Below are 55,597 nucleotides of genomic sequence, written 5' to 3' on the forward strand. Positions count from 1 at the left end.
GGGCCAGAACGACTCGCTCGACGACAAGGCGGTGCAGCAGGTCGTGGGTCAGGACGAGCTGCGCCAGATGGCGCAGAAGCTGGGTGTGCCCGAGCAGGACGTGGCCCAGGCGTTCGCGGAAATCATGCCGGAGATGGTCGACAAGCTCAGCCCGGGCGGCCGCGTGCCGCAGGAGGCCGACGACGTGCTCGACGAAGGCCGGCAGCACCTGGAGAAGGAGATCGAGGACGTGCACTACCGCGAGGTGCCTTCCGGCGCGCACCGCTGACCACGGCCCTGCCGCCGGTCACTTCGGTTTTTGCTGACTGACCTGCAGCCAGCGTCTGCTTTTTCTTTCCTCTTGGAGGCGGTACCTTGGCGGTTCACTCTCCAAGGAGATCCTCGTGAAGAAAGCAGCAGCCCTGATGGCCATCGTCCTGACGCTGGGCCTGGCCACCCTCGACGCCGAGGCCGCCAGGCGGCTGGGCGGCGGCAAGTCCACCGGCATGCAGCGGCAGGCCACCACGCAACCGCACCAGCCCGCGGGCGGCAACGCGGCAGGCACGCAGCAAGGCGCACCGGCGCAGGCGGCGCCGTCGCAGGCCGCGGCTCCGGGCGCAGCAGCCGCGGCACCGCGCCGCAGCTGGATGGGCCCGATCGCCGGCCTCGCCGCGGGCCTGGGCTTGGCCGCACTGGCTTCGCACTTCGGCTTCGGCGAAGCCCTGGCCAACGCGATGATGATCGGCCTGCTCGTGATGGCTGCGCTGGCGCTCCTGGGCTTCGTGATGCGCAAGCGCGCGATGGGCCAGCAGCCTGCCTTCGGCGGCACGGGAGCCGGCATGGGTGGCGTGCTGCGCCAGTCGCAGCCGCCAGCGAACGCATTCCGCACCGACGCTTCGCAGCCGCAGCAAGGCGGCTCGATGATCGGATCGCGCATCGGCGGCGGGCTGGGCGCCACGACGCCGGTGCAGTCGTCGGCCATTCCCGCCGACTTCGACAAGGCCGGCTTCGAGCGCAATGCGAAAGCGCAGTTCGTGGCGCTGCAGGACGCCAACGATGCACGCGACCTCGAACGGCTGCGTGGCTTCCTCACGCCCGAGATGTTCTCGCTCGTGCAGGCCGACCTGCAGGCACGCGGCGATGCGCCGCAGAAGACCGAAGTCTTCGGCCTCGAAGCGCAGGTGCTCGAGGTGGTGCAGGACGAGGACCGCTACATCGTCAGCGTGCGCTTCACCGGCAGCGTGCGCGACGAGGCCGGCGCCGCGCCGGAGGACCTGGACGAGACCTGGCACCTCGTGAAGTCGCGCGCCGGCTTCGACGGCTGGACGATCGCGGGCATCCAGCAGAACGGCCCCGCGGCCTGATCGCCGCGAGCGGCGCTCGCCACCGGGCACACTCGGCCGATGGCAGCGCCGCTCAACTACCGCCACCTCTACTACTTCTGGGTCGTCGCCAAGGAGGGCGGCATGGCGCGGGCCGCGGCCCGCCTGGACATGGCGGTGCAGACCGTCAGTGCCCAGGTGCGCGCGCTCGAACAATCGCTGGGCCACGCGCTGTTCAAGCCCGCCGGCCGCGGCATGGCGCTCACCGAGGCGGGCGTGGCCGCGATGGCGCAGGCCGACCAGATCTTCCAGCTGGGTGAACAGCTGCCCGCGGTGGTGCGCGAAGCGGCGACCGGGCAGGGACTGCGGCTCGCAGTCGGCATCTCGGATGGATTGCCGAAGCTGGTGGTACGGCACCTGCTGCGGCCCGCGACCGATGCGCCGAACGTGCGCCTGCTGTGCCACGAAGACGAGTTCGACCGCCTGCTAGGCGACCTGGCGCTGCATCGCCTGGATGTGGTGCTCTCGGACCGCGCCGCACCGCCCAATCCCAACCTGCGCCTGTACAGCCACGCCTTGGGCCACGCCCCGCTCGCGTGGTTCGCGCCGGCGGACATGGCACGGCGGACCAAGGCACCCTTCCCCGCCTGCCTCGCCCACATGCCGGTGCTGCTGCCCACGTCGCATGCCGCGGTGCGCGCGCGCATCGACCAGTGGTTCGAACGCCAGGACCTGCGGCCGCACGTGGCCGGCGAATTCGAGGACAGCGCGCTGCTGGCGGCGTTCGGTCGCAGCGGCATGGGCGCGTTCCCGGTGTCGTCCCGCTCCATCGACGAGCTGCGCAAGGACCGTGGCCTGCGCCTGGTGGGCGAGACGCCCGAGCTGGTGGAGCACTTCTTCCTGATCTCCGCCGAGCGTCGCATCCAGCATCCGCTGGTGCAGCAGTTGCTGAAAGGCGCGTCGCCGTAGATGCCCGCAGGCCGTCGCGGCCTTCTTGAATTCGCGACTCCATGGACTAGGTTTGCGGGCCAAGCCAACGCCCAGGAGCAGCACCATGGAAACCCTGCGACCCGATCCCACGTTCCATCCCTCGCCGCGCCTGGCGATGCAGGCGGACCCGGAGCGCCTGGCCTACACGGCGCTGCTGTCCCCGGATCGCTCGCAGCCCGACGCGATCGCGGTGGTCGACGTCGATCCGTCCTCGCGCACCTATGGCACCGAGCTCAATCGCGTGCTGATGCCGCACAAGGGCGACGAGCTGCACCACTTCGGCTGGAACGCCTGCAGCTCGGCGCTGTCGCCGCTGTCGGGCCACCCGTTCCTGCAGCGACGCTACCTCATCGTCCCGGGCATGCGGTCCTCGCGCATCCACGTGTTCGACACCCAGCCCGATCCCACGCAGCCACGGCTGGTGCGCACCATCGAGCCCGAGGAGATCCAGCGCCGCACCGGCTACTCGCGCCCGCACACCGTGCACTGCGGGCCCGAAGGCATCTACATCAGCACGCTCGGTGGCGCGGTCCCGACGGCACGCAGGGGCCGCCCGGCATCTTCATCATGGATTGCCAGACGTTCGAAGTGCTGGGCCGCTGGGAGATCGACCGCGGTCCGCAGCAGCTGCATTACGACTTCTGGTGGAACCTGCCGCGCGACTACATGGTGTCCAGCGAATGGGCGCTGCCGCCGCAATTCGAGAACGGCATCGTTCCCGAGGACCTGCTCGCCAACAAATACGGGCATCGGCTGCACTTCTGGGACCTGCGCGATCGCAGGCACGTGCAGACCATCGACCTGGGCGCGAACCACCAGATGGCGCTGGAGGTGCGGCCCGCGCACGACCCGTCGCGCGAGTACGGCTTCGTGGGCGTGGTCGTGGACACGACGAACCTCGAGGCCTCCATCTGGACCTGGTGGCGCGAGAACGGCACCTTCCATGCGCGCAAGACCGCCACGGTGCCGCCGGAACCGGCGGATCCCGCGCGCCTGCCGCCGCTGCTCAAGGGCTTCGGCGCCGCGCCGCCGCTGATCAGCGACATCGACCTGTCGCTCGACGACAAGTACCTCTACGTCGCCTGCTGGGGCACGGGCGAGCTGCGGCAGTACGACGTCACGGATCCGATGAAGCCGCAGCAGACCGGCAGCGTGCGCATCGGCGGCGTGGTGGACCATGCGCCGCATCCCAGCGGCCGACCCTTCGGCGGCGGCCCGCAGATGACCGAGATCAGCCGCGACGGCCGCCGCGTGTTCTTCACCAACTCGCTCTACAGCAGCTGGGACACGCAGTTCTATCCCGAGGGCATCGCGGGCGTGCAGGTGATGTGCCGCGCCGGAGACGGCGGAGGCCTCACGCTCGACAGCGATTTCTACGTGGAGTTCGGCAAGGTCTACGGCGCGCACCAGGTGCGGCTGCAGGGCGGCGACTGCTCCACCGATTCGTTCTGCTACCCGTCGGCTTGAGCAGCACCACCGCGCTCTGGCTCAGCATCGTCGCGATCGGGGCGTGGCACGGCCTCAATCCGGCGATGGGCTGGCCGCTGGCCGTGGCGAACGGGCTCACCGAACGCCGCGGCCGCGCGGTGTTCGCGACGCTGCTGCCGCTGGGTGCCGGGCATCTCGCGGCGATGGCCGTTGCGCTCGTGCCGTTCTCCTGGCTGCTGGGCTACCTGTCGTGGCGGCATGCGATCCAGCTGGCCGCGGGCGCGCTGGTGGTCCTCTACGGCGTCTACAAGCTGGTGCAGCCGCGCCATCCCCGCGCGCTGGCCCGCATCCGGCCCACGCAGCTGGCGTGGTGGTCCTTTCTCGCTGCCTCCGCACACGGTGCAGGGCTGATGCTGGTGCCGTTCATGCTGGGCTTGTGCGCGCAGGAGCCGCACGCGCCGGGTGGCTTGGCGGCGGCGCACGCCACTGTCATGGACCAGCTTGCGCGATCGAGCGTGGGCATCGCGCTCGCCGTCGCGGCACTGCACACGCTGGCCACGCTGCTCGCCGCCGCGATCGCGGCGTGGGCGGTGTACCGCTATCTGGGGCTGAGCTACGTCTCCCGCGCCTGGTTCAACCTCGACAGGGTGTGGGCGGGCAGCCTGGTGGTGGCGGGCGCCGCCGGCATCGTCGGCGCGCTCTGAGCACAGTGCACCCGGGCTCTCCCGGGTTGCGTGCCCGATCGCGCAGCCTAGAGTGGCTGCATGAGCCGCACCTTTCGTTGCCTGCTCTGCGTGCTGGTCCTCGTCGCGGGCGCGGCTGCAGCATGGGCCGACGACCCAGCACGCGCGCCCGTCGTCGTGATGCAGATCGACGGCGCGATCAGTCCGGCGAGTGCGGACGACCTGCGCCGCGGCTTCGCCCTCGCCCAGCACCGCGGCGCGCAGCTGCTGGTGGTGGAGATGGACACGCCCGGCGGGCTCGACACCTCGATGCGCGGGATGATCCGCCAGATCCTCGCCTCGCCGATTCCCGTGGCCACCTTCGTCGCCCCGGGCGGCGCGCGGGCGGCCAGCGCCGGCACCTACATCCTGTACGCGAGCCACATCGCTGCGATGACGCCGGCCAGCAACCTCGGCGCCGCGACGCCGATCGCGATCGGCGGTCCGGGCACGACACCGCCCGTGCCGCAGCCTGCTGCTTCGGCCCCTGCGAAGGACCACGACGCCGATCCGCTCGCGGCCAAGCGCGTGTCCGATGCCGCGGCCTACATCCGCAGCCTGGCGCAGCTGCGCGGGCGCAATGCGGACTGGGGCGAGAAAGCGGTGCGCGAGGCCGTGAGCCTGTCGGCATCGGAAGCGCTGCAGATGAAGGTGGTGGACCTGGTCGCGACCGACGTGCCCGACCTGCTGCACAAGCTCGATGGCCGCGAGGTGCGCCTGGCCGCCGGCAGCACGACGCTGCACACGCGCGACGCGCCCGTGGTGCACTTCGAACAGGACTGGCGCAGCCGACTGCTGGGCACGCTGGCCAATCCCGGCCTCGCGTTGCTGCTGCTCACGGTGGGCACGTACGGCCTGATCTTCGAGTTCATGTCGCCGGGCATGGTGGCGCCGGGCGTGATCGGCGCGATCTGCCTCGTGGTCGCGCTGTTCGCGCTGCAGATGCTGCCGGTCAACTACGCGGGCCTGGCGCTGATCGTGCTGGGCATCGGCTTCCTGGTGGCCGAGGCCTTCGTGCCCAGCGTGGGCACGCTGGGCGTGGGTGGGGTGATCGCGTTCGCGCTCGGCGCGGCGGTGCTGATCGACAGCGACTCGCCCGGCTGGGGGATCCCGTGGCAACTGATCGCGGTGCTCTCGCTGGGGTCGGCCGCCTTCCTCGTCGGCGTGGTGGGGATGGCCGCGCGCTCGCGGCGGCGGCCCGTGGTCACCGGCGTGGGCACGCTGGTCAGCGCGCCGGTGGAGCTGCTGGAGTTCGCCGGCGGCCAGGGGTGGGCACTGGTGCGCGGCGAACACTGGAAGGTGCGCGGGCCCGCGGTCCTGAAGCCCGGCGACCGCGCGCATGTCACCTCGGTGGGCGACGGCGTGCTCGAAGTGGCGGCGGACTGAACGACAAGGAGACCACGAATGATTGCAGGCGGCGTGGGATTCGGCGTGGTGGTGCTGCTGGTGGCATTCCTGCTGTCGTCGGCACTGCGCGTGCTGCGCGAGTACCAGCGCGGCGTGGTGTTCCAGCTCGGACGCTTCTGGAAGGTCAAGGGGCCCGGCCTGGTGATCCTGATCCCCGGCATCCAGCAGATGGTGCGCGTGGACCTGCGCGTGGTCGTGATGGACATCCCCAGCCAGGACGTCATCACGCGCGACAACGTCTCGGTGAAGGTGAGCGCGGTGCTGTACTTCCGCGTGATCGATCCCGAGCGCGCCATCATCCAGGTGGAGCGCTACCTCGAGGCGACCAGCCAGCTCGCGCAGACCACGTTGCGCGCCGTGCTGGGCAAGCACGACCTGGACGACCTGCTGTCCGAGCGCGAGCGCCTGAACCTGGACATCCAGAAGATCCTGGACGCGCAGACGGACGCGTGGGGCATCAAGGTGACCAACGTGGAGATCAAGCACGTCGACCTGAACGACACCATGGTGCGTGCCATCGCGCGGCAGGCCGAAGCCGAGCGCGAACGCCGCGCCAAGGTGATCCATGCCGAAGGCGAGCTGCAGGCTTCGCACAAGCTGGCCGACGCGGCCGAGGTGCTGGCGCAGCAGCCGCAGGCGCTGCAGCTGCGCTACCTCGAGACGCTGACGGTGATCGCGGCCGACAAGAATTCGACCATCGTGTTCCCGCTGCCGGTGGAGCTGCTGGGGCCGCTGATCAAGCGGCTGGGCGGCGACGCGCCGTAGCGCGATCAGCCGGGCACGAGCGCGACGGCTTCCACTTCGACCTTGAAGCCGTAGTGCAACGCCGGCACCGGCACGACCGCGCGCGCCGGCATCGCGTCACCCGCCCACTCGGCGTACACCGCATTGAACGCCGGCCAATTGTCGATGCCGTCGACGTACACCCGCACCTGCACCAGGTCGTCCACGCTGCAGCCGCACGCCTCGAGGATCACCTTCACATTCGCCAGCACCTGCCGCGCCTGGTCCTCGAAGCTCGCGGCCACCAGCTTCTCGCCCGACGCCGTCACGGGCAGCTGGCCCGAGATGTAGACCATGCCGTTGGCGACGATCGCATGGCTGTAGTGGCCACCAGGCTGCGAAACGCCGGCGGGGTTCACCGAGATCAAGGGTTGCTTGCCCATCGCATCACCATCCGTAGAAGCGCGGCCAGGTCTGCACGCTGCCGTCCGCCCCGAGGGCCTGGTACTCGGGGAACTGCGCGCCGGTGGCGCACGCGTGGTTCGGCAGGATGCGCCACTGGGAGCCCACGGGGAAGCGCCGCGCGATCTCGTGGTCGGTGCCGCCGGCCAGCGACACGATGCCATGCTCCTGGTTCGCGCCACTCAGCACATAGCCTTCGGCCACATCGCCGTTCGCGCTGCACACCTGGCCATATCCGTAGTCGTGCGGCTGGCGCTGCGTGCCGCGGTCGCGGCTCATCGCCATCCAGCCTGCGTCGACGATCGCCCAGCCCTTCTCCGGCTGGTGGCCGATCACCGTGGTCAGCACCGACAGCGCGATGTCCTGCGGCGCGCACACGCCGACGTTGGCCATCACCAGATCGAAGAACACATAGACGCCGGCCCGCACCTCGGTGACGCCGGGCAGCGCGCGCGCCGACAGCGCCGTCGGCGTCGAGCCCACGCTCACGACCGGGCACGCATAACCGGCCGCGCGCAGGCGCTCGGCGGCGCGCACGCATCCCGCCCGCTCCTGCTCGGCCATCGCTTCCAGCGCCTCGGGCGTGTGCAGTTCGTAGCTGGAGCCGGCGTGCGTCATCACGCCGCCCAGCTGGCTGCCGCCTTCGACAAGGGCGTGGGCGACCGTGAGCAGGGCTTCGGCCTCGGGCGTGATGCCCGAGCGATGGCCGTCGGTGTCGATCTCCAGCCAGACCTCGAAGCGGTGCTGCTGCTCCTGGCCGAAGCGGCCGATGGCCGCCGCGATGTCCGCGTTGTCGGTGATCAGCTTGAGGTCGCAGCCGGCCTTGTGCAACGCCAGGGCCTGCGCGAGCTTGCCCGGCACGATGCCGACCGCGTAGAGGATGTCGCGGAAGCCGGCGGCGAAGAACTGCTCGGCCTCCTTGAGCGTGGACACCGTGATGCCGCTCGCGCCGGCCTCGGCCTGGGTCCGCGCGATCTCCAGGCACTTGGTGGTCTTCACGTGCGGGCGGAAGCGCACGCCGAGCGCGTTCATGCGCGCCTGCATGCGGTCGATGTTGCGACGCATGCGCGCCACGTCCACCAGGGCGGACGGCGTGTTCAGGCCGACGAGCGGAGCGAGGGATGTCATCATCGGGAATTGTGGCCCATCGCAGGCGGCCGTGTCAGCAAGAAGTCAGCAGTGCGCACAGAAGATCGCCGACCCACCTGCCTGGAGCCCACGGACGATGCAAGCCCGTCCCGCCCTCTCGTTCGTCCTGCTGCTCTCCACCGCGTACGCCGCGTCGACCAGCGCCTATGCGGACGAAGCCGCGATCTATTGGGGGGAGCAGGCGATGCAGGCTCCCGAGAGCTCGTCCTCGGTCAGCCTCTGCGTGAGTGCCATCGCCCTCCTCGCGACGCTGGTGCTGCGGCTGACAGGTTCACGGCGACAGGACCTGGACTTCGACTCCGAGACGCTGGTGCTGCCTCGCGAGCAGGTGGTGGCACGCCGGCGCTGAGCCCAGGGCCTGGAACTAGCGCAGCATCGACGACATCGCCGACAGGCAGTTCACCATGCGCACGGCGGCTTCCACCGTCGGCGCCTCGAACCCGATCTCGTCGGCGCCGATGCGCTCCAGCGTCGGCCACTGGCAGAACAGGTCGGCCAGCGCCGTCGTCTGCGTCTGGATGCGCACGGTGGCGGGGACCTTCATCACGTAGGGCCGCGGCCGTTCACGCCGCAGGGCGGCGATGACGCCAGCCCGGATCGCCTCGCGCGCGGCCTGCGGCGACAGGCTGATCCCGCTGGTCTGCCCCGTCGCGCGCTTGGTCTGCACGAACACGGCCTCGGGAAACAACGGCTGGTGCTCGGCGATGAAGGCGTCGTCGCCGCTGGCCATCACCACCGGCACGCCGTACTCGCCCGCCAGCGCACCGTACATGGCGGCCTCGCCCACCTCGTCGCCGTTGAAGCGCACGCGCGAGAACGCGAAGCTGTTGGTGGTGTGCGCCAGGATGCCGCGGCCCTGCGCGCGCGAGTGGTATCCCACCATGCAGACCGCATCGACGCCCTGGTCGACGCCGGCCATCATCCCCAGGTACCGCGGCTTGCCCAGCACGTAGTGCGCACGCGGGTCGAGCAGCTCCGCCGGCATGTTGCGGAAGTCGCCGTGCGAGTCGTTCACCAGCACCTCGGTCGCGCCGGCGTCGAAGGCGCCGGCGATGGCGGCATTCGCCTCGTGCGTCATCAGCACGCGTGCGCGCTCGTACTCGGGGTTGCCGGCACGCACCTGCTGCTGGTGGACGACGCCTGCGACGCCTTCGATGTCGGTGGAGACCAGGATCTTCATGTGAACGTCTGGAAGAGCGAGGGCCGGCCAGCCACCAGACTGCCCAGCGAATCGCGGTGGTGCCCGTCGCGCCCCGTGACCGCTTCGGAACGCCACAGCGCATGCAGGATGGACTGCTCGCAGGCATCGGCCGCCGCTTCGAACAGGTCGTCCAGGCGTGTCTCGTGCAGCAACGGCAACGCGGGCATCGGTCGCTCCGGCAGGTGCGGGACGGTGTACGCCGTGGAGAACGCCAGCGCGATGTCGCCGCTGCCGTGGCCGAACACCGACCCGGTGCGCGCCAGGCCCGCCGCGGCCCGCATGGCAACGCGGCGCAACTGGCGCGCGTCCAGCGGCGCGTCGGTGGCCAGCAGCAGGATGATGGAGCCCTTCTCGGGGCCGGGCTCGTTCGCCCGCTCGCGCGCGAGCCGCTCGCCGACACGCTGCCCCGCCACGACCAGCTGCGGCAGCTTGCCGAAGTTGGCCAGCACGAGTGCGCCGACGGTGAAGTCGCCACCGGCGGTGCGGCGCGAGGCGCTGCCGATGCCCCCCTTGAGGCCGAAACACGACATGCCGCGCCCTGCCCCGACGGCGCCTTGCCCGACCTCATCGCCGGCTGTCGCAGCCGCCTCGGCGTAGTGCACTTCCTGCACCGCCATCCGCTGGATGTCGTTCAGGAATCCGTCGTTGCACTCGAACACCAGCGGGTTCACCGTCGGCAGGCTGCGCCCGCTTTCGGGATTCGCCGCGATGCACTGGCGGATCTGCGCCTGCGCCGCGGCGGACACGGAGTACGTGTTGGTCAGCGCGATCGGCGTCTCCAGCACGCCGAGCTCGTGCAGCTGCACCAGGCCGACGCTCTTGCCGAACCCGTTGAGCACCACGGCCGCGGCGGGCACCTTGTCGCGGTACGGATCGCCCGCATGGGGACGCACCACGGTCACGCCCGTCTGCACGTCGCCCTCCGCCAGCGTGCAGTGGCCCACCGTCACGCCGGGCACATCGGTGATGGCGTCGCGAGCGCCGCTCGCAAGCAGTCCGATGCGTGGCGGCAGGCTGGACATCAGGCCCGATCGATCTTGGGGTCCAGCGCGTCGCGCATGCCGTCGCCCAGCAGGTTGAACGCGAGCACGGTTAAGAAGATCGCCAGGCTGGGGAACAGGGCCACGTGCGGCGCGTTGACCATGTCGGCGCGCGCCTCGTTGAGCATGGCGCCCCACTCCGGCGTCGGCGGCTGCGCGCCAAGACCCAGGAATGACAGGCTGGCCGCCGTGATGATCGAGGTGCCCAGGCGCATCGTGAAGTACACGACGATGGCCGAGATGCTGCCCGGCAGGATGTGGCGCATGAGAATGGTCCAGTCGGAGGCGCCGACGCTGCGCACCGCCTCCACGTAGGTCATCTGCTTCAACACCAGCGTGTTGCCGCGCACCAGCCGCGCGAACGCCGGCACGCTGAACACGGACACGGCCACCACCACGTTCACCATGCTGCTGCCCAGGATGGCGACCACGCCCAGCGCGAGCAGGATGCCGGGGAAGGCGAGCAGTACGTCGGAGATGCGCATCACGATGCGCTCCCACCAGCCGCCGTAGTAGCCGGCCAGCAGGCCGAGCGCCGAGCCGACGATGCCGCCGAGGGCGACCGAGAAGAACCCCGCGGCCAGCGACAGGCGCGTTCCCATCAGGATGCGGCTGAAGATGTCGCGGCCCAGCGGGTCGACGCCCATCCAGTGCACCCACGACGGCCCCTGGTTCAGGCGGTCGTAATCGAAGAAGTTCTCGGCGTCGTATGGCGTGATCCAGGGCGCCAGGATGGCGACCACCACCAGCAGCAGCACGAAGGCCAGCGCGACCAACGCCACGTGCTGCTTGCGGAACTTGCGCCAGAACTCGGTCCAGGGCGTGCGCACGCGCGAGCTCGCGGCGACGGCGGACGCGGCGCCGGCTTCGGGAGCGGCCGCCTCGACGACGACGGCCGGTGTGGAGTTGTCGTTCATCGGTAGCGAATGGTGGGATTGATCAGGCCGTAGAGCAGGTCCACGACGAGGTTGATCACGATGAATTCGAGCGAGAACAGCAGCACCAGCGCCTGGATCACCGGGTAGTCGCGCATCGACACCGAGTCGACCAGCAGGCGTCCGAGGCCCGGCCAGTTGAAGACGGCCTCCACCACGATCGAGCCGCCCAGCAGGAAGCCGAACTGCAGGCCCATCATGGTGACGACCGGAATGAGCGCATTGCGCAGGCAATGCTTGAGGATCACCACGCGCTCGTCCAGGCCCTTGGCGCGCGCGGTGCGCACGAAATCCTCCTGGATCACCTCGACGAACGAGGCGCGGGTGAAGCGCGCCATCACGGCGGCGACAGCGGCGCCGAGCGTGATGGAGGGCAGGATGTAGTGGCGCCAGGTGTCGGCACCCACCGTGGGCAGCCAGCCCAGTTGCACGGAGAATATCTCCATCAGCAGCATGCCCAGCGCGAAGGCGGGGAACGAGATCCCCGAGACGGTCAGCGTCATGCCCAGCCGGTCGGGCCAGCGGTTGCGGTACACGGCCGACGTGATGCCGATGGCCATGCCGATCAGCACCGACCACACCATGCTGGCCAGCGTCAGCAGCAGCGTCGGCATGAAGCGGTCGCCGATCTCGGTGGACACCGCGCGCTTGCTGCGCAGCGAGGTGCCGAAGTCGCCGTGCAGCATGCGGCCGAAGAAGTCGGCGAACTGCGCCGGCAGCGGCTTGTCCAGCCCGAGGTCCTGGCGCACCAGGGCCACGGTCTGCGGATCCGCGTCGGGACCCGCGGCCAGGCGCGCCGGGTCGCCTGGCAGCATGTGCACGAACAGGAACACCAGCACCGCGACGATCAGCAGCGTCGGCAGCAGGCCGAACAGGCGCTTGAGGAGATAACTGGCCATCGCGGGGCGGGTCCTGCTCGGGTCGCGCTTACTTCAGGTCGACGTCGTCGAAGTTGAACGACGCGTCCGGCATCACGTAGAAGCCGGAAAGGCCCTTGGCGTGCGCCGACAGCAGCTTCTCCGTCACGAGGAACGCCCAGGGCGCGTCGGCCCAGATGCGCTTCTGCGCGTCGGTGTACAGCTTCGCCTTCTCCGCGCCGTCGGTCGTGACCAGCGCCTTGGCGATGTCCTGGTCCACCTCCGGGTTCTTGTAGTAGGCGGTGTTGAACATCTTGGGCGGGAACGACTCGGACGCGAGCAGCGGCCGCAGCGCCCAGTCGGCCTCGCCGGTCGATGCCGACCAGCCCACGTAGTACATGCGCACCGGTGCGGTGGCGGCGTCCTGCGCGCTCTCGACCTTCTCCACGCGCTGGCCGGTTTCCAGCGCCTGCACGCTGGCCTTGATGCCGACCTGCGCCAGCTGCTGCTGCAGGAACTGGATCACCTTCTGGCCGGTGGTGTGGTTGTAGGCCGACCAGAGCTGGGTCTCGAAGCCGTTGGGGTAGCCCGCTTCCTTCAGCAGCTGGCGCGCCTTGGCGGGGTCATACGGCCACGGTCCGAGCTTGACCGCGTATTCCACGCCCTTGGGCACCACGCCCTCGGCCGGGATCGCGTAGCCCGAGAAGGCCACCTTCGCCAGCGCGTCCTTGTTGATGGCGTAGTTGATCGCCTCGCGCACCTTCACGTTGTCGAACGGCTTCTGCAGCGTGTTCATCGACATGTAGCGGTGCACGATCGAGGGCGCCGCCACCAGTTCCAGGTTCGGCTTGCCCTTGAGCACCTCGGCCTGCTCGTACGGCACCGGGAAGGTGAAGTGCGCCTCGCCGGTCTGCATCATCGCGCTGCGAGAGTTGTTGTCGGCCACCGGGCGGAAGGTGATGGTGTCCACCTTCGGGTAGCCCTTCTTCCAGTAGCCGTCGAACTTCGCCACCTTCAGGTAGTCCGTCTGCTTCCACTCGACGAACTTGAACGGGCCGGTGCCCACCGGGTTCTGCGCGATGCCCTTGCTGCCGAACTTCTGCAGCGCCGCCGGCGAGATGATCACGCCCGAGGGGTGCGCCAGCGAGTTGATGAAGGGCGAGAACGGCTCGTGCAGCGTGAACTTCACCGTCGACGGGTCCACGACCTCGGTCCTGGCGATGTTCTTGTACAGCGTGAAGCGCTTGAGCTTGTTCTCGGGATTGGTGACGCGGTCGAAGTTCGCCTTCACCGCCGCGGCATTGAAGTCGGTGCCGTCGTGGAACTTGATGCCCTTCTTCAGCTTGACCGTGTAGGTCAGGCCGTCCTTGCTGGCCTGGTAGCTCTCGGCGAGCACCGGCACCATCTTCATGTCCTTGTCGAAGCCGAACAGGCCCTGGTAGAACGACTTCACCACGGCCTGCGACAGCGTGTCGTTCGCGTCGTACGGGTCCATGGTGGTGAAGGTCGACGCGACGGCGGCCACGACGTCCTTCGCCGCGAACGCCGGCGTCGCCAGCGTGGCGCTCAGCGCCAGGGCGACTGCAGCCAGGGGTGGAAGGTGAGTTCTCATCGATGCGCTCCTGAGTGAAGAAGTGGATTCAGTACATGCCGCCGACACGGTGCCGGGCCACGAAGTGCCCCGGGCCCACCTGCTGCAGCGGTTCGACGACGGGCTCGTCGCCCACGTCGCGGATCGGGCTCGGCACCTCGCCTTCCAGCAGTTCGCGCTTGAGGTGGCGGCGCTTCGGGTCGGCGATCGGCACGGCGGCCATCAGCCGCCGCGTGTACGGATGCTGTGGATTCTCGAAGATCGCGCGGCGCGGCCCGATCTCCACGATCTGGCCGAGGTACATCACCGCCACGCGATGGCTGATGCGCTCCACGACCGCCATGTCGTGCGAGATGAACAGGAACGCGATGCCCAGCTCCCGCTGCAGGTCCAGCATCAGGTTGACGATCTGCGCCTGGATGGAGACGTCGAGCGCTGACACGGACTCGTCGGCGACCACGACCTTCGGGTTCAGCGCGAGGGCCCTTGCGATCGCGATGCGCTGGCGCTGGCCGCCCGAGAACTCGTGCGGATAGCGGTGCGCCACCTCCACCGGAAGGCCCACCTTGCGCAGCAGCCAGTCGACGCGCTCCTGCGCCTGCCGGCCCTTGGCGATGCCGTGCACCAGCAGCGGCTCCATGATCGAGTAGCCCACGGTGACGCGGGGGTCGAGCGAGGCGAACGGGTCCTGGAAGATGAACTGGATGTCGCGGCGCAGGCTGCGCAGCTCGCCCGCGGGCAGCTCGCGCACGTTGCGGCCACCGAGCTCGATGAGGCCACCCTGGCTGTCCACCAGCCGCAGCAGCGAGCGGCCGGTGGTCGACTTGCCGCAGCCGGATTCGCCGACCAGCGCCAGCGTTTCGCCGGGGAAAGGTCCAGGCTGACCTTCTCGACCGCATGCACGCGCCGCTTCACGCGGCCGAACAGTCCGCTGGGCACGTCGAAGCGCGTGACGAGGTCGCGCACGCGCAAGATGGGCGCGGCGCCCGGCGGCACGGTGTCCTGCGGCCTGTCGTCGGCCGGAACCGCCTCGCCCGTGCCGCGGTCCAGCAGGTGGAACTTGCGCGGCAGGTCGGTGCCCTGCATCGAGCCCAGGCGCGGTACCGCGGAGAGCAGCGCGCGCGTGTAGGGCTCCAGCGGCGCGGCGAAGATGGCCTCGGACGCGCCCTCCTCGATCCTGCGGCCGCCATTCATCACCAGCACGCGGTCGGCCACTTCGGCCACCACGCCCATGTCGTGGGTGATGAACACCACGCCCATGTGCATCTCGTCCTGCAGCCCGCGCACCAGCTGCAGGATCTGCGCCTGGATGGTGACGTCCAGTGCCGTCGTGGGTTCGTCGGCGATCAGCAGCGAAGGCCGGCACGACAGCGCCATCGCGATCATCACGCGCTGGCGCATGCCGCCCGACAGCTGGTGCGGATAGCGGCCCAGCACGCTGCGCGCTTCGGGGATGCGCACCAGCTCCAGCATGCGCAGCGCCTCGGCACGCGCGGCCGCGGCGTCCTTGCCCTGGTGCTCGCGGATCGATTCGGCGATCTGGTCGCCGGCCGTGAACACCGGGTTCAGCGACGTCATCGGCTCCTGGAAGATCATCGCGATGTCGGCGCCACGGATGCCGCGCATCGTGGCCTCGCTGGCCTGCGCGACATCCAGCACCTGGCCACCGCGACGCCGCACCAGCATGCGACCGCCCACGATGCGGCCGCCGCCATGCTCCACCAGCCGCATCAACGCCAGCGAGGTGACCGACTTGCCCGAGCCGGATTCGCCGACGATGGCCAGCGTCTCCCCGCGATCGACGTGGAACGACAGGTTGCGCACCGCATCGACCGTGCGCTCGGACGTGCTGAAGCGCACCGACAGGTCCGCCACCTGCACCACGCGGCCTTCCGGCATCGCCGGGGCCGCCGGCGCGGGACGTTCCAGTTCGATCGTGGACATCGCCTGGCTCACCGGAAGATGGCGGTCTGCAGCGGCTCGCCGACGCGCGCGACGCCGCGGTACATGCCTTCGGTGTTGAACGGCATGCTCACGTTGCCGTGGCGGTCCACGGCAACCAGGCCGCCTCGTCCGCCGATCGCGGGCAGGACGTCCATCACGACGGCCTGCGCTGCCTGCTCGAGTGACGCGCCCGCATACGCCATGCGCGCGCAGATGTCGTACGCGGCGGCCGTGCGGATGAACATCTCGCCGGTGCCGGTGCAGGAGATCGCGGCGGTGCGGTTGTCGGCATAGGTGCCGGCACCGATCAGGGGCGAGTCGCCCACGCGCCCCGGCCGCTTGTTGGTCATGCCCCCGGTGGAGGTCGCGGCCGCGAGGTTGCCTTGCGCATCGAGCGCGACGGCGCCCACGGTGCCGAGCTTGCGCGATTCGTCGAGCGGCGCGGCCTGGCGGAACGTGAGCGAGGCGCCGTCGTGGTCGAGCACCGCCTTGTCGGTGGCCAGCGCGCGCCGCAGCTGCTCGCGCCGGTGCTCGGTCGAGAAGTAATCGGGCGACACCATCTCCAGGCCCAGGCGCTGCGCGAGCGCTTCGGCGCCGGTGCCCACCAGCAGCACGTGGTCGGTGTGCTCCATCACCGCGCGTGCGGCACGCGCCGGGCGCTTGATCCGGGCGACGCAGCCGACCGCGCCGGCCTTCAGCGTCGCGCCGTCCATCACGGCGGCATCGAGCTCGTGCGTCTCGTCGTGGGTGAACACCGCGCCGTGGCCGGCGTTGAACAGCGGGCAGTCCTCCAGCAGGTCAACCGCGAGCGACACCGCGTCGAGCGCGGTGCCGCCCCTGGCCAGCAGCTCCTGCGGCGGCCCGAGCACGGCGCGCAGCGCGGCGTGGTAAGCGTCCTGCTGGTCGGCGGCGCCACCGGTGCGGCTGATGGTGCCGGCGCCGCCGTGGATGGCGATGACGGGACGGAACGGGGTTGCGGTCACGGGATGGCTTTCTTCAGGGTACGGGCCTTGCGCGGCGACGGCAATGCGACCTCGGTGCGTGCCGGCGCGCCGGCGCCATGCAGCCAAGGTAGCACCGACTCGGCCAGCCGCGTGGCGGCCTGCACCGAGTTCCTGGCGCGGTGCGCGACGGCGCTGGCGAGCGCCTCGACCAGGGCCAGCACGCTGGCTTCCGAACTGGCGAAATACTGGCTGTCCGCCTGCGCGTACAACGCGAGGTCGGCCAGCGGGGCCAGGGGCGAGGCCACGCGATCGGTCAGCGCGAGCACGGAGGCGCCAGCGTCGCGCGCCAGCCTTGCGAGCAGCACGGTGTCGGTGAGGTAGCGGGGAAAGGCGATCGCCACCAGCAGGTCGCCCGGCCGCGCGCGGCTGAGCACCTTGGCCGCATACGTCGCGCCCTCGCGCGTGGCCAGCAGGTGGACCTCGCCGCGGTAGGGATCGAGGCCGTGCTGCAGCAGGCCGCCGAGCCAGCTGCTGCTGCCGAAGCCCACGATGTAGACGCGCTGGGCCTTCAGCACCGCCTCGACGGCGCGCTCGCACGTGAGCGGGTCGAGCGACTGGCGCGTCAGCGCGAGGTTGCGCTCGACATCCGACAGCGTGCCGGCGAAGACGTCCGCCACCTTGGCCGAGCGCTCCAGCTTGCTGCGCAGCTTCTCCACCGGCGCCAGCGTGGTCTCGAATCCGAGCACGAGCGCGGCGCGGAACTGCGCGTAGCCCTCGAAATCAAGCGCGCGTGCGAACCGGTTGGCCGTCGCGACCGACACACCGACCGTGGCGGCCAGCTCGTCGATCGGCATGGTGGCCGCGTGCAGCGGATGGGCCAGCACCCAGTCGGCGATCTGGCGATGCGCGGGCGACAGTTCCGGCAGCCGCCGCGCGATGCGCTGCGCCATCGAGGGATTGCCGGAGGATTTCGGGGTGACGGTGCGCACGGGATGCCGGTCGCGGCCGGGGTGAACATTTCTTTACAGAGCGACGGATGATAGCGAAATTTTTCATCATCGCGGGGCCGGACTCAGCCGGCCTTGGCGTCGCTCCGCAGCAGGGCCTTCGCAGCCTCGATGCGCAGGCGCAGGTCCACCGACGCGTCGCGCATCACCGCGAGCAGGAAGGCCTCGGGTTCACTTGCCTCGTCTGCAGGCTTCGGCACCGCAGGCGTGGTACGGCCCTCGGCGGTCGCCGCGGCTGATCCCACGGGCCGCAGCAGCGCCGAGGCACGCAGGAAGTGCTCCGGCCCGATGCTCGCCAGTCGCGCCAACAGGTCGGCCTGCGCGTCGACACCGGGCGGATGGTCCAGCCAGGGCTCGTCCGCGAACAGCGGCGCCAGGTCGGCGCTCACGAAGGCCGACCAGCGCTCTGGGGCGACCTCGACCGGAGGCGCTGCTTCCAGGTGGCGAACGCGAACCGTCGCCGACGGCGCGGGCGACGGATGCATCCGGATCCGCTCCGGCGGGACGCCTGCGAGATAGCGCGTGCGCAGCGCCTGCAGGAACGCGAACGCGGTGTCGGGCGCGATGGGCTCGATCAGCGAGAACCAGAGCTGCCAGCCGTCTCGTCCGGAGACCGCGATTGCGGGCGCGGGCAGGTCCAGGTCGGCTTGCACGCCCTGCCACACGGCCGCGAGGTCGCTCCAGCTGGCCGGCCGCACGAGCTCCAGCACCAACGCCCGCACACGCCCGCCAGGCGCGACCAGCGCCGTCGGTGCGCCGTCCCCGACGGCCGGCAGGTACAGGCGATGCAGTTCCGCGTCGAGTCGGTTCATGGCGCGATTGTGTCGCGCCATGCCCTCACTCCTTCGGTGCGCCGGAGTCGCGCACGATCGCCTCGTAGCGCTTGATCTCGGAGGCGACGAACTTGCCGAAGTCCTGCGGGCTGTCGCCCATCACGATCGCGCCCATGCCGGTGAGCTTGGCGTGGATGTCGGGCGACCGCAGGATCTTGTTCACCTCGGTGTTCAGCCGGTCTACGATCTCGGCCGGCGCATGGGCCGGCAGCATCAGCCCGTACCACGCCGACGCCAGCATTGGGGTGCCGGCTTCCTTGAAGGTGGGCACGTCGGGGAGCGCGGGCAGGCGCTTCTGCGACGCCACCGCCAGCGGCTTGAGCAGGCCGCCGCGGATGCTGCCCAGCGAGCCGGTGTCGATCATCATGTCGATGTGGCCGGCGATCAGGTCCTGCGCCGCCGGGCCGCTGCCCTTGTACGGCACGTGCCGCACGTCCACGCCCGCGGCGGTCTTGAACTGCGCGCCCGCCAGGTGCTGCGAGCCGCCGATGCCGGCCGAGCCGTAGGTGTACTTGCCCGGGTCCTTCTTCGCAGCGGCCACCAGGTCCTTCACCGAGTTCCACGGAGATTTCGCGGGCACCACCATCACGTTCGGGATCTCGCACAGCGAGGTCACGGGCGTGAAGTCGGCGATGGGATCGAACCCGAGTCGCGCATAGAGGTAAGGCGCCGCGGCATTGGTCGAACTGGTGGCCAGCAGGATCGCGTGGCCGTCCGGCTTCTCCTTCACGAACTGCTGCGTGCCGATGACGCCACCGGCGCCGCCCTTGTTCTCCACGATCACCGGCACGCCCAGCGCCTGCGACAGCGGTTGCGCGAGCATGCGGCCGATCTGGTCGGTGGCGCCGCCCGCCGGCCAGGGCACCAAGATGCGGATCGGGCGGTCGTCGGAGGGCCAGGCCGCCATGGCGGCGGTCGAGGACAGCGCCAGGAAGGCGGCGGTCATCTGCAGTGCAAGGCGGCGGGTCGGCCCTTGCCGCGTGGTCTGTCTCATGCTGGGTCCTGTTCTGGTTGTGAGCGCCGCATCATGCCGCCGGCGCGGGCCCCGAACCTAACGTGAAGCTGAAGGTGGCGCCTTCGCCCAGCCGTCCCTCGGCCCAGATGCGGCCGCCGTGCCGCACGACGATGCGCTGCGCGTTGGCCAGGCCGATGCCCGTGCCGGCGTACTCCTCGGCGGAATGCAGGCGCTGGAAGTTGCCGAACAGCTTGCCGGCCCAGGCCATGTCGAAGCCGGCTCCGTTGTCCTGGACGACATAGACGGTCTCGCCGCCCGGGCCGGTGTGCGACGCCAGCGAGATGCGCGACACGTCGCGGCCGGCGGTGAACTTCCAGGCATTCCCCAGCAGGTTCTCCAGCAGCATGCGCAGCAGTCGCGGGTCGCCCCGCACCACCATCCCGGGCTCGATATCGCGGTCCACGCGGCGCGATGGATCGCGGCCCTGCAGCTCGTCCAGCACCGCGCCGGCGATCGCGCTCAGGTTCACGCTGGTGGCGTTCAGCGGTGCCTGCGAGGTCTCCGCCACCGACAGCAGCGCGTCGACGTAATCGGTCATGCGCAGGCCGGCCGCCTTGATGCTGGCGCTGAGGGCGGCGGCCCGCGGCTGGTCGCTGCGCGCGATGGCGTCGTCGAGCGCCGCGCTGAACCACTGCACGGCGACCATCGGCTGCTTGAGGTCATGCGCCAGCGCATGGGCGAAGCCCTTCAGCTCGGTGTTGGCCCGTTCCAGGTCGCGCGTCCGCGCGGCGACGCGGCTGGTGAGTTCCGCATTGGCCGCGGACAGCTGCTCGCCGAGGATGCGCAGCCGCTCGCGATCCTCCTTGCTCTGCGTGACGTCCTGCGCCGCGCCCTCGATGCGGGTGATCGCGCCATGCGCGTCGCGCGTGGCTTCGCCCAGCAGGCGCATCCACATCGCGCGGCCCTTGCGGGTGAAGATGCGCACCTCCAGGTCGAACGGCGTCCCTTCGCGCAGGCATGCCTTCCAGGCGCGGTCCACCTCCGGCTGGGTGCGGCGCCGCACGAGGCTGAACACGTCGGCGATCGTCGGCGGCTGCGACGGCGGGACATCGAGCAGCTGCAGGAACTCGCTCGACCAGCTGGCGCGCATGCTGGGCACCTCGATGCTCCAGGCCGCGATGCGGCCCAGGTGGCTGGCCAGCCGCAGCAGCGATTGCGCGCGCTCCGACTCCTCGCGCGCGATCTTCAGCTCGGTGACGTCCATCGCCGTGCCGCGGTAGCCGGCGAAGCTGCCGTCCGGCGCGTACACAGGGACGCCCGTGGTGGAGATGAAGCGCGTCGTGCCGTCGTGCACCACACGGAACTCGAAGTCGCGGAACGGCTTGTGGGCTTCGCACCAGCGGCGATGGTCGTCCCAGGTGCCGACCAGGGGCGCGCTGTCCGGAGACTCCCAGCGACGGCGGCCGATCACGGAGCCGTCTTCGTCGGCGTGATCGCGGCCTCGCAGGTCCAGCGTGAAGCGGAACTCGGCATCCTGTTCCCACAGCCACACGGTGGACGTTCGATGGATGACCCGCAACTGCGCATCCGGATCGGGACTCTCGGCCGGCTGGCTCAGCCGCATGCCGGGCGGTTCGGTCGGGCTCGCCACGACGGCGGCTTCTCGGGGCTTGGACATGGTGAGGCTGCGCAACAGGACGCGTGGGAGTCTTGCTATTCTCGGACGGCCATGGGTCGTGCTACGAACCATCGTCGTCGCCGCGACTCCAAACGGCCGACCGACGAATTCCCGGCCGTGCAATTGTTCCTGGCCCAGGCACGGCCCCAAGCACGAACAAAGAAGAGATGCACGCCAACGTGGACGCCAGCCGCCGGCGGCTGATGGGCTCGCTGCTCGCCGGCGTGGCAGGTGGCGGCACCCTGCTGTCCGTCGATGCAAGCGCAACCGCGCCGACCCGGCTGCATCTCCAGCTGGGCTGGCTCGCGGGCGTCAACCAGGCCGGCGAGGTCGTGGCGCAGCGCATGGGCTTCTACGAGCAGGAGGGCCTGCAGCTGTCGATGCAGCCCGGCGGTCCGCACGTCGATGGCGTCGCCATCGTCGCATCCGGTCACATGCCGCTGGGCCAGGTGTCGTCCAGTCCGTCGCTCATGCTGGCGGCCTCGCAGGGATTGCCCGTGCGCTGCTTCGCGGTCGGCGCCCAGCGCCACCCCTACACCTACTTCTCGCTGCGTCGCAATCCGGTGCGCCGGCCGGCCGACCTGGTGGGCAAGCGCGTGGGTGTGCAGCCGACCGGCCTCGGCCTGCTGCGCGCCGTGCTGGCACGCCATCGCATCCCGGAGAAGGACGTGCACGTGGTCCCGATGGGCGCGGAGGTGGGTCCCCTGCTCACCGGCCAGGTCGACGTGGTGACGGGCTGGCTCACCAGCACCGCCACGCTGAAGCTGCTGGGGCGCGAGCGCGTCGACATGCCGCTGTGGGACACCGGCATCCGCCTGTACGCCCTTCCCTACTACGCCAACACGCACCTGCTGCGCAATGCGCCGCACCTGCTGGCGGCGTTCGTGCGCGCCACCGCTCGCGGCTGGAACCACGCCCGCATGCATCCCGAGCACGCCGTGGACATGCTCGTGGAGACCTACCCCACGCTGGACCGCGACGACCAGCGCCACTCGCTCACGACGATGCTCGCGTACAGCTTCGCCGATGCCGCCGCGTCGGAGGGCTGGGGCGCGATGGAGCCCGAGATGTGGCAGGAGCAGATCGCACTGTATTCACAGCTGGGGCTGTTCACGGCGGCGCCGCCGCGACTGGCGGACGTCATGACGATGGAGATCCTGGACGCGACGCGCGCCGCGCGCGGTGGGGCCTGAACCGATGCAGGCGGTGGCGGCTCCAGCACTGGTGCCGGCCATCCGCGCACGCCAGGCAGCGGTGCGTTTCGACAGCACGGGCCGCAGCATCACCGCGCTGCAGGACATCGACCTGCAGGTCGCCCAGGGCGAATTCCTCACGCTGCTGGGTCCCTCGGGCAGCGGCAAGTCGACCCTGCTGCGGGCGATCGCCGACCTGGTGCCTGCGAGCAGTGGATCCATCGAGGTGCTGGGCATGAGCCCGCACGAAGCGCGGGTGCGGCGCGACATTGCCTTCGTGTTCCAGGACCCGGCCCTGCTGCCCTGGCGCTCGGCGCTGCAGAACGTGACGCTGCCGCTGCAGGTGGGGGGCGGCGCCAGCCGGCCGGGGCCCCGCAGCCCGCGCGAGTTGCTGGCGATGGTGGGGTTGCAGGATCGCGCCGATGCGTGGCCGCACCAGCTCTCGGGCGGTCAGCGCCAGCGCGTGGCGCTCGCGCGCGCCCTGGTCGGCGCGCCGCGCGTGCTGCTGATGGACGAGCCGTTTGCGGCCCTCGACGAGATGACGCGCGAGCGCGTGCAGGAAGAACTGCTGCGCGTGTGGCGGCAGGCCGGCGTGACCATCCTGTTCGTGACGCACAGCATCCAGGAGGCCGCGTTCCTCGGTCAGCGCGTGCTGCTGCTGGCGGCCGAGCCGGGTCGCGTGCGCGAGCAGGTTCGGGTCGACCTGCCCGCGGATCGCACCGCGGCAGTCCGCGACAGCGTCGAATTCGTCCGCGTCACCGCGCACCTGCGCCGTGTGCTGGCCAGCTGCTGAAGCCGTGCGATGACAGTGCAACGGCCCTGGCGCGCACGCATGCTGCCGCTCGCAGGGCTGGCCACGCTGCTGGCCGTCTGGTGGTCGGTCGTGGAAGTGTTCGAGGTGCCGCCCTTCATCGCACCGTCGCCCGTGTCGGTGCTGCACACGCTAATTGACCGACGCACGATGCTGCTGGCCAACCTGCTGCCCACCGCGATGGAAGCCGCCGGCGGATTCGTGCTGGGCAACGTAGCCGCGGTGCTGCTGGCAGCGTTGTTCGTGCACAGCCCGGTCCTGCGCGCCATGCTCTTTCCGGTGTTCCTGCTGCTCAACGCGATCCCGGTGGTGGCCAAGGCGCCGATCCTCGTGCTGCTGCTCGGCAATGGCTTCGAGCCCAAGATCACGATCGCCGCGACGGTGTGCTTCTTCCCCACGCTGGTGAACACCGTGCGCGGGCTGGGCACGGTCGATCCGCAGGCCATGGACCTGATGCGCGTGCTGTCCGCCAGCCCGGCCGAGATCTTCTTCCGCCTGCGCGTGTTCAGCGCGCTGCCGCACCTCTTCTCGGCGCTGCGCATCTCGGCGTCGCTGTGCGTGATCGGCGCCATCGTGGGCGAGTGGATCGGCACCGACGTGGGCATCGGTGCGCTGATCCTGCAGGCCACCTACAACTTCGATTCGGCGCTGCTGTACGCAGCGATCGTGGTCGGCTCGGGCCTCACCGGCGCGTTCTACCTGGCGGTGGTCGGGGCCGAGCGCCTGGTCGTGCGATGGCCCTCCGGCACGACGGGCTGACGCACGCGCGAGGCGCCGCCCCGCGCGTGCCAAGGCTCAATGCTTGGCCTGTTGGGTCGCGCCGTCCGGCTGCATGCCGGGCGTGAACATCTGCTGCCACGCCTGCACCATTGGTCCGGCGGCGCCGATGGCGGCATCCGCCAGGCTACCGACCCTGGTGGACGACGCGGTCCCGTTGGCCGTCTGCTCGCCCAGCACCGTCGCGGCGGGCTGTCCCACGGCGCGCGAGCACGCCAGCAGCAGTTCCTGCGAATAGCGCGTGACCTCCTGCAACTCGTAGACCATCAGCGTCGACTGGATCTGCAGCAGCTCGGTGGGCGACGTCGCCTTGCGCGCGTTCTCCGCGGCCTGGCTATGGAGCAAGGCGGCGCGCTCGCTCATCTGCAGGTTGACCTGCTGCACGGCCTGGCCCGCGCGGAAGGCCGCGGCCATCAGGTCCACGGACCGCGCGAACTGCTGCCGCGACAGTTCGGGCCATTGCGTCGCCAGGGCCGCTGCGCCGCTGGTGGCACTGTCCTTGGCGTCGGAGGATTGGGAGGTGCTGCTTGATTTACTGCTCATGGGGCCCTCTGTGTCGATGGACCGCCGCCACCGTGGCGGGCGTGTCGCGGACCACTGTAGGCGTGCGCGCGGGGATCGCAACCTTCGGGCCGCCTTTTTCGCGTAAGCAGGAGTTGCCGGACTTGACGCGCGCGCAGGAGCGTGGAACGGCGCGCGTGCGTCAGCGGTCCCAGGTGGCGATGGCCTGCGCCAGGCTCTCCGGACTCACCGGCTTGGTGAGGTGCAGGTCGAAGCCGGCCTGCCGCGCCTGCTGCTTGTCGCCCGCGGCGCCCCACCCGGTCAGCGCCACCAGCTTCGTGCCTTCGAGGGCCGGCAACGCGCGCAGGCGCACCGCGACCTCGTAGCCGCTGATGTCCGGCAACCCGATGTCCAGGAACACCACGTCGGGCCGCAGCGCCTCGGCCATCGCGACGGCCTGCTGGCCGCTGTGCGCGGTACGCACGGCATGGCCATCGAGCTGCAGGATCAGGGCCAGCGTCTCGGCGGCGTCCACGTTGTCGTCCACCACCAGCACCTGGCGCGGCGCGGCCGCGACGGGCTGCCCGCCGGAACGTTGGCCGGCATCGGGCTCGTGGGCCGGGGCCGGCAGTTCGATGGTGAACGTGCTGCCCCGTCCCGGACCGTCGCTGGCCGCGCGGATGGTGCCGCCATGCAGTTCCACCAGCCGCCGCGCCAGCGCGAGCCCGATCCCCAGGCCGCTCTGGCTGGCGCGGTCGTCGCTCTCGACCTGCGTGAACAGCTCGAACACGCTCTCCAGCATGTCGCGCGGAATGCCGGCGCCGTTGTCGCTGATGTCGATGGCGACCAGCCCGCCGGCCGGCTCGGCCGCGTGGACGCGGATGGCGCCGCCCGCTGGCGTGTACTTGGCCGCGTTGTTCAGGACGTTGCCCAGCACCTGCGCGATGCGCGTGGGATCGACGTCCAGCAGCACCGCCTGTTCCGGCAGGTCGACGACCAGTTCGTGCCGCGCGGCCTGCACCAGCGGCATGCTGATCTCCAGCGCGAGATCGACGACGCTTTGCAGCGAGACGCGCTGATGCTTGAGTGCGATCTTGCCCTGGCTCACGCGCGAGACGTCCAGCAGGTCGTCGACCAGCCGCACCAGGTGCGACAGCTGCCGGTCCATCAGCTCGCGCGCGCGAACCGCCGCGGCACTGTCCGCGCTCGTGCGGCGCAGGATCTCCAGCCCGTTGCGGATCGGCGCCAGCGGGTTGCGCAGTTCGTGCGCCAGCGTGGCCAGGAATTCGTCCTTGCGCACATCCGCCAGGCGGAGCGCCTCCTCGGCCGTCTTGCGCTCGGTGATGTCCTGCACGGTGCCGCGCAGCGCGACGACGCGGCCGCCCGCATCGCGCACCGCGGCGCCGCGCGCCGTCACCCAGATCGGCAGGCCCTTGCGGAAAGCGCGCATGTCCACGGCGTAGCTCTGGCCGCTCTCCCTGGCGGCCTGCACGCAGACCTGCAGGCGGTCCCAGTCCTCGGACGGGTACAGCAGGCCCCGCTCCTCCGCGAACGAGGGCAGCGGCTCGTCCGCGCCGAAGCCGAAGATGCGCCGCAGTTCCTGTGACCACGCGGCGCGGTCGGCGTCGATCTCCCAGAACCAGCTGCCGACCGCCGCCAGCTCCTGCGCTTCGCGCAGCTCGCGTTCACGCTCGCGCAGCGCCTGCTCCTGCAGCTTGCGTTCCGTGATGTCGGTGAAGAGGATGGCCACGCGCCGCTGCGCCGGCTCGCCGATGCGGAAGGCGAACGCATCGAACCAGCGGCCCATCGCGGCGGCCTCGTTCTCGTAGCGGATCGACTCGCCGGTGAGCGCGACCCGGCCATAGGTCTGGATGTAGAACGGCTCGATGTCGGGCACCAGCTCCAGGATGGTCTTGCCCACCGCGTCGGGCAGCCCGGTCTGGCGCTCGAACGCGGGGTTGATCTCGAGGAAGCGGTAGTCGCGCGGCTGCCCCTGGGGATCGAACAGCAGCTGCACGATCGCGAAGCCCTCGTCGATGGACTCGAACAGTGCGCGATAGCGCCGGTCGCTCTCGACCTGCGCCGCCTGCGCGGACTTGCGCTCGGTGACCTCCAGGAACAGCACCGAGAACTGGTCCGGCGCGATGCGCCGGGCGCGCGCCTCGTACCAGCGGTGGTTCAGCGCCGGCACCTGGATCTCGAACTCGGCCGACTCGCCCGTGTCGACAACGCGGGCATAGATGTCGATCAGTTCCTGCTGCACGCCGGGAATGGCCTGCGTGACCGGCTGGCCCAAGAGGCCGGCGATCGGCAGGCCGGTGAGGCGCTCGAATGCGGGATTGATCTCGCCGAAGCGGAAGTCGACCATGCGGCCGCCCGCATCGCGGATCGCCTCGGCCACGAAGAAGCCCTCGCCCATGCGCTCGAACAGGCCGCGCCAGCGCGCCTCGCTGTCGCGCAGGGCCTCCTCGGCACGGCCACGCTCGATCAGCTCGCGCGTGCGCTCGGCGACTTCCTGCATGAGGTCGATCTCGGTGTCGGTCCATGTGCGCTCGGGCCGCTGGTTCAGGTACACGATGGTGCGCAGCCGGCCGGCCTTGAACAGCGGCACCACCAGGATGGCGCGGGTGTCCACCTCGTGCGAGGTCCGCTGGGCGAACACGTCGCTGGTCAGTTCGTGCTGCCGCACGTTGGCGATGCCGACGGTGTGGCCGCCGCGCAGCCGCTCGATGACACGCTGGCCGAATGCACTGGCCGGGAAGCGCCCCAGCAGCGGGGGCACCGTGCCGTCGGTCCAGCACACCTCCCAGTCGATCTGGTCCAGCGCCTCGTCCACGTTGCCGTAGCCGACGCGATTGACGTGGAATGCTTCGCCGAGCAGTTGGCTCACCTGCTCGAGCACCTGCCGCGTGGTGCCCTGCCCGCGCAGGACATCGGTCAGGCGCAGCAGGAAATCCTGGCGCTCGACGGCGGGAGAAGGCGGGGAAGCGCCCAGGCCAGCCGTCACGAGGCCGGGTCGGCGGCGATGCCGCTGCCGGTGCGTGCGACGATCGCGCGGGCGGCGATGGGCGCGAGCGCCGCGACGTCCGCGAGCTCCTGCTCGGTGGGCTTGCGCTTCTCGCGGAAATAGGTGCCGAAGGTGCCCACCACACGGCCCGCCTCGGTGGTGAGCGGCATGCTCCACGCGCCCCGGAAGCCGATGGCCATCGGCAGGTGCCGCAGCTCGGTCCACTTCTCGTCGGCCTGGAAGTCGGGCGTGATGACGATCTGTCCCGTGGCCGCAGCCGCGGCGCAGGTGCCCACCACGGGATCGGGCTTGAGGCGGTCGATCTTGTCCAGGTAGTCGGCCGGCAGGCTGGGCGACGCGCCGTTGCGCAGCAGGCCCTCGCGATCGAGCAGCAGGATCGAGGCGATGCTGCTGCCGCTGGACAGCGTCTCGATGGCAGCGGTCAGCTGCGCCAGCACCTCGCGCAGCGCGGCACCCTTCTCGAGCAGCCGCTCGGCACGCGCACGCGCAGCCTCGATGACTTCATGGTGGGGTGCGTTGGCATGCATCCGTCCCATTCTACGGGCCGGCCCCGGCCGGCTCAATGCATTGACCCACGGATGAGTCAGGCGCCGGCGCCTATTCCGCCTCGATGCCTGCCGCCCTGATCACCTTGCCCCACTTCTGCGCTTCCGCGGCCTGGAACTTCGCCAGTTCCTCCGGCGTGGTGGTCCACGGCTCGCCACCCGTGCCCTCGAAGAAGTTCTTCGCCGCGGCACTCCTCACGCCGTTGACCAGCAGCTCGCGCATGCGGGCGACCACGGGCGCCGGCGTGTTGGCGGGCGCGTAGGCCGCGAACCAGTAGCCCATGTCGTAGCCCTTGACGCCGGCCTCGTCGATGGTGGGCACGTCCGGCAGCAGCGGGATGCGCTTGGTGGTCGAGACGCCCAGCGCGCGCAGCTTGCCGGCCTTGATCTGCGGCACGCCCGTGGCGGTGTCGGTGATCATCAGGTCGATCTGGCCGCCCAGCAGGTCGGTGATCGCGTTCGGGTTGCTCTTGTACGGCACGTGCAGGATCTCGGTGTGCGACATCTGCTTGAACATCTCGCCGGCCACGCGGCTCGATGAACTGCCGCTGCCGAAGCTGAGCTTGCCCGGCTCCTTGCGCGCCCTGGCCAGCAGGTCGGCCACGGAGTGGTACGGCGCATCGGCCCGCACCACCAGCACCTGGCCGCCCTTGCCCAGGCCGGTGACCGGCACGAAATCCTTCACCGGGTCATAGCTCAGCTTCTTGTACAGGTGCTCGTTGGCCGCATGCGTGGTGTTGGTCGTGATCAGCACGGTGTAGCCGTCGGGCGGCGCCTTGGCCACGAACTGGGCCGCGATGGAACCGCTGGCACCGGCCTTGTCGTCCACCACCACCGCCTGTTTCGTCTGCTCGGTCCAGGACTGGGCGAGGGCACGGGCGAGCTGGTCGGTCGCGCTGCCGGCCGCGAACGGCACGACGAAGGTCACGGGCTTCTCGGGGTACTTGCCCTGCGCGAACGCGCCTGCTGCAGCCAGGGCCAGGGTGGCGGCCAGGACGGTGCGGCGGTGGATGGAAGTCATGGTTTGTCTCCTTGGGTCGTTGATCGGTTGCGCAGCAGCGGCACCAGCGCTTCGGGCACCTGCAGCGGCAGGTCCAGCAGCAGGAACGAGAGCGCCTTGCCGTGGCTGTCGAGATTCAGCGCGTCGTTCACGCCGCCATCCAGCACGCCATCGAGCACGACGTTCATGGCATGCAGGCGCGGCAGCAGGTGGCGCACCACCTGCGTGGGACGGCGATGGCGGAACTGCGCCGCGATGCGCTCGGGCGTGACCTGCTCCACCAGCAGCGGGTACAGGTCCGGATGCCAGGCGATCACGCTGATGTTGGAGCGGTCGCCCTTGTCGCCGGTGCGTCCATGCGCGGCATGCCGCAGCGGCACGGTGACGGTGTTCATCGCGCCTCCGCGGAAATGAAGCGGAAGGTGGCCGGCACCAGCTCGCGCGGCAGCGTGCACGACCGCGTGCCCAGGCGCGCGCGCAGCTGCGTGCGCACGCCGCCACCGCCGGCGGGCCCGCAGGTGTAGAGCGCCGTGACTTCGCGCGCCAGGCGCTCGGCCATCGCGCGGTCGTGGTGGTTGAGCGCGACGCGCAGGCGCACGTCGCGGGCATCTCCCGTGGGCTGGTCGGCGAGCCAGGCACCGCCGTCGTCGCCGAGGATGCTGGCGACGCCGATCAGGTCGGCGCGCAGCGGACCGCAGTCGCGCAGGCGCTCGCGCAGCACATCGGCGGCCAGGCGCGCCCGCGCTTCCGCGCCCGGGCCCGCATACGAGATCTCGCCCTCCGCCAGCCAGCCGTGCTCGTGGAACACGTTGACCTTCAGTTGCGCCGGACGCGGGTGGCCGCGCACGCCGGTGAGGCGCACGGACTGCGGTGCCATCTGCTGCAGCTCGGCCTGCGAGATGTCGGCGACGACGTCGGGCGTGATGTAGGCGGCGGGGTCGTGCACCTCGTACAGCAACTGCTCCTTCGCGCTGTGTTCGTCGAGCAGGCCGCCGGTGCCGTCGGACTTGCGGATCGTGCAGTGGCCGTCGGCGTCGATCTCCGCGATCGGGAAGCCCACGTGCGCGAGGTCCTCGACGTCCTTGAAGCCGGGGTCGGCGTAGTAGCCGCCGCAGACCTGCGCGCCGCATTCGAGCAGGTGGCCCGCCATGGTGGCGCGGGCGATGCGGTCCCAGTCGTCCGCGGCCCAGCCGAAATGCGCGAGCGCCGGGCCGACGGTGAGGGATGGATCGGCGACGCGGCCGGTGACCACGATGTCGGCGCCGGCGCGGAGGGCCTGCGCGATGGCGTCGGCGCCGAGATACGCATTCGCGCTGGCGATCGGCAGGTCCGCGGCGTCGGCGCCCAGATGCGCCAGCAATGCGGCCCGGTGCTGCCCGCCCGCGACGTCGTCGCCTTCGACCACCGCGATGCGCGGCTCGCGCACCCCCAGTTCCGCGGCGAGCTGGTGGATGCGCCGCGCGGCACCCGCGGGATTGGCCGCACCGAAGTTGCTGGCGATGCGGATGCCGTGCGCGAGGCACCGTCCCAGCACCGGCCGCAGCATGTCGTCCAGCAGCGGCTCGTAGCCCGCGGAAGGATCGCGGCGACGCGCGAGCTGCGCCAGCGCCAGCGTGCGTTCGGCCAGCGTCTCGAAGATCAGGACCGCCGGCCCGCCAAGACGCACCAGCGTGTCGACGACCGGCCCGGCCGCATCGGTGCGGTCGCCGGAGAATCCTGCCGCGCAGCCGACCAGGAGGGATTGCATGGACCGGATGCTAGGCCGGCGCGATCATCGGGAGAATCGCAAAATTCCGATGGATTGATCGACCATGCAGATCACCGACCTCAACATCTCGACGCGCCAGGTGCGCGCCTTCCTGGCGCTGGCGCAGCACCGCAACTTCACCCGTGCGGCCCAGCAGAGCCACCTGTCCCAGTCGGCGTTCAGCACCATGATCCGCACGCTGGAGGACGCGGTGGGCCTGCGCCTCTTCGACCGCGACACGCGGAAGGTGGACCTCACGCCCGAGGGTGAGCTCTTCCGCCAGGGCGTCAGCCGGCTGATGGAAGACTTCCGCGCCACCATGGCCGACCTCGGCGAGCACGCCGCGCGGCGCCGGGGCCGGGCCCGCATCGCCGCCCTGCCCTCGCTGGCCGCGGGCTGGCTGCCCGGACTGCTGGCCGAGTTCCACCGCAAGCACCCCGGCATCGCGCTCGAGGTGAGCGACGAACTGTCGGAAGAATGCATCGAGCGCGTGCGCGCCGGCCAGGCCGACTTCGCGCTGGCGGCGATCCGGTCGACCTCACCCGAGCTGCGCGCCGACCCGTTCTGCAGCGACCGCTTCCACCTGGTCTGCCGCCGCGACCATCCGCTGGCCGCGCGCAAGCGCATCGCCCTTCAGGACCTGGCCGGCGTGCCCTTCCTGCACCTGGCACGCAACAGCAGCGTCCGGCAGCACCTGGAGGCGGCACTCGGCACGCAGGCGATGCAGGCGGAGATGGAGCTGGAGCAGCTGAGCACGGTGGCCGGCATGGTGCGCGCGGGACTGGGCGTCAGCGTGGTGCCGACGCTGGCGCTGTTCCACTTCGAGCACCCGGACCTGGTGACGCGGCCGGTATCGTCGCCGGGGCTGCGCCGCGAGCTGTTCGTGGTCCGCAGGAAGGACCGCAGCCTGTCGCTCGCGGCGCAGGCCGTGCTGGACCACCTGCTCGCGCACCGGCCGAAGGGCGTCGCGCGCTAACCCTGCCAGGCGAACGGCGCGAAGTGGCCGTTGCGCGTGCCGCTCGCGTCCTCCCAGTCGACGCCGAACGCGTGGAACTTGCTGCGCGTGGCCCTGGCCAGCGGCAATCGCGTGTTCATCGGGTGCGCAACGTTGTCGATGACGATCGGCTCGCCGGGGTTCACGACGCTCTCCAGCCCGACGCAGGCCTCGTCCACCAGCTCGCCCGCGGTGAGCGAGAAGTTCATGCCCTCCTGCGTGAAGCGGACCGGCCGCCTCTCGATGCCGGCAACCTGCGCCACCAGCGGCGCCAGCGCCGCCATCGGTCCACCGGCGCGGCCCGTCGCGATGTCGCGGATCGCGAGCACCTGTTCGTCGCTCGCCTCGCTGTCGACGATCAGGCCCACCATCATGTTGCCCTGGCCCATCGGGCCGGGCGAATGCAGCATCACGACGAAGGCCAGGCCGGCGAGGTCGACGCCATCCTTGCGGCCCTCGTCGATGCGCAACCCGAGCGCCGCTTCGCAGACGCCCTCGGTGGGCATGGCAGCGAGGTTCGACCAGATGCAGGGGCACAGCAGGGTGCAGCTGCAGGTCTCCATGTACTGGCCCTTGATGCTCCAGCTGGCCATGGCTGTGCTCCTTCCGGGACCGCCCGGTGTGCTGCAACTTAGGCCGCACGCAGGCGCGCTGCAAACGCAACTTGTAACCCGCACGCGATTGACAGCCCTGCAGCGGCCGACCATCGTGGACCTGCCCGCCCCGGCTCGCGCGGGTGGAGGGACGCACGATGCTGCAGGCTCCCGGATCTCCTGCCGATGGCTCCGCGGCACTGGGCAACCTGGTGCGCGAGCACCCCGGGCGCGCGCTTGCGGTCTCGGCGATCAGCATCGCGGGCTGGGTGTTCCTCGCCTGGCTCGCGCTGGACATGGGCACGCCGCTGGCGCAGCTGGCGATGCCGATGTCGGCGCACTGGAGCGCCGGCAACCTCCTGGCGGTCTGGGCCATGTGGGCCGTGATGATGGTGGCGATGATGCTGCCGTCGGCGCTGCCCATGATCCTGACGTTCACGGTGGTGGCGCATCGCAGCGGGCAGGCCACCCGCGCGCGGGCGTTCGTCGGCGCCTACCTGCTCGTGTGGCTGGCCTTCGCCAGCGCGGGCACGCTGGGGCAGTGGCTGCTGCAGAGACTGGGCGCGGTCGATCCCATGAGGCTCGCCACCTCGGCCTTGCCCGCGGCCGTGCTGCTCGTGCTCGCCGGTGTCTACCAGTTCTCGCCGCTCAAGCGCGTGTGCCTGCGGTCGTGCCGCACGCCCCTGGCGTTCCTGCTGGGCGCATGGCGGCCCGGCGTGGTCGGCGCGTTCGAGATGGGGCTGCGGCACGGACTCCTGTGCCTGGGGTGCTGCTGGGCGCTGATGGCCCTGCTGTTCGTGGGCGGCGTGATGAACGTGCCCTGGGTGGCGGCGCTCGCCGTCGCGGTGGCCATCGAGAAGATGGCGCCCGGCGGCGAGCGCATCGCGGGCTGGCTGGGCGTGGCCCTGCTGCTGGCGGGCGGCCTCAAGCTGCTGGCGCTGGCGGCATGAAGGGTCGCCAGCGCCGCCGCTGCGATCAGGGCGCGCAGCTGAAGCTGGAGGCCTGCTCCACGTCGCCGCCGACGTAGCGTGCGACCATCGGATAGGGACACAGCGGCCGCGAGCGGTTGGGCGCCCAGTCGGCCGGCACTTCGGCGTTCACGCCGCCCGGATTGCCGGCGCCGCGCGCGGTGGCCACGATGCGATCGGGTGCCTGGCCGTTCTCGACCCAGTTGACCAGCGCGGTCAGCGCATCGAACTGGTCGGTGGCCGGGCCGCCGCGGCTGTGGCCCATGCCCGGCACGCGGTAGAAGCGCGCGAAGGAGCTGGCGCTGCCGTGGTACTGCGCATTCAGCCGTTCATACCAGGCCGTCGTGTCATCGACCGAGAACACCGGGTCGGACGTGCCCTGGATCACCATCATCTTGGCGCCGCGATTGCGCAGCGTGTCCAGCTGCGTCGGGTTGGGCGGCGTCATGAACGACATGCTGCTCTCGGTGTAGATGCCGCTGGTGGCGAAGATCTTCGGCGCGTCGGTGTCGAGGTTGAAGTTGAGCGCGAAGCCCAGCGTGTCCGACAGGATGGTCGAGGGTGCCGGCGGCGACATGAAGATGAAGCCCAACGCCACCGGGTCGCGCGCGGCGCCCACGGAGTTGCGGAACTTCCAGTCGGCCCAGCCGGTCTGGCGCAGGCCCGGGTCGTACGGCCAGCGCGAGTACAGCGGCTCGCCCTTGCTGTTGCGCGCGCCGGTGAAGACGTTGGCGACGGCGGTCTTCTGGTCCGCGGTGAGGCAGGTGCCGTCGCGGGCGCTGGCGTCGGCACAGGTGGGCACGTCGCGATTCAGGTCGAACGCAGCGCGGCAGGCCTCGACGTCGTTCACCAGGCCGTCGGCCACGCCATCGAGGCTGTCGCACCGGCCCAGGATCTTGCTGGCGACCATGGTGCGCTCGGCCTGCGTGAACGCGGTCTCGAGGTTCGTCTTCGCCGTCGCCACTTTCGCCCACTGCTGCGCGCCATACAGCTGCGCGACCGCCGCCTTGGGCAGGTTGAAGCCCGGCGAGGTGGCGAGGTAGCCGTCGTACTGATCCGCGTAGCGTGCCGCGGCCACCATGGTGTGCCGGCCGCCGTTGGAACTGCCGCCGATGTACGAGCGGTCCGGGCCCTTGCCATAGGCGGCCTTGATCAGGGCCTTGGCCATCGGCGTCAGGGCGCCCACTGCCATGTAGCCGTAGTCGAGGCGGGCCTGCGGGTCGAGGCCGAACAGCGGGTTCTGCGCATTGGTGTGGCCGGCGTCGGAGCTGATGACGGCGAAACCCTGCTGCAGCGCGGTCTGCAGCGGACCGCCGCCGACGAAGTTGCCCGTGGCCTGCGCCACCACGCCGTCGGTGCCGCCGTTGCCCTGGTACAGGAAGCGGCCGTTCCATGCGGTGGGCAGGCGCATCTCGAACCCGATGGCGTAGGTCTGGCCATCGACCGGGCTCACGCGCTGGTTCATCTTGCCGGTGACCACGCAGTGCTCGGCCACCGGCGCGCCGGCGTTCGTCAACGTGCCTGCAGCAGCGACCGTCGCCGTCGTGATCGAGGTATTGGCGTAAGTGAAGCTGGTGGGCAGGCCGGTGCAGGTGGTGATGCTGGCGGCCTGCGCAGCGCTCAGGCGCGGCAGCGTCGCGGCGTCGCTGCCGCCCCCACCGCCGCAAGCGGTGAGGATCGCCGCGGCGGCGGCCAGGGGAATCCGGACGGGGTTCTTCACGTTGCCTCCTTGGGGCATGGGTGGGGATGTCGCAGATCGTTAGGTTAATGAAGTATTTCGACGACCCGGATAGGGTTTTCACCAGCGCGAAGTCAGCACAGAAAACTGCACCTCCTTAACCGATGGCACAGCGACAGTCGCCACCGGGCTCGAAGGCACAATCGCCCGAATGCCGCAACGAAGAAGCGCCCGTGCCGACCACACGCCGGCCGGCAACCTGGAGGAAGCCCGCCTGCAGTCGGTGCTGGGCTACCAGCTGGCCCAGGCCACCATCGTCACCAACGGCGTCTTCACCGCGCATGCGGGAAAGCCGTTCGGGCTGCGGCCGGTGGAATACACGGTGCTCACGCTGATTGCCGAAAACCCCGGCGGGTCGCTGGCGCGGCTGGCCCGCGCGCTCGCGGTCACGGCGCCCAACATCACGGTGATGGTCGATCGCCTCGAAGCCCGCGGCCTGGTGGCGCGTGAACAGAACGCGGAGGATCGCCGCAGCCAGGTGCTGCACACGACGGCCAAGGGCGCGGACCTGGTGCGCAAGGCCACCGACCGCATCCTGGCGGCGGAGCGGGTGGCGCTCCCGCTCACGGCGGGCGAGCACGCCATGCTGCTGGAACTGCTGCACAAGGTGGCCTGCGCCCGGCCGGGGCGGCCGGAGGCGGGCAAGAGCTGAGGGCAGCCGTCGTGTGACGGCTGGTGAAGTCGGACGCCCTGGATTCCCGCCTTCGCGGGAATGACACCGGGGAGGTCTTCAGGCCGCCTTGCGCTGCGCGCCCTGCCCCAGCAGGTCGCACACGGCCTTGGTCACCTGCGCGGTCGTCGCCTTCCCGCCCAGGTCGCCCGTGTGCAACTTGGGATCGGCCGTCACCTGCTCCACCGCCTGCATCAGGCGCTTGGCGGCCTCGTTTTCGCCCAGGTGCTCGAGCAGCATCACGCAGCTCCAGAACGTGCCCACCGGGTTCGCGAGGCCCTTGCCCATGATGTCGAACGCGGAGCCGTGGATCGGCTCGAACATCGACGGGTAGCGACGCTCCGGATCGATGTTGCCGGTCGGCGCGATGCCCAGGCTGCCGGCCAGCGCCGCGGCCAGGTCGCTCAGGATGTCGGCATGCAGGTTGGTCGCCACCAGCGTGTCCAGCGACGCGGGCCGGTTGACCATGCGCGCGGTGCACGCGTCCACCAGTTCCTTGTCCCACTTGACGTCCGGGAACTCCTTGCTCACGGCCAGCGCGACTTCGTCCCACATCACCATGCCATGGCGCTGCGCGTTGGACTTGGTGACCACGGTCAGCAGCTTGCGCGGGCGCGACTGCGCCAGCTTGAACGCAAAGCGCATGATCCGCTCGACGCCGGCCCGCGTGAGGATGCTCACGTCGGTCGCGACCTCGATCGGATGCCCCTGGTGCGCACGGCCGCCGACGCCGGCGTATTCGCCCTCGGAGTTCTCGCGCACGATCACCCAGTCCAGGTCCTTCGGGCCGCAACGCTTCAGAGGCGCGTCGATGCCGGGCAGGATGCGCGTGGGCCGCACGTTGGCGTACTGGTCGAAGCCCTGGCAGATCTTCAGGCGCAGGCCCCACAGCGTGACGTGGTCCGGGATGTGCGGATCGCCGGCCGAGCCGAAGAGAATCGCGTCCTTGTTGCGCAGCTTGTCGAGGCCGTCGGCCGGCATCATCTCGCCGTGCTTGCGGTACCAGTCGCCGCCCCAGCCGAAGTCCTCGAACGAGAAACGGAAGCTGCTGCCGGCGGCCAGCGCCTCCAGCACCTGGCGGCCGGCAGGAATGACTTCCTTGCCGATGCCGTCGCCGGGAATGGTCGCGATCGCGTAGGTCTTCATGGAATGCTCCGAAGGTTTTCTGGAAATGGCCACGACTCTAGCCATGGACGGCCCCGTCTCGCGCCGCTACAGTGAATGCATCGTTCACCTGCAGTCAACAATCGCGCCCATCCCGCGGCGGCATTCAACCCCATGAAGATCAGGACCCTCGCCCTCGGCGCTCTTGCCGCCATCGCCATCGCCGGTACGGTCGGCTGGTTCTCTCTGGACAAGGAGACGCGCGGCCTGCTGGCCACGCTGCCCACCAACCGCGACCTGCTGTTCTGGAGCCAGCCGCAGCGCGATGCGGCGTTCCGCGCGCTCGATCGCCTGCCGATCCTGGCGAAGTCGCACGTCGTACCCGCGAGCGGCAAACCCTCGCCGCTGCCGCAGGGCGCGCCGTTGAAGCTGCCGGTGGACGTCGACGCCTTCATGGCCGGCCAGCGCAGCGCCGCGCTCCTGGTCGTGCACGACGGCAAGCTGCGTCTCGAGCGCTATGGCCTGGGCTTCGACGGTGATGGCCGCTGGACCAGCTTCTCGGTCGCCAAGTCGCTCACCTCCACGCTGGTGGGCGCGGCCCTGCACGATGGCGCGATCCGCAGCCTCGACGACAAGGTGTCCGACTACATCCCGCAGATGAAAGGCTCGGCGTACGACGACGTCAGCGTCCGCCAGCTGCTGACGATGACCTCGGGCGTGCGCTGGAACGAGGACTACGCCGATCCGAACTCCGACGTCGCGAAGTTCAACAACTAGAAGCCCGAGGCGGGCGTGGACGCCACCGTCGACTACCTGCGGCGCCTGCCGCGCGCCGCGCCGGCCGGCACGCGCTGGAACTACAGCACCGGCGAAACCAACCTGGTGGGCATCCTCCTCGGGCAGGCGGTGAAGAAGCCGCTGGCCACCTACCTCTCCGAGAAGATCTGGGTGCCCGCGGGCATGGAGCAGCAGGCGACGTGGTTGCTGAACAAGACGGGCCACGAGATCAGCGGCTGCTGCGTGCAGGCGGCCGCGCGCGACTACGCCCGCGTCGGCCTGTTCGTCCTCGACGGTGCGCGCGTGAACGGCCAGCCTATCGTCCCCGACAACTGGTTCGCCGAGGCGACCACCAAACGCGCCGACATCGGCACGCCGGGCCGCGGCTATGGCTACCAGTGGTGGACCTACGACGACGGCAGCTTCGCGGCGCGCGGCATCTTCGGCCAGGGCATCTTCCTCGACCCGAAGCGCAAGCTCGTCATCGTGTCGAACGCCGACTGGGCCGGCGGTGCCCGCGACCCGGCCGCGGGCCCGGCCCGCGAGAACTTCTACCGCGCGGTGCAGCAGGCCATCGACGACGAGGCAGGCGGCGCAAGCTCACCGGCAGCGGCGGCCAAATAGGCCCGCTCCCGCGTGGCCATGGGCGGCGCAGTAGCATGCCACCCATGCCCACCGACTCCCCCGACCTCGTCGTCCTGCACGAACACCCCGAGTGGCAGAAGCCACTCTTCGCCGCGCTGCAGCGCCGCGGCGTTCGCTTCGAGGCCTTCGACGTGACGAAGGCCGCCTTCACCAACACCGACGCGCCGCGCGCGAAGCTGTACTTCAACCAGGCCAGCCCCAGCGCCTACCTGCGCGGCAACACGCGCGCCGTGCCGCTGGCACTGGCCTACATGCGCACGCTGCAGCAGCTGGGCGCGCGCGTGCTGAACGGCGCCGACGTGTTCTCGCTGGAGTTGAGCAAGAGCGTGCAGGCCACGCTGCTGCAGACGCTGAAGATCGACACGCCGTTCTCGGTCACCTTCAACGACCCCGCCGCGCTGCACGCGTATGCCAGCCGTTTCAAGTGGCCCGCCGTGCTCAAGCCCGACCAGGGCGGCAGCGGTGCGCGCATCCAGGTGGTCGACTCGGTGGCGCAGGTCGAAGACATCTTCCGCCGCGATCCGTCGTACTGGGAGCCGGACAACCTGTTCCTGCTGCAGGAGTACCTGCCCCACGACCCCGAGCAGGGCATCGTGCGGCTGGAGTTCCTGGGCGGCGAGCTGCTGTATGCGATGCGCGTGAAGACGCATGGCCGCTTCAACCTGTGCCCCTCGCCGGTGTGCAACCCGGACGACGGCGAAGGCATCTGCGAGATTCCCGCGGCCACGCCCGCGCCGCCGGTGGAGTTTTTCGCCTATCCCGAAGTGCCCGACGAAGCGGTGGCCACGGCGCGCCGCATCGTGAAGGCGGCGCGGCTGGACGTCGGCGGCATCGAGTACCTGGAAACGCCCGACGGCCGCCGCGTGTTCTACGACGTCAATGCCAACTCGAACCTGCGGCCGTCGGTGGCCGCGGAGTTCGGGTTCGATCCGTTCGAGCGCGTGGTCGACTTCCTGGTGAGGGAACTCACTCGCTCGTGATCTTGCGCTCCTTGACGATGGCGCCCCACTGCGCCGACTCCTTGCGCATGAAGTCGTTGAGCTCGGCACGCGTGGTGGGGTGTGTCGTGAGGCCGTGCTTGTAGAGGGTGTCGCGCACGTCGGGCCGGCGCAGCACCTTCACGATCTCCTCGTTCCAGCGGTCCAGGATGGCGGGCGGCGTCCTGGCCGACGCCACGAACGCATACCAGTTCAGCGCGCGGAAGCCCGGCACGCCGGACTCGGCCACCGTCGGCACGTTGGGCAGCTGGGGCATGCGCTGCAGGTCGGTGGTGGACAGCGCCAGCACCTTGCCCGCCTCGATGTGCGGCAGCGCGGTCGGCGGCGCCGCGAAGTAGCAGGTGAAGCGCCCGGCCAGCAGGTCGGGCATGGCCTGCGAGCCGCCGCGGTACGGCACGTGCAGCATCTCGGCGCCGATGCGTTTGGCGAACAGTTCGCCGGTGAGGTGCGAGGCGGAGCCGGGACCGGTCGACGCGAAGCTCACCGCATCGGGCTTGCCGCGGGCGAGCGCGATGAACTCGGCCATCGTCTTCGGGCCCTTCTCCGCGTTGACCACCAGGATGCTGGGGAAGTAGACGCCGCCGCTGACCGGTGCGAGGTCGCGGAACGGGTCGTACGGCAGGTTCATCATGTGCGGCGCGATGGTCAGGGGACCGATCGAGCCGAGCAGCAGCAGGCTGCCGTCCGCGGGTCCCTGCGCCGCCTGTTGGTGGGCGATGTTGCCGCCCGCGCCGGCCTTGTTCTCCACCACCACGCCCTGGCCGATCGCGTCGGCCAGGTTCTTGGCGATGAGGCGCGCGGCAGCGTCGGCAGCGCCACCCGGCGCGAAGCCCACCAGCATCGTGACGGGCTTGCGGGGCGGGAACTCCTGCGCCATCGCTGAACCGCCGGCGAAGGCGGCGCTGGCGATGAGCATGGAACGTCGGGTTGGCATGTTCAGGTCTCCTTGTGCTTGGCCGGGCAGCCTAGCCCAGGTGGTCGCCGGCGCACATCCATGCCATCCCTCGGATGCAGCCGCCGCACCGCAGGGACAATGCGCCATCGCAGCCACGTGGAGGGCACCGCCATGCAGCCGTTGGGCAAGTCGAGGATGGAGGCCTTCAGCGACGGCGTCGTCGCCATCATCGTCACCATCATGGTGCTGGAGCTGAAGGTGCCGCACGATGCCTCGCCGGAGGCGCTGCTGCATCTGGCGCCGATCTTCCTGAGCTACGCGCTGTCGTTCCTGGTGGTGGCGATCCTCTGGGTCAACCACCACCACCTGCTGCACACGGCTACTCGCATCACCGGGCGCGAGCTGTGGCTGAACAACCATTTCCTGTTCTGGCTCTCGCTGGTCCCGTTCACCACGGCGTACATCGGCGAGAACCACCTCGCGCCCCTGCCGGTGGCGCTGTACGGACTGGCGCTGTGCCTGGCCGGCTGCGCCTTCGACCTGCTGCGACGCGAGATCGCGCGCGACCAGGCCGGCGATCCCGCGATGGCGGCATTGCACCGGCGCTCCAGCCGCACCAACGCCGTGAGCGCCCTGCTCTACCTGGCGGCCGTGCCGCTGGCCTGGGTGTCGGTGTGGCTCTCGGTCTTCATCTACGTGCTGGTGCCGGCGATCTATTTCATGCCGCGCAACATCGAGAAGATGGCGGCGGGGAAGCAGCCGGCCTGAGGGCACTCAGTCCACGCGTTCCAGCACGCGCAGCTTCTGCACCAGGTCGGCCAGCTGGAACGGCTTCGCCAGGAACTGGAAGCCCTCCAGCTGGTCGCGGTCGTCGCGAGCGAAGCCGTGGCCACCGGCATAGCCCGATGCCAGCAGCACCTTCAGCTCGGGCGCGAACGCCTTCGCCTTGCGCGCGAGGTCCACGCCCGACATGCCGGGCATCACGACGTCGGTGAACAGCAGCTGCACGCCGGGTGTGCGCTTGAGCAGCTCGAGCGCCTGCTCGCCGGACCCCGCGGTCAGGACGTCGAAGCCCAGCGTGCGCAGCAGCTCCCCGGCCATCTCCAGCACGTCGGGCTGGTCGTCGACGACCAGCACGCGTTCCGCCGCCGCGGGGCCGTTCGCCTGCGCTTCGGTGTCGCCATCGCTGGCCGGGAAGAACAGGGTCACCGTGGTGCCCTCGCCGGGCTGCGACTGGATCGCCAGGTCGCCGCCGGACTGCTGCACCATCCCGTACACCTGGCTGAGGCCCAGGCCCGTGCCCTTGCCGATGTCCTTCGTGGTGAAGAACGGTTCCACGGCGCGGGCGATCACCTCCGGCGGCATGCCGGCTCCCGTGTCCTGCACGCTGACGGCGACGTAGCGGCCGGCCGGCAGCACGCCGACCTCGCGCTCCGCGAGATCGCGCCACTGCGTCGAGATGACGATGCGTCCACCATCGGGCGTGGCGTCGCGGGCGTTGACCAGCAGGTTGAGCAGCGCGGTCTCGAACTGCGCGACGTCGATGCGCGCCGGCGGCAGCCGCGTCTCCAGCACCGTCTCGAACTCCAGGCCGCTGCGTCCGGCCCGGCGCAGCACCGGCTCGAAGCCGGCGATCACGCGATTGAGGTCGCGGGCTTCCTGCTTCATCGGCTGCTGGCGCGCGAAGCTCAGGAGCTGCTCCGTCAGCGTGGCGCCGCGGCGCACGGCGTGGTCCATCGTGGCCAGCAGGCGCCGGTCCGCCGGGTCCTGCAGGCGCCGCTGCAGGATCGCGAGGCCGTTGCCCACCACGTTCAGCAGGTTGTTGAAGTCGTGCGCCACGCCGCCGGTGAGCTTGCCGATCGCCTCCAGCTTCTGGGCCTGGAACAACGCCTCGCGCGTCTTCTCCAACTGCTCGGCGGCCGCCTTGCGTTCGGTGATGTCGCGCGTGATCTTGGCAAACCCGATCAGCTCGCCCATCGGGTTGCGGATCGGATCGATCACCCCGTGGGCCCACATCCGCGAGCCGTCCTTGCGCATCCGCCAGCCCTCGGCCTCGAACTTGCCAGTCTCCACGGCATGTCGCAGCGCGTAAGCGGGAACGCCGGCTGCGCGGTCCTCCTCGGTGTAGAAGCGGGAGAAGTGCTCGCCGATGATCTCGTCGGCGTGGTAGCCCTTGAAGCGCTGCGCCCCCGCATTCCAGCTGGCAACGCGCCCTTCGGGGGTCAGCATGTAGATCGCGTAGTCGGTGACGCCGGCGATGAATTGCCGCAGGCGATCGCCCTCGTCCGTCACTGTCTCGACCGAATCTCTGGAACTCACGATTTTCCGGTGGACCGCCGCAACCCTGGCCAGCCCATCTGTACTTTGGGAAGCGGCGACTCTGACCGGTGACTGAGTGGTCGCTTGTAGGACAACGACCCGCCACCCGCGGTCGCCGCCACGTGAGAACGCGCGCCGCAGTGCGATCGCAGACTTTTGAATGCAGCGCGCGCCCGGGGTTAACCCGGCATGGCTACGTCGTACTTCCGGGCCCACGGCGCGAGCGCGGCCAGGATGCCCTCATGCAGCAGCACGCCCTGCGCGGCCTGCTGGTCTGCCAGCTGGAACCCGCGTTCGCCCGGCAGGCGCACGGGACGCTGCGGATTGGCCGGCCGGGACGCACGGCACTGGCGCGCCACCTCGTCGATCTGGCGCTCGAACGCAGCACGGCCCGCGAACGCCTCGGGATCGATCACCTGCAGGAACACCGTGGCGCCCCAGCCTTCGCGCGGATCGGCGCGGCCATGCCCCGCGAGACCGCCAGTGAGCGCTTCGACCAGCAGCGACAGCCCGAAGCCCTTGTGCCCCGAGTCCAGGCCACCGAGCGGCAGGATCGTTCCCTTGGGGTCCTTGAACAGCACTGCCGGATCGTCGGAGGGCTGTCCATGGCCATCGATCAACCACGGCGCCGGCAGCTTGCCGCCCTGCTGGTGAAGGCGGTTCGTGAGTCCGTTGGTGGTGGTCGACGTGGAGATGTCCACCGAGATCGGCAGCCCGCCGGTGGGCAGGCCCGCCGAGATCGGGTTCGGCGTGAACACCGGATCGAGGCCCCCGAACGGCGCCACGCTCGCCGAGTTGGCATCCGAACTCGCAAGGAGCAGCACCAGACCCTTTTCCGCGACGCGGCGGTGGTAGCTCGCGAGGCTGGCAATGTGGTGGCTGCGCCGGATCACGACCGTGCCGGTGCCGGCCTCGCGCGCGCGCGCCGTGGCGTGCTCGATCGCGCGCAGCACCAGCCACGGGCCGGGCAGGCGGCGCCCGTCCCACAGCAGCGCGGCTGGCTTGTCCGACAGCACCTGCGGCTCGCCGTCCACGTTCATCGAGCGCTTCTCGATGTCGGCGAGGTACGGTGCGAGCAATTGCAGGCCGTGCGTGGTGTGGCCCATGAGGTCGCCTTCGACCAGCACGGTGGACACGGCCTGCGCCTTGTCCGCCGGCATGCCCGCGGCCTGCAGCAGCGCGCGGGCGAAGTCGGCGAGCCGCTGCGCGGCGATGCGCTGCGTCATGGTCACTGGCCCTTCAGTCCCAGCTTCTGGATCAGGGCCTTGTAGAACGCGTGGTCCTTGGCCATCACGGCGTAGAACGCGTCGCCGTCGGCATAGGCGTAACCCATGTTCTGCTTCTGCAGCGCCTCCTGGAAGCTGGGCTCCTGCGCCGTCTTGGCGGTGGCGGCGCGCAGCGCGGCCACGATCTCGGGCGGCGTGCCCTTGGGCACCGCCAGGCCGCGCCAGGTGCCGATGGAGATGTCCAGGCCCTTCTCCTTCAGCGTGGGCACGTTCTCGAAGCCCTTGATGCGCTCGTCGGCCATGATGGCCAGCAGCTTCAGCTTGCCGGCCGCGACGTGCGGGTAGACCTCGGCAGCGCTGACCGTGATCGCCTCGATATGGCCGCCCAGCAGCGACAGCGCGGCGGGGTTGGCGCCCGAGAAGGGGATGTGGTTGAACTTGGCGCCGGTCTTGTCCTCGATGGCGGCGGCCGCCAGGTGCCAGGTGGAACCGTTGCCGCCGTTGCCGATGCGGAAGTCGCCCTTCTTGGCCGCGGCGATGAACTCCTCCACCGTGTTCCAGGGCGCATCGGCGCGCACGGTGATCGCGGCGGGGTCGTAGTTCAGGCGCGCGATCGGCGTGAAGTCCTGGTAGGTGATCTTCGTCAGGCCCATGTTGGGCTGCGTCATGAGGTCGGTGGCCAGCACGCCCACCTTGTAGCCCGGCTCCTTGCCGTTGAGCACGTCGGCCAGGCCGATCATGCCGGCCGCGCCCGGCTTGTTCACGACCACCATCGGCTGCGGCAGGTGCTTCGTGGCCGCAAGCGCGAAGGCGCGCGCCAGGACGTCGGTGCCGCCGCCGGCGGGATACGGCACCACCAGCTCGATCGGCTTGGTGGGGAACGTGTGCTGCGCGAACGCAGGCGCGTGCGCGGCGGCGAGGCACAGCAGCCCTGCCAGCAGGCGGTGGACGGAACGGATCACTGGGTTGTCTCCTTCGGTTGGTGTCGTTGCTTTCGGCCTTTCCCGGCCGGGGTTCCAGGGCGCCGGGCCAGGGCCCCGCGACGCTGCACTTCCTCGCCCACGCGCATGTGCTCGCGCAAGGCCTGGTCGGCCGCGTCCTCGTCGCCGGCGATCACGGCTTCGAGGAGGCGGCGGTGGTCGTCGATGACGCTGCGCCTGGCGACGCTGTCGTCGAACACGAGCCGGCGGCGGTCGCGGTGCGAGCGCGCGAGCAGCGCCGCCATCGCGGCGTAGAGCTGGATCACCGTCTCGGACTTGCTCGCGCGCACCAGCGCCAGGTGGAAGTCGTTGTCGGCCTGGCTGCCTGCCGTGGCGTCGTCGATGGTGCGCTCGAGTGCGTCGAGCGCGGCCTTCATTCGGTCGATGTCCGCCATCGTCGCGCGGCGGCATGCCAGCCGGATGGCCTGGCACTCGAGCGCGAGGCGTGCCTGCATCACGTCGTCCATCGCATCCGGGGCCTGCGCCAGGGAGAACGCGAACACGTCGCCCAGCACCGAGACGTCCGGCTGGCGCACGACAGTGCCCATGCGCTCGCGGATTTCCACCACGCCCAGCATCGACAGCGCGCGCAGCGCCTCGCGCACGATGGGCCGGCTGACGCCCAGCTGCAGCGCCAGGTCGCGCTCGGACAGCAGCCGATCGCCATTGCGGATGCGGCCCTCCAGCAGCTGCTCGCGCAGGAAGTCGAACACCTGCCCGAATCCGGTGCCCTGGGAAGGATGCTGGTCGCGCTTGATGCTGGGTGCGGCCGCGCGTCTGGTCATGCGCTGGTTTTACCAGCGGCTGACCAGGACGACCCGGGTGGATACCCGAAGCCGTGCGAAGTCACGGATCAAGCGCCCGTCGCGTGTGCCTCGACTTCGACGTGCTGTCGCAGCACCTCGATGAAGCCGTGCGCGGCCGGCGACAACTCGCGATGCCGCCGCACCACCAGGTGGATCGGCGGCACGCGCAACGGCAGCGCGAGCGGCAGCACCTGCAGCACGCCGAGGCGCGCGTAATGCGAGGCGAGCGAGGCCGGCATGATGGCCGCCATGTCGCTGCCCTCCAGCAGCACCGTGGCCGCGACCGTCGACGCCGTCTCGGTGATGTCGAGGCGTCCGTGCAGGCCCGCTTCGCGCAATGCGGCTTCGAACCGGCTGCGCTGCGGCGAGCCCGGCGGCTGCAGCACCCACGGGCAGCGCATCAGGTCGGCCAGCGCCAGGTCGTCTTTCTCCAGCAGCGGATGGCCGGCGCGCACGACCACCACCTGCGGCTCCGCGAGCAGCGGCACGACCTGCAGCTCCTCGTCGTGGTGCGCCTCGGTCGGCCGGCCCAGCACGAGGTCGACCTCGCCCCGCTCCAGCAGGTCGAGCATGCGGTCGCTGGTCTCCACCAGCACCGAGACCGCCACTCGCGGATGCTTGCGCCGGTACGCATGCAGGGCGGGCGCCAGCAGTTCTGGCAGCGCACCGGGCACCGATCCGAGGCGCAGCCGACCGCGCAGGCCGGAGCGCAGCGCGGCGAGCTGCTCGCGTGCGAAACGGAAGTCCACCAGCGCCTGGCGCGCGAACCGGATCAGCACCTCGCCGGTGGGCGTGGGCTGCATGCCGCGTGCGAGGCGCGTGAAGAGCGCAGCGCCGACCGCTTCCTCGGCCTGCTGCAGCAGCTTGGTGGCGGCCGGCTGGCTCATGCCCAGCTCGGCCGCGGCGCGACCGAGCTGGCCGCCGCGGCCCAGCGCCTCCAGCAGCAGCAGCTGGCGCGTGCGCAGCCGCATCAGCAGCGCGGCGTCGGTGAGGGCCTTGGGCATGCGAGCAATATACAAAAGGTGATGGCAGGCTCGCGAATATTCATTGGCGTGCAATGGCTCGCACCCCTAGGCTGCACCCGGAGCGCCAGCCACGATCCGGCGCCGCAAGGAGACATCCATGGACCTCGATCGCCGTTCCGCCCTCGCGCTCGCCGCGGGCGCCGCTCTCCTGGCACTCGTGCCACACGCCTTCGCGCAGGGCACGCCCGACAAGGCGGTGCGCATCATGGTCGGCGCGTCGCCCGGCGGCGGCACCGACATCCTGGCGCGCATGCTGGCCGACAAGCTCGGGCCCGACCTGCACCAGTCCGTCGTGGTGGAGAACCGGCCGGGGGCATCCAACACCATCGCCGCCGACATCACCGCGCACGCAACGCCCGATGGGAGCACGCTGCTCCTGGCCACCAACACCGGGCAGGCGATCGCGCCGCACCTGATGAAGCTGAAGTTCGATCCGCTGAAGGACCTGCAGCCGGTCGGCCTGGTGGCGGTGATGCCCAACGTGCTGGTGGTCTCGTCGTCCTCGCCCTACCGCTCGGTGAAGGACCTGGTCGCGGCGATGACTGCCGCGCCCGGCACGCTGAGGTACGCGTCCTCTGGCATCGGCAGCACCCAGCACATCGCGGGCGAGGCGTTTTCGCTGGCCACCGGCACCAGGGCGATCCACATCCCGTACAAGGGCAGCACCCAGGCGCACGTGGACATCATCGGCGGCGAGGTCACGATGATGTTCGACTCCACGTCGTCCGCGATGGGCCAGATCCGCTCGGGCAAGTTCCGGCCGCTGGCCGTGATGGCCGACAAGCGCTCGGCCGAACTGCCCGACGTGCCGACGATGGCCGAGGCCGGTGTCCGCGGTGCCGACGTGCAGACCTGGTACGGCCTCTACGTCACGGCCGGCACGCCGAAGGCGACGGTCGACACGCTCGTGGCCGCGCTGGGCAAGGCGCTGCGCATGCCCGATGTGCAGTCGCGCATCCGCGGGCTCGGCGGCGAAGTCGGCACGCTCAGCGCCGACCAGTTCGCGGACATGAACCGGCAGGAGTACGAGCGGTTCCGCAAGCTCGTCCGCGACGCCAACATCAAGGGAGAAAGCCTGTGACCGGCGTGCATCGTCCCCGCCTGGCCGTGCTGCTGGGCGACCCGGCAGGCGTCGGTCCCGAGATGGGCGTGAAGCTGCTGGCCCGCGCGGCCAACCTGGAAGCCGCCGACCTGCTGCTGGTTGCTCCGCAGCGCGTCGTGGCCGCCGGCGAACGCGTTGCCGGCGTGCGCCTGTCGGTGCAGGAGGTCGATGGCTACGAAGGACGGCCTGCGCAGCCCGGTCGCATCACCCACCTGGTGCAGCCCGACACCGGCGACGCCCCGATGGGCCAATGCAGCACCGAAGCGGGCGCGGCCGCGCTGCAGGCGCTGGCCACGGCGACCGACCTCGCACGTGCGGGCGCCGTCGACGGCATCCTGTTCGCGCCGCTGAACAAGCATTCGCTGCGCCTCGCGGGCATGCGCGAGGAGGACGAGCTGCGCTACATGCAGCGCCGGTTCGGGGTCGAAGGCTTCACCTGCGAGTTCAACATCACTGGCGCGCTGTGGACGTCGCGCGTCACGTCGCACGTGCCCGTGCGCGAAGTCGCGGACCTGATCACCGGCCAGGCGGTCGCGGACGCCGTGCACATCATCGACGCCGCGCTGCGCCGCGCCGGCATCGCCCGGCCGCGCATCGCCGTTTCGGGCCTGAACCCGCACGCCGGCGACGGCGGCTCCATCGGGCGCGAGGAGATCGAGGTGATCGCCCCTGCCATCGAGCGCCTGCGCAAGGATGGCCTCGATGCCACCGGGCCGTGGTCGCCCGACACCGTGTTCATCGCGGCGCGGCGCGGCGACTTCGATGCGGTCGTGTCGATGTACCACGACCAGGGCCAGATCGCGATGAAGCTGATGGGATTCGAGCGCGGCGTCACGCTCCATGGCGGCCTGCCGGTGCCGGTGGCCACGTCGGCCAGCGGCAGCGCGTTCGACATCGCCGGCCGCGGCGTTGCGGGGATCGAAGGCCTGCAGGCCGCGTTCGACCTGTGCGCGCGCATGGCGCGCCAGGTGAACGAGGTCAGTGCTTGCGCGACATGACCTTGATGGTGCCCGTCATCCCGCCCTCGTAGTGGCCGGGCACCAGGCACGCAAACGCGAACTCCCCGGGCCGGTTGAAGGTCCACACCAGGGTCTTGCGCCGGCCGGGCGCGACGCGCACGGCGCTGGGGTCGTCGTGGTCCATCTGCGGGAAACGGCGCATCAGCGCGGCATGTGCGTCAAGCACCTTGGGCGTGCCGATCACGAACTCGTGGTCCTGCTTGCCGCGGTTGACGACCACGAAGCGCACGGTCTCGCCCTCGCGCAACTGCAGCTTCGACGGCGTGAAGCGCATGGCGTCCGTCATGCCGATCTCGATGGTGCGGCGGGGGGCGTGCGCGCCGCCGGCGATGCCCCAGTCCTGCTGCTCGGCCTTGGCCGGTGCATGGTGCGCGTCTCGGGAGTGCGCCTCCTTCGGCGCGGCCTGCAGGCCGGTGGCCACGACGCAGGCGAAGGCCGTGGCGACGATGCTTCTGGATGTCTTCATGGCCCGGCCATTCTGTGGCGAAAGCGCGCGGGCCGACACGGCCGCAAGGACGATGCGGCCGCGCAGGGCGACGGGCGTGCGCGCGACGACGACGGGCGGACGCGCCGGAAACGTGCCCTTACAGCCCGCGCAGCACCTTGTCGAGCGTGACCGGGTAATCGCGCACCCGCACGCCGGTGGCGTTGAAGACCGCGTTGGCGACCGCCGCGCCCGCGCCGCTGATGCCCAGCTCGCCCACGCCCTTGATCTTCAGCGGGTTGGCCTTGTCGTCGATCTCGGGCAGGAACACGACCTCGACGGCCGGGATGTCGGCATGCGCCGCGACGTGGTACTCGGCCAGGTCGTGGTTGGCGAAGAAGCCATGGTGGGGGTCGAGCGCGCCTTCTTCGTGCAGCGCGTTGGAGATGCCCCAGATCATCCCGCCGCGCACCTGCGAGGTGGCGGTCTTGAGGTTCAGGATGCGGCCGGCCGCGAACACACCCAGCATGCGGCGCAGGCGCACCTCGCCCGACTCGGAGTCGACCGCGACCTCGGCGAACTGCGCGCCATAGGCCTGCTGCGAATACTTTTTCGACATGTCGCCCGACTGGATCTCGCCGTCGGCCGACAGGCGCTCGTCGCCGGCCAGCCTGGCCAGGTGCACGGTCTTGCCGCTGCCCTGGATCTTGCCGTCGCCGAACAGCGCCTTGCCCGGATCGATGCCGGCGCTGTGCGCGATGGCCGCGCGCAGCTTCTCGCACGCGTCGTACAGCGCCGAGCCCGAGGTGGCGGCGCCGAACGAGCCGCCCGATCCCGAGGTCGGCGGGAAGTCGCTGTCGCCCAGCTCGATGCGTACCTGCGCAGGTGGCAATCCCAGCATCTCCGCGGCGATCTGCGTGAGGATGGTGTAGGTGCCGGTGCCGATGTCCGTCATCGCCATGCGGGCCGTGAGCACGCCCTGCCCGTCCAGCGTCACGCGGCACTTCGCGGTCTGCAGGTAGTTGCTGCGCGTGGTGGCGCACATGCCCATGCCGATCAGCCAACGCCCTTCGCGCACCTGCCCCGGTGTCGCGTTGCGCTTGTTCCAGCCGAACCGCCGGGCGCCTTCCTGCAGGCACTGCACGAGCTGCCGCGTGGAGTAAGGGATCTTCTTCTCGGGGTCCTGCTGCGGTTCGTTGCGCAGCCGCAGTTCGACGGGATCGATGCCCAGCTCGTGCGCGAGTTCGTCCATCGCGCATTCGAGCGCCAGCAGGCCCACGGCCTCGCCCGGTGCGCGGCACGAATCGGCACGAGGCAGGTCGAGGCGGCACACGCGATGCTGCGTCATGCGGTGCGCAGCCGCATAGAGCGACCGCGTCTGCACCGCGGCGGTCTCGTAGAAGTCGTCGTAGCGCGCGCTGTGCGACCAGGCCTCGTGCGCGATCGCCTGCAGCACGCCGTCGCGCGTGGCGCCGAAGCGCAGGCGCTGGATCGTGCGGCTGCGATGCGTCGTGATGTGGAACATCTGCTGGCGCGTGAGCGCCGTCTTCACGGGACGCCCGAGCTTGCGTGACGCCTGTGCCGACAGCAGCACGTCCGCGAACACCGGCAGCTTGCCGCCAAAGCCACCGCCGATGTAGCGGCTGACGATGCGCACCTTCTCCTTCGGGATCTGCAGCGTGGCGGCGACGCGGGCCTGCGCATGCTCGACCATCTGCGTGGAGCAGTGGATCACGACGCGATCACCCTCCCACCAGGCCAGGGTGGCGTGCGGCTCCATCTGGGCGTGGATGTGGAACGGCGTGGTGTAGGCCACGTCCAGCTGCACCGGCGATTCGGCGAAGCCGCGGGCGAAATCGCCGACCGCCGAATCCGGTTCGTTGACGTTGGACGACGGCTTCTCGGCCTTGCCCAGGTTGGACTGCAGGTCGTAGTCGCCGGGCTCGGCCTCGTAGCGGGGCCGGATCAACGCCGCCGCCGCGCGGGCCTGCTCCAGCGTCTCGGCCACGACCAGGGCCACCGGCTCGCCGTACGCGATGACGCGGTCGTCGTTCATGTAGGGCACGGCGCGCTCGAAGCGCTGCTTCACCTCCGTGGAGTAGCTGCCCTGCGGCGGCATGGTCTTGTGCGACAGCACCAGCAGCACGCCGGGCGCGGCCTCGGCGGCGGCCGTGTCCAGCTCGGCGATGCGGCCCTTGGCGATAGACGCCTCGACGATCCAGCCATAGGCCGGCGCCGCGCCCTCGCGCACCTCGTACGCGTACGGCGCGCGACCGGTGGCCTTGAGCACGCCGTCGACCCGGTCCAGCGGACGCCCGATCTGGCCATGCCGGTTCTCGTCGAGCACGTTCGGCGGCGCGGGTTTCGTCATCTCCATCGTGGGCTCCTCAGGCGTGCGTCGCTTCCGCCAGCACGCCGGCGAGCACGCGCCGGGTGAGCGGGATCTTGAATTCGTTGTGGCCCTGGCCCCGGGCGCCCTGCAGCACGGCGTCGGCCGCATCGTCGAACGCGCGTTGCTGCGCCGGCTTGCCGGCCAGGGCGTCCTCGGCCGCCGTCACGCGCCACGGCTTGTGCGCCAGGCCGCCGAAGGCCAGGCGCGCACCGCGGATGCTGCCGCCGTGCGCATCGACGATCGCCGCGACCGACACAAGCGCAAAGGCGAAGGAGGCGCGGTCGCGCACCTTGCGATAGAGCTGCACGCCTGGCGGCGGCGGCGGCAGCGTGACCGCGGTGATGATCTCGCCGGCTTCCAGCGTCGCATCCTGCTGCGGCGTGTTGCCGGGCAGCCTGTGGAAGTCGGCGATCGGGATCACGCGCCGGCCGCCCTGCGGCCGCACGGTTTCCACCTGCGCGTCCAGCACCCGCATCGCCACCGCCATGTCGGACGGATGCACGGCAATGCACTGCTCGCTGGCGCCCACGACGGCGTGGATGCGATTGAAGCCGCCGATGGCCGAGCAGCCCGAGCCGGGCTGGCGCTTGTTGCACGGCTTGCTCGGGTCGTAGAAGTAGTAGCAGCGCGTGCGCTGCAACAGGTTGCCGCCGGTGGTGGCCTTGTTGCGCAGCTGCCCGTTGGCGCCGGCGAGCAGCGCGCGCGACAGCACCGGATAGCGGACGCGCACGCGGGTGTCGGACGCGAGATCGCTGTTGCGCACCAGCGTGCCGATGCGAAGGCCGCCCTCCTCCGTGTCCTCGATGCGGTCGAGGCCGGGCATGCGGTTCACGTCGACCAGGTGCTCGGGCGCCTCGACCTGGATCTTCATCAGGTCCAGCAGATTGGTGCCGCCGGCGATCACCTTGGTGCCCGGCCGCGCCGCGATCGACGCGGCTTCCTCCGGGCTGCCCGCGCGCTCGTACGTGAAGGCCTTCATGGCTGCGCCTCCGCGACGTCGGTGATGGCATCGACGATGTTGGGATAGCAGCTGCAGCGGCACAGGTTGCCGCTCATGCGCTCGCGGATTTCCTCGGGCGTGAGCAGCGGCGCCTGCTGCAGGTCGGCGGTGACATGGCTCGGCATGCCTGCCTTCACCTCGTCCAGCATGGCGACGGCCGAGCAGATCTGCCCCGGCGTGCAGTAGCCGCACTGCATGCCGTCGTGCGCCACGAACGCGGCCTGCAACGGATGGAGCCGCTCGCCCTGCGCCAGGCCTTCGATGCTGGTGATGGTGTCGCCGTCGTGCATCACTGCAAGGGTCAGGCACGCGTTGATGCGGCGGCCGTTGACCAGCACCGTGCAGGCACCGCACTGGCCGTGGTCGCATCCCTTCTTGCTGCCCGTGAGATCCAGGTGCTCGCGCAGCGCGTCGAGCAGCGTGGTGCGCGCGTCCAGCGACAGCTGCCGCTTCTGGCCGTTGACCTGCAGCGTGACCGTGAGCGTCGACAGGGCGTGTTCTTGCTGGTCGTGCATGGAGTTCCTGCTTGGCGTGGAGCGCGTCACTCTAGGGATGTCCTGGCCCGGACACCGCCCGTGCAACGCCTGCCGCCCGGTGGGAGCGCACCTACACGGCGGACTGCAGAGATTGACAGGACCCCTGACAGGTCTCCGACAGCACCCCGCTTCGACAATCCCGCGCATGAGCATCACTCGCCGTTCCTTCTCCCGCGCCGTCGCCGGCGCGGCCGCCCTCGCCGCCCTGCCTGCCGTTCGTGCGCAGGGCGAGCGACTCCTGCTGTGCCAGTCGGCCCCGTTCACCGGTCCTGCGGCGCAGCTGGGCATCCAGTTCCATGCGGGTGCGCGGCTGTATTTCGAGCAGGCCAATGCGCAGGGAATCCTGCGCCGGCCCGTCGAGCTGGTGAAGATGGACGACGGCTACGAGCCCGATCGCTGCGCGGAGAACACGCGCAAGCTGCTGAACGAGGACCCGCTCGCGCTGTTCGCGTACGTCGGCACGCCCACCAGCCTGGCCGCGCTGCCGCTGGCCACCGCGTCGAAGACACCCTTCATCGCGCCCTACACCGGCGCGATGGGCCTGCGCCAGCCGTTCAACCGCTATGCGTTCCACCTGCGCGCCTCGTACAACGACGAGACGGCACTGATCGTCAAGCAGCTCGCCAACGTGGGCATGAAGAAGATCGCGGTCTTCTACCAGAACGACGCCTATGGCAAGGCCGGTCTCGAGGGCGTGCAGCTCGCCCTGGCGAGCCACGAGTCCAAGCCCGTCGCGCTGGCCACGGTGGAGCGCAACTCGGTCGACGTCGGCGCGGCCGTGAGGACACTGGTGGCCGCGGGGCCCGACGCCATCGTGCAGATCGGCGCCTACAAGGCCTGCGCCGCCTTCATTCGCCAGGCCAGGGCGGCCGGCTATGGCGGCACGTTCTACAACGTGTCCTTCGTCGGCACGCAGGCACTGGCCGACGAACTGGGCCGCGACGCGGCCGGCGTCGTGGTCTCGCAGGTCGTGCCTTCGCCGTACAGCCCCGCGCGCCCGATCGCGCGCGAGTTCAACGAAGCCGTGAAGAAGGCCGGCGGCGAGTACCAGGCCAACTTCTCGAGCATGGAGGGCTACATCGCGGCCAAGGTGGTCACCGAGGCGCTGCGCCGCATCAGTGGCAAGCCGGCACGCGACAACCTCGTCGCTTCGCTGGAAAGCCTGGGCAGCCAGAGCCTGGGCGGCTTCAACATCACGCTGTCGCCCAACGACCATGCGGCCTCCAGCTTCGTCGAGCTGTCGATGCTGACCGGCGACGGCCGGGTGCGCACCTGAGCTCCAGGTGCGGCCAGGAAACGGCCGCGCCGACCTTGGCTGACGCCGCCGTGCGCTGACGCCGCACCACGCGTTCCCGCGACCGCCGACAGCGTTGAACCACGGGGGCCCACGCGGGCTCCGTCCAGCCACCGACACCCGCGGCTGGGTCCCACACCGAGACTCGTCGCAACTCGGAAGGCGAAGACATGGACAGGCGTGCTGTGGTCGGTTGGCTGGGCGTGGCGCTGCTGGGCGGATGCGGTGGAGGCGGTGGCGGCGGGGCCGGTGTCGCCGAGCCTGTCGCGGCCCCTGCGACCTCGTCGGCACCGCTGGCCAGCAACGTGGCCCTGTCGTCGAGCATCGCGCTCTGGGGCGATTCGCTCACCGCGGGCTACGGTCCGCAACTGCAGACCCTGGAAGGCAGCCGGCCGGTGTTCAACGGCGGCGTCATCGGCGAGACCTCGATGCAGATCGCCGACCGGCAGGTCGCCGACACCGCGCACCGCGACTGGGTCACCGTGTTCTGGTACGGGCACAACAACCTGAAGGATCCCCCGCACATCGACCTGCAGCGCGACCCCGCGCAGGTCAAGGCCGACATCGCGCGGTCGGTGGCCACGCTGGCGCCGGGCAATACGCATTTCCTGGTGCTGTCGGTGGTGAACCAGGACCTGCCCGGCGAGCGCCGCGGCGAGCCGGTGTACCAGGCGATCCTGCAGCTGAACGCGGACCTGGCGGCGGCCTATCCGAACAACTATGTCGACATCCGCTCGTGGCTGGTGGCGCAAGCGAATCCGAACCACCCGGACGACGCGGCCAGCCTGCAGGCCGACCTGCCCGCGCGTTCGCTGCGCTGGGACGAGGTGCACCTCACGGCGGACGGCTACGCGGTGCTGGCGAAGAAGATCAAGGAACTGATCGACGCACGCGGGTGGTGACCGGGGAAGACGGACAACGAACGCAAAAGACGCAGAAGGTCGCGAAAGACGCAAAAGAAATTCGCGGAGATTCCTGGCTTTCTTTCGCGTCTTTCGCGTGATTTCGCGGCTTCCGCGTTCGGCTGCCCGCCCCCTTCAGCTGTTCACCTGCGCCCAGACCTTTTCCAGCCGCTTGACGCTCACCGGCTGCGGCGTGCGCAGCTCCTGCGCGAAGAGGCTCACGCGCAGCTCCTCCAGCAGCCAGCGCAGCTCCTGCATGCGCTCGTCGACCTGTCCCTTGCGCTCGGCGACCAGCCGCCAGTAGCGCTGCTCCTGTGGCTTGACGTCGGCCATGCGCGTGGCGTCACGCGCCGCATCGGCGCGCAGCTTGTCCAGGCGCAGCGTGATCGCCTTGAGGTAGCGCGGCAGGTGCTGCAGCGCC

General features: G+C 70.3%; 51 protein-coding genes and 3 pseudogenes (2 of these 54 cut by a window edge). 21 read left to right on the forward strand and 33 right to left on the reverse strand.

Translation table 11 applies throughout. The annotated features are described in order from the left end of the window. The 7 genes and pseudogenes from ACPWT1_RS16620 to ACPWT1_RS16650 form a co-directional block, all read left to right on the forward strand. On the forward strand, window positions 1-268 hold the end of the coding sequence (locus ACPWT1_RS16620; RefSeq protein WP_427912253.1) for a YidB family protein. 341 nt of this gene lie to the left of the window's left edge; 268 of the gene's 609 nt are visible here — the last part of the coding sequence; the start codon falls outside the window, past its left edge; its stop codon occupies window positions 266-268. A gap of 115 nt (window positions 269-383) precedes the next feature. Next, window positions 384-1,343: a Tim44 domain-containing protein gene (locus tag ACPWT1_RS16625; protein ID WP_427912254.1), complete on the forward strand. Its 960-nt coding sequence runs from the start codon at window positions 384-386 to the stop codon at window positions 1,341-1,343. A gap of 39 nt (window positions 1,344-1,382) precedes the next feature. Next, window positions 1,383-2,270, forward strand: a complete 888-nt coding sequence (locus tag ACPWT1_RS16630; RefSeq protein ID WP_427912255.1) for a LysR family transcriptional regulator — start codon at window positions 1,383-1,385, stop codon at window positions 2,268-2,270. An 85-nt stretch (window positions 2,271-2,355) separates the two neighbouring features. After that, a pseudogene (locus ACPWT1_RS16635) lies at window positions 2,356-3,758 on the forward strand (selenium-binding protein SBP56-related protein). Next, window positions 3,755-4,423 (forward strand): hypothetical protein, encoded by a 669-nt coding sequence (locus ACPWT1_RS16640; RefSeq protein WP_427912256.1) that lies wholly within the window; start codon window positions 3,755-3,757, stop codon window positions 4,421-4,423. Before ACPWT1_RS16635 ends, ACPWT1_RS16640 begins: the two are co-directional and overlap by 4 nt. 60 nt (window positions 4,424-4,483) lie before the next feature. Then, entirely contained in the window at window positions 4,484-5,827 is a 1,344-nt protein-coding gene (locus tag ACPWT1_RS16645; RefSeq protein ID WP_427912257.1) for an NfeD family protein, read from the forward strand. 18 nt (window positions 5,828-5,845) lie between these two features. After that, entirely contained in the window at window positions 5,846-6,613 is a 768-nt protein-coding gene (locus ACPWT1_RS16650) for a slipin family protein (protein ID WP_427912258.1), read from the forward strand. Window positions 6,614-6,618: 5 nt separating this feature from the next. Here ACPWT1_RS16650 and ACPWT1_RS16655 read toward each other — a convergent pair whose 3' ends face one another. Both ACPWT1_RS16655 and ACPWT1_RS16660 read right to left on the reverse strand, forming a co-directional pair. Next, a complete protein-coding gene (locus ACPWT1_RS16655; protein ID WP_427912259.1) occupies window positions 6,619-7,014 on the reverse strand; it encodes a RidA family protein in 396 nt (131 codons plus the stop codon). Window positions 7,015-7,018: 4 nt separating this feature from the next. Continuing rightward, window positions 7,019-8,161, reverse strand: a complete 1,143-nt coding sequence (locus tag ACPWT1_RS16660) for a DSD1 family PLP-dependent enzyme (RefSeq protein WP_427912260.1) — start codon at window positions 8,159-8,161, stop codon at window positions 7,019-7,021. A gap of 97 nt (window positions 8,162-8,258) precedes the next feature. On the opposite strand from ACPWT1_RS16660, the gene ACPWT1_RS16665 reads away from it, so the two are divergent. Then, a complete protein-coding gene (locus ACPWT1_RS16665; protein WP_427912261.1) occupies window positions 8,259-8,531 on the forward strand; it encodes a hypothetical protein in 273 nt (90 codons plus the stop codon). 15 nt (window positions 8,532-8,546) lie between these two features. Here the strand turns inward: ACPWT1_RS16665 and ACPWT1_RS16670 are convergent, their stop codons facing one another. The 11 genes and pseudogenes from ACPWT1_RS16670 to ACPWT1_RS16720 form a co-directional block, all read right to left on the reverse strand. Continuing rightward, complete coding sequence (locus ACPWT1_RS16670) at window positions 8,547-9,362, reverse strand: M55 family metallopeptidase (RefSeq protein ID WP_427912262.1); 816 nt, start codon at window positions 9,360-9,362, stop codon at window positions 8,547-8,549. Continuing rightward, window positions 9,359-10,405: a P1 family peptidase gene (locus tag ACPWT1_RS16675; RefSeq protein ID WP_427912263.1), complete on the reverse strand. Its 1,047-nt coding sequence runs from the start codon at window positions 10,403-10,405 to the stop codon at window positions 9,359-9,361. The genes ACPWT1_RS16670 and ACPWT1_RS16675 overlap by 4 nt, the downstream gene beginning before the upstream one ends. Further along, complete coding sequence (gene gsiD / locus ACPWT1_RS16680; protein WP_427912264.1) at window positions 10,405-11,340, reverse strand: glutathione ABC transporter permease GsiD; 936 nt, start codon at window positions 11,338-11,340, stop codon at window positions 10,405-10,407. The genes ACPWT1_RS16675 and gsiD overlap by 1 nt, the downstream gene beginning before the upstream one ends. Next, entirely contained in the window at window positions 11,337-12,257 is a 921-nt protein-coding gene (gene gsiC / locus ACPWT1_RS16685) for a glutathione ABC transporter permease GsiC (RefSeq protein ID WP_427912265.1), read from the reverse strand. Before gsiC ends, gsiD begins: the two co-directional genes overlap by 4 nt. Before the next feature lie 28 nt (window positions 12,258-12,285). After that, window positions 12,286-13,827 (reverse strand): glutathione ABC transporter substrate-binding protein GsiB, encoded by a 1,542-nt coding sequence (gene gsiB, locus ACPWT1_RS16690; protein WP_427912266.1) that lies wholly within the window; start codon window positions 13,825-13,827, stop codon window positions 12,286-12,288. A 28-nt stretch (window positions 13,828-13,855) separates the two neighbouring features. Then, a pseudogene (locus ACPWT1_RS16695) lies at window positions 13,856-15,750 on the reverse strand (dipeptide ABC transporter ATP-binding protein). 8 nt (window positions 15,751-15,758) lie between these two features. Next, complete coding sequence (locus ACPWT1_RS16700; protein WP_427912267.1) at window positions 15,759-16,733, reverse strand: isoaspartyl peptidase/L-asparaginase family protein; 975 nt, start codon at window positions 16,731-16,733, stop codon at window positions 15,759-15,761. Further along, window positions 16,730-17,644, reverse strand: coding sequence for a MurR/RpiR family transcriptional regulator (locus ACPWT1_RS16705; protein WP_427915577.1), 915 nt, complete (start codon window positions 17,642-17,644; stop codon window positions 16,730-16,732). The genes ACPWT1_RS16700 and ACPWT1_RS16705 overlap by 4 nt, the downstream gene beginning before the upstream one ends. A gap of 122 nt (window positions 17,645-17,766) precedes the next feature. Next, window positions 17,767-18,513, reverse strand: a complete 747-nt coding sequence (locus ACPWT1_RS16710; protein WP_427912268.1) for a hypothetical protein — start codon at window positions 18,511-18,513, stop codon at window positions 17,767-17,769. Window positions 18,514-18,538: 25 nt separating this feature from the next. Then, window positions 18,539-19,528, reverse strand: coding sequence for a Bug family tripartite tricarboxylate transporter substrate binding protein (locus ACPWT1_RS16715; protein WP_427912269.1), 990 nt, complete (start codon window positions 19,526-19,528; stop codon window positions 18,539-18,541). Between the two features lie 31 nt (window positions 19,529-19,559). Continuing rightward, a complete protein-coding gene (locus ACPWT1_RS16720) occupies window positions 19,560-21,167 on the reverse strand; it encodes a sensor histidine kinase (protein WP_427912270.1) in 1,608 nt (535 codons plus the stop codon). Between the two features lie 167 nt (window positions 21,168-21,334). On the opposite strand from ACPWT1_RS16720, the gene ACPWT1_RS16725 reads away from it, so the two are divergent. From ACPWT1_RS16725 to ACPWT1_RS16735, 3 genes are read left to right on the forward strand one after another with little or no spacing between them, the layout of a single operon-like run. Then, window positions 21,335-22,360, forward strand: a complete 1,026-nt coding sequence (locus tag ACPWT1_RS16725) for an ABC transporter substrate-binding protein (RefSeq protein ID WP_427912271.1) — start codon at window positions 21,335-21,337, stop codon at window positions 22,358-22,360. A gap of 4 nt (window positions 22,361-22,364) precedes the next feature. Next, window positions 22,365-23,153: an ABC transporter ATP-binding protein gene (locus ACPWT1_RS16730; RefSeq protein WP_427912272.1), complete on the forward strand. Its 789-nt coding sequence runs from the start codon at window positions 22,365-22,367 to the stop codon at window positions 23,151-23,153. Window positions 23,154-23,162: 9 nt separating this feature from the next. Then, window positions 23,163-23,930: an ABC transporter permease gene (locus ACPWT1_RS16735; protein WP_427912273.1), complete on the forward strand. Its 768-nt coding sequence runs from the start codon at window positions 23,163-23,165 to the stop codon at window positions 23,928-23,930. Between the two features lie 36 nt (window positions 23,931-23,966). Here ACPWT1_RS16735 and ACPWT1_RS16740 read toward each other — a convergent pair whose 3' ends face one another. The 6 genes from ACPWT1_RS16740 to ACPWT1_RS16765 all read right to left on the reverse strand — a co-directional run bounded on the left by ACPWT1_RS16740 (window position 23,967) and on the right by ACPWT1_RS16765 (window position 30,769). Further along, the gene (locus ACPWT1_RS16740; RefSeq protein WP_427912274.1) at window positions 23,967-24,491 is read right to left on the reverse strand and encodes a hypothetical protein; all 525 of its coding nucleotides are present in this window, start codon (window positions 24,489-24,491) and stop codon (window positions 23,967-23,969) included. Window positions 24,492-24,651: 160 nt separating this feature from the next. Next, window positions 24,652-27,456 (reverse strand): ATP-binding protein, encoded by a 2,805-nt coding sequence (locus tag ACPWT1_RS16745; RefSeq protein ID WP_427912275.1) that lies wholly within the window; start codon window positions 27,454-27,456, stop codon window positions 24,652-24,654. Continuing rightward, on the reverse strand, window positions 27,453-28,004 hold the full coding sequence (locus tag ACPWT1_RS16750) for a GAF domain-containing protein (RefSeq protein WP_427912276.1): 552 nt from the start codon (window positions 28,002-28,004) through the stop codon (window positions 27,453-27,455). Before ACPWT1_RS16750 ends, ACPWT1_RS16745 begins: the two co-directional genes overlap by 4 nt. Before the next feature lie 70 nt (window positions 28,005-28,074). Beyond that, window positions 28,075-29,043, reverse strand: a complete 969-nt coding sequence (locus tag ACPWT1_RS16755) for a Bug family tripartite tricarboxylate transporter substrate binding protein (protein ID WP_427912277.1) — start codon at window positions 29,041-29,043, stop codon at window positions 28,075-28,077. Continuing rightward, window positions 29,040-29,417, reverse strand: a complete 378-nt coding sequence (locus tag ACPWT1_RS16760) for an AtuA-related protein (RefSeq protein WP_427912278.1) — start codon at window positions 29,415-29,417, stop codon at window positions 29,040-29,042. The genes ACPWT1_RS16755 and ACPWT1_RS16760 overlap by 4 nt, the downstream gene beginning before the upstream one ends. Beyond that, complete coding sequence (locus ACPWT1_RS16765) at window positions 29,414-30,769, reverse strand: acyclic terpene utilization AtuA family protein (RefSeq protein ID WP_427912279.1); 1,356 nt, start codon at window positions 30,767-30,769, stop codon at window positions 29,414-29,416. Before ACPWT1_RS16765 ends, ACPWT1_RS16760 begins: the two co-directional genes overlap by 4 nt. A gap of 64 nt (window positions 30,770-30,833) precedes the next feature. On the opposite strand from ACPWT1_RS16765, the gene ACPWT1_RS16770 reads away from it, so the two are divergent. Then, window positions 30,834-31,745: a LysR family transcriptional regulator gene (locus ACPWT1_RS16770; protein ID WP_427912280.1), complete on the forward strand. Its 912-nt coding sequence runs from the start codon at window positions 30,834-30,836 to the stop codon at window positions 31,743-31,745. Here the strand turns inward: ACPWT1_RS16770 and ACPWT1_RS16775 are convergent. Beyond that, window positions 31,742-32,356, reverse strand: coding sequence for a DUF1326 domain-containing protein (locus tag ACPWT1_RS16775; protein ID WP_427912281.1), 615 nt, complete (start codon window positions 32,354-32,356; stop codon window positions 31,742-31,744). The genes ACPWT1_RS16770 and ACPWT1_RS16775 overlap by 4 nt on opposite strands. 158 nt (window positions 32,357-32,514) lie before the next feature. Here ACPWT1_RS16775 and ACPWT1_RS16780 point away from each other — a divergent pair, with 158 nt between their 5' ends. Further along, complete coding sequence (locus ACPWT1_RS16780; protein WP_427912282.1) at window positions 32,515-33,306, forward strand: DUF2182 domain-containing protein; 792 nt, start codon at window positions 32,515-32,517, stop codon at window positions 33,304-33,306. A gap of 25 nt (window positions 33,307-33,331) precedes the next feature. Here ACPWT1_RS16780 and ACPWT1_RS16785 read toward each other — a convergent pair whose 3' ends face one another. Beyond that, window positions 33,332-35,044, reverse strand: coding sequence for a tannase/feruloyl esterase family alpha/beta hydrolase (locus ACPWT1_RS16785; protein ID WP_427912283.1), 1,713 nt, complete (start codon window positions 35,042-35,044; stop codon window positions 33,332-33,334). Window positions 35,045-35,213: 169 nt separating this feature from the next. Here ACPWT1_RS16785 and ACPWT1_RS16790 point away from each other — a divergent pair, with 169 nt between their 5' ends. Continuing rightward, a complete protein-coding gene (locus ACPWT1_RS16790; protein ID WP_427912284.1) occupies window positions 35,214-35,714 on the forward strand; it encodes a MarR family winged helix-turn-helix transcriptional regulator in 501 nt (166 codons plus the stop codon). A gap of 78 nt (window positions 35,715-35,792) precedes the next feature. On the opposite strand, the gene ACPWT1_RS16795 is transcribed toward ACPWT1_RS16790, so the two are convergent. Continuing rightward, a complete protein-coding gene (locus ACPWT1_RS16795; protein ID WP_427912285.1) occupies window positions 35,793-36,878 on the reverse strand; it encodes a tartrate dehydrogenase in 1,086 nt (361 codons plus the stop codon). A gap of 411 nt (window positions 36,879-37,289) precedes the next feature. Between ACPWT1_RS16795 and ACPWT1_RS16800 the strand changes: the two are divergent. Together ACPWT1_RS16800 and ACPWT1_RS16805 are read left to right on the forward strand one after the other, a co-directional pair. Continuing rightward, window positions 37,290-38,237: pseudogene (locus tag ACPWT1_RS16800) on the forward strand (serine hydrolase domain-containing protein). A 44-nt stretch (window positions 38,238-38,281) separates the two neighbouring features. Then, the gene (locus tag ACPWT1_RS16805) at window positions 38,282-39,238 is read left to right on the forward strand and encodes an ATP-grasp domain-containing protein (protein ID WP_427912286.1); all 957 of its coding nucleotides are present in this window, start codon (window positions 38,282-38,284) and stop codon (window positions 39,236-39,238) included. Here ACPWT1_RS16805 and ACPWT1_RS16810 read toward each other — a convergent pair. Continuing rightward, window positions 39,225-40,190: a Bug family tripartite tricarboxylate transporter substrate binding protein gene (locus ACPWT1_RS16810; protein WP_427912287.1), complete on the reverse strand. Its 966-nt coding sequence runs from the start codon at window positions 40,188-40,190 to the stop codon at window positions 39,225-39,227. The genes ACPWT1_RS16805 and ACPWT1_RS16810 overlap by 14 nt on opposite strands. Before the next feature lie 132 nt (window positions 40,191-40,322). Here ACPWT1_RS16810 and ACPWT1_RS16815 point away from each other — a divergent pair, with 132 nt between their 5' ends. Then, window positions 40,323-40,919, forward strand: a complete 597-nt coding sequence (locus ACPWT1_RS16815) for a TMEM175 family protein (RefSeq protein WP_427912288.1) — start codon at window positions 40,323-40,325, stop codon at window positions 40,917-40,919. 6 nt (window positions 40,920-40,925) lie between these two features. Here ACPWT1_RS16815 and ACPWT1_RS16820 read toward each other — a convergent pair whose 3' ends face one another. The 5 genes from ACPWT1_RS16820 to ACPWT1_RS16840 form a co-directional block, all read right to left on the reverse strand. Further along, complete coding sequence (locus ACPWT1_RS16820) at window positions 40,926-42,470, reverse strand: ATP-binding protein (RefSeq protein WP_427912289.1); 1,545 nt, start codon at window positions 42,468-42,470, stop codon at window positions 40,926-40,928. Between the two features lie 179 nt (window positions 42,471-42,649). Then, entirely contained in the window at window positions 42,650-43,696 is a 1,047-nt protein-coding gene (locus ACPWT1_RS16825; RefSeq protein WP_427912290.1) for an Ldh family oxidoreductase, read from the reverse strand. Between the two features lie 2 nt (window positions 43,697-43,698). Then, window positions 43,699-44,658 carry a tripartite tricarboxylate transporter substrate binding protein gene (locus tag ACPWT1_RS16830; protein ID WP_427912291.1) on the reverse strand — a complete coding sequence of 320 codons (960 nt, stop codon included), beginning with the start codon at window positions 44,656-44,658 and terminating at the stop codon, window positions 43,699-43,701. Beyond that, window positions 44,655-45,461, reverse strand: a complete 807-nt coding sequence (locus ACPWT1_RS16835) for a FadR/GntR family transcriptional regulator (protein ID WP_427912292.1) — start codon at window positions 45,459-45,461, stop codon at window positions 44,655-44,657. Before ACPWT1_RS16835 ends, ACPWT1_RS16830 begins: the two co-directional genes overlap by 4 nt. A gap of 68 nt (window positions 45,462-45,529) precedes the next feature. Next, window positions 45,530-46,486: a LysR family transcriptional regulator gene (locus ACPWT1_RS16840; RefSeq protein WP_427912293.1), complete on the reverse strand. Its 957-nt coding sequence runs from the start codon at window positions 46,484-46,486 to the stop codon at window positions 45,530-45,532. Between the two features lie 118 nt (window positions 46,487-46,604). Here ACPWT1_RS16840 and ACPWT1_RS16845 point away from each other — a divergent pair, with 118 nt between their 5' ends. Together ACPWT1_RS16845 and ACPWT1_RS16850 are read left to right on the forward strand one after the other, a co-directional pair. Continuing rightward, window positions 46,605-47,588 carry a Bug family tripartite tricarboxylate transporter substrate binding protein gene (locus ACPWT1_RS16845; protein ID WP_427912294.1) on the forward strand — a complete coding sequence of 328 codons (984 nt, stop codon included), beginning with the start codon at window positions 46,605-46,607 and terminating at the stop codon, window positions 47,586-47,588. A 62-nt stretch (window positions 47,589-47,650) separates the two neighbouring features. After that, window positions 47,651-48,607: a 4-hydroxythreonine-4-phosphate dehydrogenase PdxA gene (locus ACPWT1_RS16850; protein ID WP_427915578.1), complete on the forward strand. Its 957-nt coding sequence runs from the start codon at window positions 47,651-47,653 to the stop codon at window positions 48,605-48,607. On the opposite strand, the gene ACPWT1_RS16855 is transcribed toward ACPWT1_RS16850, so the two are convergent. From ACPWT1_RS16855 to ACPWT1_RS16870, 4 genes are all read right to left on the reverse strand, one after another. Continuing rightward, entirely contained in the window at window positions 48,588-49,094 is a 507-nt protein-coding gene (locus ACPWT1_RS16855; protein WP_427912295.1) for a cupredoxin domain-containing protein, read from the reverse strand. The genes ACPWT1_RS16850 and ACPWT1_RS16855 overlap by 20 nt on opposite strands. A 118-nt stretch (window positions 49,095-49,212) precedes the next feature. After that, window positions 49,213-51,429, reverse strand: coding sequence for a molybdopterin cofactor-binding domain-containing protein (locus tag ACPWT1_RS16860; protein ID WP_427912296.1), 2,217 nt, complete (start codon window positions 51,427-51,429; stop codon window positions 49,213-49,215). Between the two features lie 10 nt (window positions 51,430-51,439). Beyond that, a complete protein-coding gene (locus ACPWT1_RS16865; protein WP_427912297.1) occupies window positions 51,440-52,423 on the reverse strand; it encodes an FAD binding domain-containing protein in 984 nt (327 codons plus the stop codon). After that, the gene (locus tag ACPWT1_RS16870) at window positions 52,420-52,959 is read right to left on the reverse strand and encodes a 2Fe-2S iron-sulfur cluster-binding protein (RefSeq protein WP_427912298.1); all 540 of its coding nucleotides are present in this window, start codon (window positions 52,957-52,959) and stop codon (window positions 52,420-52,422) included. The genes ACPWT1_RS16865 and ACPWT1_RS16870 overlap by 4 nt, the downstream gene beginning before the upstream one ends. 166 nt (window positions 52,960-53,125) lie before the next feature. On the opposite strand from ACPWT1_RS16870, the gene ACPWT1_RS16875 reads away from it, so the two are divergent. Together ACPWT1_RS16875 and ACPWT1_RS16880 are read left to right on the forward strand one after the other, a co-directional pair. Then, on the forward strand, window positions 53,126-54,256 hold the full coding sequence (locus ACPWT1_RS16875) for an ABC transporter substrate-binding protein (RefSeq protein ID WP_427912299.1): 1,131 nt from the start codon (window positions 53,126-53,128) through the stop codon (window positions 54,254-54,256). Window positions 54,257-54,444: 188 nt separating this feature from the next. Beyond that, window positions 54,445-55,176, forward strand: a complete 732-nt coding sequence (locus ACPWT1_RS16880; RefSeq protein ID WP_427912300.1) for an SGNH/GDSL hydrolase family protein — start codon at window positions 54,445-54,447, stop codon at window positions 55,174-55,176. A gap of 135 nt (window positions 55,177-55,311) precedes the next feature. On the opposite strand, the gene hrpA is transcribed toward ACPWT1_RS16880, so the two are convergent. After that, on the reverse strand, window positions 55,312-55,597 hold the 3' portion of the coding sequence (hrpA, locus tag ACPWT1_RS16885; protein ID WP_427915579.1) for an ATP-dependent RNA helicase HrpA. Its footprint extends 3,629 nt past the window's final position; only the last 286 of its 3,915 coding nucleotides appear in the window; the start codon falls outside the window, past its right edge; its stop codon occupies window positions 55,312-55,314.

The organism is Ramlibacter sp. MMS24-I3-19 (assembly GCF_050320135.1).
Classification (GTDB): Bacteria; Pseudomonadota; Gammaproteobacteria; order Burkholderiales; family Burkholderiaceae_C; genus Ramlibacter.

Bases quoted from the DNA above. Each gene is read 5' to 3' on its own strand.
- ACPWT1_RS16630 (WP_427912255.1), top strand. From the start codon at position 1,383: ATGGCAGCGCCGCTCAACTACCGCCACCTCTACTACTTCTGGGTCGTC.
- ACPWT1_RS16645 (WP_427912257.1), top strand. From the start codon at position 4,484: ATGAGCCGCACCTTTCGTTGCCTGCTCTGCGTGCTGGTCCTCGTCGCG.
- ACPWT1_RS16650 (WP_427912258.1), top strand. From the start codon at position 5,846: ATGATTGCAGGCGGCGTGGGATTCGGCGTGGTGGTGCTGCTGGTGGCA.
- ACPWT1_RS16655 (WP_427912259.1), bottom strand. From the start codon at position 7,014: ATGGGCAAGCAACCCTTGATCTCGGTGAACCCCGCCGGCGTTTCGCAG.
- ACPWT1_RS16660 (WP_427912260.1), bottom strand. From the start codon at position 8,161: ATGACATCCCTCGCTCCGCTCGTCGGCCTGAACACGCCGTCCGCCCTG.
- ACPWT1_RS16665 (WP_427912261.1), top strand. From the start codon at position 8,259: ATGCAAGCCCGTCCCGCCCTCTCGTTCGTCCTGCTGCTCTCCACCGCG.
- ACPWT1_RS16670 (WP_427912262.1), bottom strand. From the start codon at position 9,362: ATGAAGATCCTGGTCTCCACCGACATCGAAGGCGTCGCAGGCGTCGTC.
- ACPWT1_RS16675 (WP_427912263.1), bottom strand. From the start codon at position 10,405: ATGTCCAGCCTGCCGCCACGCATCGGACTGCTTGCGAGCGGCGCTCGC.
- gsiD (WP_427912264.1), bottom strand. From the start codon at position 11,340: ATGAACGACAACTCCACACCGGCCGTCGTCGTCGAGGCGGCCGCTCCC.
- gsiC (WP_427912265.1), bottom strand. From the start codon at position 12,257: ATGGCCAGTTATCTCCTCAAGCGCCTGTTCGGCCTGCTGCCGACGCTG.
- gsiB (WP_427912266.1), bottom strand. From the start codon at position 13,827: ATGAGAACTCACCTTCCACCCCTGGCTGCAGTCGCCCTGGCGCTGAGC.
- ACPWT1_RS16705 (WP_427915577.1), bottom strand. From the start codon at position 17,644: ATGGCGCAGCGCATCGCGCGGCGGCTGCCGGAACTGTCGCCCGCGCAT.
- ACPWT1_RS16710 (WP_427912268.1), bottom strand. From the start codon at position 18,513: ATGAACCGACTCGACGCGGAACTGCATCGCCTGTACCTGCCGGCCGTC.
- ACPWT1_RS16715 (WP_427912269.1), bottom strand. From the start codon at position 19,528: ATGAGACAGACCACGCGGCAAGGGCCGACCCGCCGCCTTGCACTGCAG.
- ACPWT1_RS16720 (WP_427912270.1), bottom strand. From the start codon at position 21,167: ATGTCCAAGCCCCGAGAAGCCGCCGTCGTGGCGAGCCCGACCGAACCG.
- ACPWT1_RS16725 (WP_427912271.1), top strand. From the start codon at position 21,335: ATGCACGCCAACGTGGACGCCAGCCGCCGGCGGCTGATGGGCTCGCTG.
- ACPWT1_RS16730 (WP_427912272.1), top strand. From the start codon at position 22,365: ATGCAGGCGGTGGCGGCTCCAGCACTGGTGCCGGCCATCCGCGCACGC.
- ACPWT1_RS16735 (WP_427912273.1), top strand. From the start codon at position 23,163: ATGACAGTGCAACGGCCCTGGCGCGCACGCATGCTGCCGCTCGCAGGG.
- ACPWT1_RS16740 (WP_427912274.1), bottom strand. From the start codon at position 24,491: ATGAGCAGTAAATCAAGCAGCACCTCCCAATCCTCCGACGCCAAGGAC.
- ACPWT1_RS16750 (WP_427912276.1), bottom strand. From the start codon at position 28,004: ATGCATGCCAACGCACCCCACCATGAAGTCATCGAGGCTGCGCGTGCG.
- ACPWT1_RS16755 (WP_427912277.1), bottom strand. From the start codon at position 29,043: ATGACTTCCATCCACCGCCGCACCGTCCTGGCCGCCACCCTGGCCCTG.
- ACPWT1_RS16760 (WP_427912278.1), bottom strand. From the start codon at position 29,417: ATGAACACCGTCACCGTGCCGCTGCGGCATGCCGCGCATGGACGCACC.
- ACPWT1_RS16765 (WP_427912279.1), bottom strand. From the start codon at position 30,769: ATGCAATCCCTCCTGGTCGGCTGCGCGGCAGGATTCTCCGGCGACCGC.
- ACPWT1_RS16770 (WP_427912280.1), top strand. From the start codon at position 30,834: ATGCAGATCACCGACCTCAACATCTCGACGCGCCAGGTGCGCGCCTTC.
- ACPWT1_RS16775 (WP_427912281.1), bottom strand. From the start codon at position 32,356: ATGGCCAGCTGGAGCATCAAGGGCCAGTACATGGAGACCTGCAGCTGC.
- ACPWT1_RS16780 (WP_427912282.1), top strand. From the start codon at position 32,515: ATGCTGCAGGCTCCCGGATCTCCTGCCGATGGCTCCGCGGCACTGGGC.
- ACPWT1_RS16790 (WP_427912284.1), top strand. From the start codon at position 35,214: ATGCCGCAACGAAGAAGCGCCCGTGCCGACCACACGCCGGCCGGCAAC.
- ACPWT1_RS16795 (WP_427912285.1), bottom strand. From the start codon at position 36,878: ATGAAGACCTACGCGATCGCGACCATTCCCGGCGACGGCATCGGCAAG.
- ACPWT1_RS16805 (WP_427912286.1), top strand. From the start codon at position 38,282: ATGCCCACCGACTCCCCCGACCTCGTCGTCCTGCACGAACACCCCGAG.
- ACPWT1_RS16810 (WP_427912287.1), bottom strand. From the start codon at position 40,190: ATGCCAACCCGACGTTCCATGCTCATCGCCAGCGCCGCCTTCGCCGGC.
- ACPWT1_RS16815 (WP_427912288.1), top strand. From the start codon at position 40,323: ATGCAGCCGTTGGGCAAGTCGAGGATGGAGGCCTTCAGCGACGGCGTC.
- ACPWT1_RS16825 (WP_427912290.1), bottom strand. From the start codon at position 43,696: ATGACGCAGCGCATCGCCGCGCAGCGGCTCGCCGACTTCGCCCGCGCG.
- ACPWT1_RS16835 (WP_427912292.1), bottom strand. From the start codon at position 45,461: ATGACCAGACGCGCGGCCGCACCCAGCATCAAGCGCGACCAGCATCCT.
- ACPWT1_RS16840 (WP_427912293.1), bottom strand. From the start codon at position 46,486: ATGCCCAAGGCCCTCACCGACGCCGCGCTGCTGATGCGGCTGCGCACG.
- ACPWT1_RS16845 (WP_427912294.1), top strand. From the start codon at position 46,605: ATGGACCTCGATCGCCGTTCCGCCCTCGCGCTCGCCGCGGGCGCCGCT.
- ACPWT1_RS16850 (WP_427915578.1), top strand. From the start codon at position 47,651: ATGGGCGTGAAGCTGCTGGCCCGCGCGGCCAACCTGGAAGCCGCCGAC.
- ACPWT1_RS16855 (WP_427912295.1), bottom strand. From the start codon at position 49,094: ATGAAGACATCCAGAAGCATCGTCGCCACGGCCTTCGCCTGCGTCGTG.
- ACPWT1_RS16860 (WP_427912296.1), bottom strand. From the start codon at position 51,429: ATGGAGATGACGAAACCCGCGCCGCCGAACGTGCTCGACGAGAACCGG.
- ACPWT1_RS16865 (WP_427912297.1), bottom strand. From the start codon at position 52,423: ATGAAGGCCTTCACGTACGAGCGCGCGGGCAGCCCGGAGGAAGCCGCG.
- ACPWT1_RS16870 (WP_427912298.1), bottom strand. From the start codon at position 52,959: ATGCACGACCAGCAAGAACACGCCCTGTCGACGCTCACGGTCACGCTG.
- ACPWT1_RS16875 (WP_427912299.1), top strand. From the start codon at position 53,126: ATGAGCATCACTCGCCGTTCCTTCTCCCGCGCCGTCGCCGGCGCGGCC.
- ACPWT1_RS16880 (WP_427912300.1), top strand. From the start codon at position 54,445: ATGGACAGGCGTGCTGTGGTCGGTTGGCTGGGCGTGGCGCTGCTGGGC.